The sequence below is a fragment of the Agrobacterium sp. genome (genome assembly GCF_059499945.1).
This window is the reverse complement of sequence record NZ_JCABZP010000005.1, coordinates 115,344-157,835: the sequence shown is the minus strand read 5'-3', so window position 1 is coordinate 157,835 and position 42,492 is coordinate 115,344. Positions and strand designations below refer to the sequence as shown.

General features: G+C 56.1%; 32 protein-coding genes and 2 pseudogenes (1 of these 34 cut by a window edge). 11 read left to right on the top strand and 23 right to left on the bottom strand.

Annotated elements, in window-relative coordinates:
* Positions 1–181: 181 nt before the first annotated feature.
* On the bottom strand, positions 182–1,465 hold the full coding sequence (locus AC5I5B_RS05955; RefSeq protein ID WP_495752489.1) for a sensor histidine kinase: 1,284 nt from the start codon (positions 1,463–1,465) through the stop codon (positions 182–184).
* A gap of 47 nt (positions 1,466–1,512) precedes the next feature.
* The gene (locus tag AC5I5B_RS05950; RefSeq protein WP_495752488.1) at positions 1,513–2,187 is read right to left on the bottom strand and encodes a response regulator; all 675 of its coding nucleotides are present in this window, start codon (positions 2,185–2,187) and stop codon (positions 1,513–1,515) included.
* 180 nt (positions 2,188–2,367) lie between these two features.
* On the opposite strand from AC5I5B_RS05950, the gene AC5I5B_RS05945 reads away from it, so the two are divergent.
* Positions 2,368–2,559 carry a hypothetical protein gene (locus AC5I5B_RS05945; RefSeq protein ID WP_495752487.1) on the top strand — a complete coding sequence of 64 codons (192 nt, stop codon included), beginning with the start codon at positions 2,368–2,370 and terminating at the stop codon, positions 2,557–2,559.
* 749 nt (positions 2,560–3,308) lie between these two features.
* Here the strand turns inward: AC5I5B_RS05945 and AC5I5B_RS05940 are convergent.
* A pseudogene (locus AC5I5B_RS05940) lies at positions 3,309–4,942 on the bottom strand (phosphoethanolamine transferase).
* A gap of 553 nt (positions 4,943–5,495) precedes the next feature.
* Between AC5I5B_RS05940 and AC5I5B_RS05935 the strand changes: the two are divergent.
* The 4 genes from AC5I5B_RS05935 to AC5I5B_RS05920 all read left to right on the top strand — a co-directional run bounded on the left by AC5I5B_RS05935 (position 5,496) and on the right by AC5I5B_RS05920 (position 12,454).
* The gene (locus AC5I5B_RS05935) at positions 5,496–6,668 is read left to right on the top strand and encodes an efflux RND transporter periplasmic adaptor subunit (RefSeq protein ID WP_495752486.1); all 1,173 of its coding nucleotides are present in this window, start codon (positions 5,496–5,498) and stop codon (positions 6,666–6,668) included.
* Positions 6,669–6,674: 6 nt separating this feature from the next.
* Positions 6,675–9,821, top strand: a complete 3,147-nt coding sequence (locus AC5I5B_RS05930) for a multidrug efflux RND transporter permease subunit (protein WP_495752485.1) — start codon at positions 6,675–6,677, stop codon at positions 9,819–9,821.
* 80 nt (positions 9,822–9,901) lie between these two features.
* Positions 9,902–10,759 (top strand): DUF3313 domain-containing protein, encoded by an 858-nt coding sequence (locus tag AC5I5B_RS05925; protein ID WP_495752484.1) that lies wholly within the window; start codon positions 9,902–9,904, stop codon positions 10,757–10,759.
* An 843-nt stretch (positions 10,760–11,602) separates the two neighbouring features.
* Positions 11,603–12,454: a MipA/OmpV family protein gene (locus AC5I5B_RS05920; protein WP_495752483.1), complete on the top strand. Its 852-nt coding sequence runs from the start codon at positions 11,603–11,605 to the stop codon at positions 12,452–12,454.
* 843 nt (positions 12,455–13,297) lie between these two features.
* Here the strand turns inward: AC5I5B_RS05920 and AC5I5B_RS05915 are convergent.
* Complete coding sequence (locus AC5I5B_RS05915; protein ID WP_495752482.1) at positions 13,298–14,104, bottom strand: SDR family NAD(P)-dependent oxidoreductase; 807 nt, start codon at positions 14,102–14,104, stop codon at positions 13,298–13,300.
* Positions 14,101–16,986, bottom strand: a complete 2,886-nt coding sequence (locus AC5I5B_RS05910) for an amino acid permease (RefSeq protein ID WP_495752481.1) — start codon at positions 16,984–16,986, stop codon at positions 14,101–14,103. The genes AC5I5B_RS05915 and AC5I5B_RS05910 overlap by 4 nt, the downstream gene beginning before the upstream one ends.
* Before the next feature lie 121 nt (positions 16,987–17,107).
* Between AC5I5B_RS05910 and AC5I5B_RS05905 the strand changes: the two genes are divergently transcribed.
* Positions 17,108–17,806, top strand: coding sequence for a TetR/AcrR family transcriptional regulator (locus AC5I5B_RS05905; RefSeq protein ID WP_495752480.1), 699 nt, complete (start codon positions 17,108–17,110; stop codon positions 17,804–17,806).
* A 108-nt stretch (positions 17,807–17,914) separates the two neighbouring features.
* Here the strand turns inward: AC5I5B_RS05905 and AC5I5B_RS05900 are convergent, their stop codons facing one another.
* On the bottom strand, positions 17,915–19,093 hold the full coding sequence (locus tag AC5I5B_RS05900; RefSeq protein WP_495752479.1) for an OmpP1/FadL family transporter: 1,179 nt from the start codon (positions 19,091–19,093) through the stop codon (positions 17,915–17,917).
* Between the two features lie 671 nt (positions 19,094–19,764).
* Between AC5I5B_RS05900 and AC5I5B_RS05895 the strand changes: the two genes are divergently transcribed.
* Positions 19,765–20,109, top strand: coding sequence for a DUF2147 domain-containing protein (locus AC5I5B_RS05895; protein WP_495752494.1), 345 nt, complete (start codon positions 19,765–19,767; stop codon positions 20,107–20,109).
* A gap of 84 nt (positions 20,110–20,193) precedes the next feature.
* Here AC5I5B_RS05895 and AC5I5B_RS05890 read toward each other — a convergent pair whose 3' ends face one another.
* The 8 genes from AC5I5B_RS05890 to AC5I5B_RS05855 form a co-directional block, all read right to left on the bottom strand.
* On the bottom strand, positions 20,194–20,991 hold the full coding sequence (locus AC5I5B_RS05890; RefSeq protein WP_495752478.1) for an SDR family NAD(P)-dependent oxidoreductase: 798 nt from the start codon (positions 20,989–20,991) through the stop codon (positions 20,194–20,196).
* 14 nt (positions 20,992–21,005) lie between these two features.
* Entirely contained in the window at positions 21,006–22,058 is a 1,053-nt protein-coding gene (locus AC5I5B_RS05885; RefSeq protein WP_495752477.1) for an NAD-dependent epimerase/dehydratase family protein, read from the bottom strand.
* A 166-nt stretch (positions 22,059–22,224) separates the two neighbouring features.
* Positions 22,225–23,391, bottom strand: coding sequence for an alpha-hydroxy-acid oxidizing protein (locus AC5I5B_RS05880; RefSeq protein ID WP_495752476.1), 1,167 nt, complete (start codon positions 23,389–23,391; stop codon positions 22,225–22,227).
* Between the two features lie 31 nt (positions 23,392–23,422).
* Positions 23,423–24,124 carry a class II aldolase/adducin family protein gene (locus AC5I5B_RS05875; RefSeq protein WP_495752475.1) on the bottom strand — a complete coding sequence of 234 codons (702 nt, stop codon included), beginning with the start codon at positions 24,122–24,124 and terminating at the stop codon, positions 23,423–23,425.
* On the bottom strand, positions 24,081–25,544 hold the full coding sequence (locus AC5I5B_RS05870; protein ID WP_495752474.1) for an aspartate aminotransferase family protein: 1,464 nt from the start codon (positions 25,542–25,544) through the stop codon (positions 24,081–24,083). The genes AC5I5B_RS05875 and AC5I5B_RS05870 overlap by 44 nt, the downstream gene beginning before the upstream one ends.
* A gap of 1 nt (position 25,545) precedes the next feature.
* Complete coding sequence (locus AC5I5B_RS05865; RefSeq protein ID WP_495752473.1) at positions 25,546–26,199, bottom strand: class II aldolase/adducin family protein; 654 nt, start codon at positions 26,197–26,199, stop codon at positions 25,546–25,548.
* Complete coding sequence (locus tag AC5I5B_RS05860; protein WP_495752472.1) at positions 26,192–27,790, bottom strand: xylulokinase; 1,599 nt, start codon at positions 27,788–27,790, stop codon at positions 26,192–26,194. The genes AC5I5B_RS05865 and AC5I5B_RS05860 overlap by 8 nt, the downstream gene beginning before the upstream one ends.
* A 108-nt stretch (positions 27,791–27,898) precedes the next feature.
* Complete coding sequence (locus tag AC5I5B_RS05855; protein ID WP_495752471.1) at positions 27,899–28,939, bottom strand: AraC family transcriptional regulator; 1,041 nt, start codon at positions 28,937–28,939, stop codon at positions 27,899–27,901.
* Between the two features lie 385 nt (positions 28,940–29,324).
* Here AC5I5B_RS05855 and AC5I5B_RS05850 point away from each other — a divergent pair, with 385 nt between their 5' ends.
* Together AC5I5B_RS05850 and AC5I5B_RS05845 are read left to right on the top strand one after the other, a co-directional pair.
* Positions 29,325–30,470, top strand: coding sequence for an MFS transporter (locus AC5I5B_RS05850; RefSeq protein WP_495752470.1), 1,146 nt, complete (start codon positions 29,325–29,327; stop codon positions 30,468–30,470).
* 1 nt (position 30,471) lies between these two features.
* A complete protein-coding gene (locus AC5I5B_RS05845) occupies positions 30,472–31,884 on the top strand; it encodes a coniferyl aldehyde dehydrogenase (protein WP_495752469.1) in 1,413 nt (470 codons plus the stop codon).
* A gap of 183 nt (positions 31,885–32,067) precedes the next feature.
* Here AC5I5B_RS05845 and AC5I5B_RS05840 read toward each other — a convergent pair whose 3' ends face one another.
* Complete coding sequence (locus AC5I5B_RS05840; RefSeq protein WP_495752468.1) at positions 32,068–32,196, bottom strand: hypothetical protein; 129 nt, start codon at positions 32,194–32,196, stop codon at positions 32,068–32,070.
* On the opposite strand from AC5I5B_RS05840, the gene AC5I5B_RS05835 reads away from it, so the two are divergent.
* The gene (locus AC5I5B_RS05835; RefSeq protein WP_495752467.1) at positions 32,195–33,346 is read left to right on the top strand and encodes a GGDEF domain-containing protein; all 1,152 of its coding nucleotides are present in this window, start codon (positions 32,195–32,197) and stop codon (positions 33,344–33,346) included. The two genes, AC5I5B_RS05840 and AC5I5B_RS05835, sit on opposite strands and share 2 nt — an antisense overlap.
* A gap of 520 nt (positions 33,347–33,866) precedes the next feature.
* A pseudogene (locus tag AC5I5B_RS05830) lies at positions 33,867–34,067 on the top strand (methyl-accepting chemotaxis protein); the annotation flags it as partial.
* Between the two features lie 190 nt (positions 34,068–34,257).
* Here the strand turns inward: AC5I5B_RS05830 and AC5I5B_RS05825 are convergent.
* The 8 genes from AC5I5B_RS05825 to AC5I5B_RS05790 all read right to left on the bottom strand — a co-directional run.
* On the bottom strand, positions 34,258–34,437 hold the full coding sequence (locus tag AC5I5B_RS05825; protein WP_495752466.1) for a GntR family transcriptional regulator: 180 nt from the start codon (positions 34,435–34,437) through the stop codon (positions 34,258–34,260).
* Between the two features lie 300 nt (positions 34,438–34,737).
* The gene (locus AC5I5B_RS05820; RefSeq protein ID WP_495752465.1) at positions 34,738–36,774 is read right to left on the bottom strand and encodes an oxidoreductase; all 2,037 of its coding nucleotides are present in this window, start codon (positions 36,772–36,774) and stop codon (positions 34,738–34,740) included.
* A gap of 56 nt (positions 36,775–36,830) precedes the next feature.
* Positions 36,831–37,190 (bottom strand): RidA family protein, encoded by a 360-nt coding sequence (locus AC5I5B_RS05815; RefSeq protein WP_495752464.1) that lies wholly within the window; start codon positions 37,188–37,190, stop codon positions 36,831–36,833.
* Between the two features lie 123 nt (positions 37,191–37,313).
* Entirely contained in the window at positions 37,314–37,673 is a 360-nt protein-coding gene (locus AC5I5B_RS05810) for a RidA family protein (RefSeq protein WP_495752463.1), read from the bottom strand.
* 72 nt (positions 37,674–37,745) lie between these two features.
* Positions 37,746–39,398, bottom strand: a complete 1,653-nt coding sequence (locus AC5I5B_RS05805) for an ABC transporter ATP-binding protein (protein WP_495752462.1) — start codon at positions 39,396–39,398, stop codon at positions 37,746–37,748.
* A 5-nt stretch (positions 39,399–39,403) separates the two neighbouring features.
* Positions 39,404–40,294: an ABC transporter permease gene (locus AC5I5B_RS05800; protein ID WP_495752461.1), complete on the bottom strand. Its 891-nt coding sequence runs from the start codon at positions 40,292–40,294 to the stop codon at positions 39,404–39,406.
* Positions 40,295–40,308: 14 nt separating this feature from the next.
* Complete coding sequence (locus AC5I5B_RS05795; RefSeq protein WP_495752460.1) at positions 40,309–41,286, bottom strand: ABC transporter permease; 978 nt, start codon at positions 41,284–41,286, stop codon at positions 40,309–40,311.
* 125 nt (positions 41,287–41,411) lie between these two features.
* Positions 41,412–42,492, bottom strand: partial view of an ABC transporter substrate-binding protein gene (locus AC5I5B_RS05790; RefSeq protein WP_495752459.1) — the 3' portion only. 524 nt of this gene lie beyond the right edge of the window; only the last 1,081 of its 1,605 coding nucleotides appear in the window; its start codon lies off the right edge, out of view; the stop codon is at positions 41,412–41,414.

Below are 42,492 nucleotides of genomic sequence, written 5' to 3'. Positions count from 1 at the left end.
TGATAGCTCTGTTCGAAAGTGAGCTGGATAATCGCGCGGCAGAAGAGGGCTTTAACGTTCGGTATATTGATCAATCAATTCATCAAGTGTTATTTTTGGTATTATTATTATAAATAGAGACACTTTGGTCAATATTGACAGCGGCATCACCTCGATGCAGACACATCGCCCAACCAAAAATTCAATGAGCAGAGCCAAGGGTCAGGCGAAATCTTGTTCCGTGACGACAATCAAGAAGGGTCACATGACCACAATGCGTCTTAGCAATCTGCCGAACCAGACTCAACCCTAGTCCCGCTCCGGTCGGCTTGGGCTTCACGCGGTAGAACGGTTCAAAAACCTTTTCCCGCTCTTCGACGGGGATCCCCTGCCCTTCATCAGACACCTCTATCACGCCATTTTTCGAGACTTCTATACGAATCCTCCCGTGCCCGCCGGAATGCTCGATTGCATTTCTGACCAAATTTGTAACCGCTCGCTCCAGGGACGAATAGTCGCCGGTGATTGTAAAGGATGACACCTCGGTCTCAAATTCAAGTTCATAACCCCCAGCGATCGCCAAAGGTGCAAGATCCGCTGCAACCGTCTCGCATAGGCTCACGACGTCCACAACTTCCCACGACTGAATACTGGCGAAACGCTGGATATCGAGGAGTTGCTCCGCAGTGGCTCCAAGCCTTGCGACGTCGAGCAAAAGGCGGGTCTTGTCGTCACCGGGCGAAAACACTTCAAGGCGCGTCTGAAGGATCGCGATCGGTGTCTTCAACTCATGGGCGGCATCAGCAAGAAACCGTGCGCGCCGGGCCACGTCTTCATCAATCCGCGTTAGTGCAAGATTGATTGCTGTTACAAGAGGCTTGATTTCGTCTACGACCCCGGCGCTGGGCAGGCGGACGCCAAGGGTTGTTGCGTCAATTGTTGCCGCCTTGGCTGTCGTTGCTTTTATTCCGGATAATGCTTTCCGGACAATAATAGGGATCACGATAAACACAACGAGTAGAGGCACGACGGTGAAGGGGATGTAAATTACCTTTAGGTACCATATCATATTGAGGACGAGCGAACCGGCCTCGGATCTCCCACCGTAAAACAACCTTACCTTGCCAGCCCCGGTTTCGATGTCGGTCGTCGTCGCAGTGTAGCGGGAGTTTTCATCCGCTCGAATGTCGGCGTACATAATGTTCTTGAGAGCTGGAAGGAGTGCCCGGTACTCGTCAGGAATCTCTCCAAATGTGGTCTGGTGGCCGTCCATCGTTGCGACAAACCAGAAGGCCGGAAACTCTTTCACTGTGGCAAGCAGCTCTGGCGTTTCGGTGAGAGTGATGTTTGCGCCGAGGAGCGACCCTTTTATGATCGCTGGCAATATCTCGTCGTCTGCTCCCTTGACGTGTGGGAGGACTGAAAAAACAAAGAGCGCAACACCGATGTTGACGAGCACCATCATAAATCCCATGACCAGCGCCAATCTTGAAACCAGACGCCAATTTAGGGAAGTGCTGTTTCGCCGAAGCCTCATGTCGATGCTTTCAGCAGATAACCCAACCCGCGGATACTGTGGATCGTCACAGTTGCCCCAGCTTCTGTGAGTTTTCGACGAAGCCGGGACACGTGACTGTCGAGGGCATTGGACTGTATTTCGTCGTCGAATCCGTACACGGACTCCTCCAATGTCCTTCGCAGGACGGTTCGACCGGCTTTACGCAGCAGATGCTTCAATACCAGAGCCTCTCTGCGCGGCAGGTTGAAGGGTTTGCTGTCGATTGTGACTTCAAGATGATTGAGGTCCAGAGTGATGTTACCCTCTCTTATTATCTGCCGCTCGTGGGCCTCCGACCGCCGGATTACGGCCCTAAGCCTTGCCACCAATTCCTCCGATAGAAACGGCTTGCCTATATAATCATCTGCCCCATCGTCCAGTCCGGAAATGCGCTCCGGAGGCATGTTATGCGCCGTCAAAACGATCACGGGAGTCCTGTCTCCGGCCCCCCGGATTTCGCGTAAGAACGTCATCCCATCGCCGTCAGGCAGCTTGCGATCCAGAATGATTGCATCGTGCACACCGCCCCCCTGAGCTTCGCGAGCCATCGCAATCGTCGTGACATGATCCACAAGGTATTGCTGCTGGGTGAGGACACCGGACAGCAAAGCAGCCATTTCATGCTCGTCCTCGACTAGAAGTAAACGCATATCACTATCCTTTTGCGTCTTGGATACGCCCAGTTCATTGCAGCCACATTGCGCCCCGCGTGAAGAAGGATAACGCGCTGCAGGTTTTTCGACGAAATGGCTCGAGAAACGGTGAGCTCACAGAAACGCGTAATGTTCCCACCATCAAACATTGGCAATCCGATGACGAAGGAGAAGCCCATGTTTCAGGAACTCTCGATCACAGACGTCCTCCGGGATACACTCATCAAACAGTTAATGCAGGCCGATCATGTTTCCAGAGTTGCACAGGAGAAGATACTCCAAGGCGCAGCTAAGAAGAATGACGGTGAAACACCGAGCCGCTGCGGCCATAAACCTCGCAGCAGCCTAAATCGCAGGATAGCCCGATGACGGTGTTCAGTTTTGTCGTGGGGGCTTTGGCCGTGCTGGTTGCACTAGCAGTAGCGGTTTATCTGCTGACCTTCTATTTCATTATGAGGCTCGTTCGGGGCCACGGCTGACGATCACGCAAAACGAACCCGCTGCAAAGGAGCCCGGCTGCACCGAGTTCTTCCAGCTCAACAAGACAGCTACAGAGTTTTTTCAATGATTTCGTCAAGGTCCAGAGTGGTTTTTTCCGCGAGCTTCATCGCGCTTTTGTCGGGATGTGGCGCGACGCTTCCAACAACGCAAGCAGGCATATGTGACACTGTTTCATCAGGACAGTTGCTGGGAAAAGAGAAACCCACAAACCTGCAGGCCAGCCGGCTCACAGGCGCCCGAATAGTCCGTCAGATCGATATGGATTGGGAGGTAGTGAAAGACTTCAGGGCAGACCGGGTGACAATTGAAACAGATCCGTCGTCCGGCAAGGTTGTCAACGTTACGTGTGGATAATTGCGTCGAACTTGGTTGAAACTTTATTCTCGCCGTCCATCAGCGACCACTAGCGCTGCCTCGATTGTTCACCAGATCGCGAGATAGATTCCGTCTGTCCAGCAACGGCAACAAACGCACACAACACTATTCCAAAAAACAACACCTCATGACGGAAGGCAGCCTCGCTTAACAGCCTTCTTGCGCCACCAGCAGAGCAGGACCCGGCAGCTACGAGGTGGTGGATACCCGTCTTCTTCGGCTCTCGACCAAGATTTTCCATGTCAAGCTCCCTCCTGCATGCGACGGCACGCCGCGAAGGCATCAAGTGACGGATCGTAGATTTTCGTCACGACGTCCATCATCCCAAGAACGGTATGAAACAGGTTGTCGTGAGACATGGACTGGCCGGAATTGCGACGCATGCAGCTTGTGTCGAAACCCATCAGGCCCGCATAAGAAGGAGATAGCCACGTCAGGAAGGGCACAGTGTCTGCTCTTCAGGGGCGAAGGCATAGGGTGCCCCGTGGAGATAAAGGCCCTTCTCGCCCAGCGACTCGCCATGGTCAGACATGTATAGCATGGCGCCGAACATCCGGTCCGAGTGTTTTTGAAGTAGACCGACAACGCTTGCCAACACGTGATCCGTATAAAGAATGGTATTGTCGTATGCGTTGACGATTTCATCGCGGCTGCAATCAGACAACTGCGAGGTTCTGCAGTCCGGCTTGAAGCGTCTAAACTCTTCGGGATAGCGCATATAGTAGGCAGGGCCATGACTGCCGAGCTGATGGAGAACGATCACGGTGTTTTTTGTGATCGATGAAAGCTTCGCGTCAAGATCGTCAAGAAAAACGCCGTCCTGGCATTCGCCCTGCGCGCAGTAGCGGGGATCCTCGCGATTGGCGAAGCTGGAAAAACTCACCAGATCGGCGATACCCTTGTCACCGGTATTGTTGTCCCACCAATAGGGGTCGATACCTGCCTGCTTAAGCACATCCAGCAAGGAGTTGGTCGAGCGCGCCTTGCGGTCTGAATACTCTGTCCGGGGATAGATGGAGAACATGCATGGCAATGAGACCGCAGTCGCCGTTCCGCAACTCGTCGTGTTGGGATAATTGACAACACCGAGTGCGCGCAGCTCGGGGTTGGTGTCGCGTAAATAACCATTGAGCGAAAAATTCATACCGCGCGCTGTTTCACCGGCAACGATCACCGTCACGACCGGCAAGGAGGCTTTGGCCGCCACGGATCCCAGATGAGCGTCTGTTCCAATCGGTACCCTGACAAGACCGCGTTCGTTGTAGTAGCGCATTCCCAAGCCTACAGCCGACGTGATCGGGGCGAACGGTACGAGCTTTGGCATCATATCCCGGTTGTTGCGAATATTCGAAGCGAGTGAAACGAAGTTCGCGCTTATCAAGCCCGCAGCAACGAGGAGCGCGGTACAAATCACGGCACAATTATATCCAATCGTTGCGAGGAAAGACCTGTGTGTCACCCGTACCAGGCAGATTAACGCGCTTGGAATGATCCCGTAGACAAGGACATGAATGACGAACTGCAACGTTATGAGATGCCGGGCTTCTTGCGGTGTTGTCACCACAGCGTTGCGCAACATCTCCTTGTCGATGACGACACCGAAAAAATCACCGTAGTAGGATGAAACGGCTGCAGTGATAATCAAAAATATGAGGATCGGCTTGATCAGATACTTCACGGAAAAGAACACAATTCCTGCAGCCACCAGCAGAAAGAGTGCGGATGCAAACATCAGGAATGAAAGAGTAAAGCCTCCGAAAACATTGAATGCTTTCGGCCAGAAACTGTTATTTGTGAGGGCAAGGAGATAAACACAGGTAACGAGACATAGCGTCAAGCTGCCGACCGATGGTCGTTGCTTATAGAAGGGCTTCAAGGCAAAATTCTCCTGTCCTTTGCTCCACTTAGTGGGCGACAAGGGGCATCAAATGTTAAGCAGTGAGGAGGCCGCCGCGCGGGTTTCAATCCCTGGCGGTCGTCAAAATCTTTGTGGTCGTGGCGGCGAGAGGCCGGGCCGCAGGTGAGCGTTTATCGCCTGCCCGCAAGCACCGAAGTGTGTTTCGCACATATCCAGTCATGCTTTCTGCAACGAATTCATGGCGGCTGTATAAGAACTGACAATTGCCACAACATTACGAGCGAAGCGATTCTTTGGAACTGCATCTCATGCAGGTTGAAACAATCCGACACTGCGTAGACGCCAGTCTTGAGGGCTGCGTCATTCCGCATGATTTTCTATGCGAACGTAATGTTCCCACCATCAAACTTGTTCATACGCAACTAGTGAGCGCCACAAAATACGGTGAAAACAACCGACGTCAGCTCGAACATCGGATGGGGTTCGGCACGCATTTATTCCCGTCGCACTGAGCGCTCGAATTTGACAGCTGCGATTGCAGCGCCGCCCGACGAGGCGAAGGGAAATACATATGCAGTTGATGAAACTACGCGGAACAACTGTCGCACTGGTCTCGATGCTGGCCTTGAGTGCATGTTCCCAGGAACAACAATCTGAAAGCCAGGAAACGCCGCCGTCAGCAGTGGCGGTGGTTGAAGTGAAGGCCGAGCGCTTGCCCGTGGTCAGCGAGCTGCCCGGCCGCGTGTCGCCGATGATGACCGCGGCGGTTCGGCCGCGTGTCACAGGACTTGTCCTGAAGCGTTCGTTCGAACAGGGAACGACCGTAAAAGAAGGCGATCTCCTCTATGTAATTGATCAGGAGACATTCCGGACGAAAGTGGAATCGGCGCAAGCCACCCTCGACTCGGCGATCGCCGCACAGAAACTTGCGCGGCAGAAAGCAGACCGTCAGATTCAGCTTGCCCAGAAGGGTGTTGCGAGTAACCAGGAGAGCGAATCCGCAGTCGCTAGCCTTGCCCAGAGCGACGCGGACGTATCGCGCGCGCAAGCCGATCTGCGAGCCGCGCAGCTTGAGCTGCAATACACGGAAGTCCGAGCTCCCATCTCCGGAAGCATTGGCCGCGCGCTCGTGACCGAAGGAACACTCGTCAGTCCGACATCGGATGTCATGGCGACCATCCAGCGGATCGATCCGGTCTATGTCGATTTCACCCAACCCGCGGAAAGCCTGATCACTCTTAAGAACGCGGTGAAGGATGGCAGTTTGCAGGCCGATGCCCACGGAAGTGCCGTGATGAAACTGCTCTCAGAAGGCGGTCTCCCCTACCCTCAGGACGGAAAACTTCTCTTCTCGGAATCAACGGTGAACGCAGCAACCGGGCAGGTTATCTTGCGCGGCGAATTCCCCAATCCGGAACAGAACCTGCTGCCCGGTATGTATGTGCGTGGCCGCATACAGCAGGCGGCGCTTGAAGGAGCCCTCGCCGTACCAGAACAGGCAGTGCAGCGCGACACAGCAGGCGTAGCACAGCTCTATATCGTCAAAGCCGACGCAACAGTTGAGATCCGCAACGTCACTCTCGGCTGGATCCTCGATGGCCGCTGGGTCGTGACGGAAGGATTGAACGCTGGCGACAAAGTCATCGTCGAAGGTTTCCAGAAGGTAGCGCCCGGGATGAAGGTCAACCCTCAGCCGTGGTCAAACCCTGCACTGGCGCAAGTCGCCGGCAAAGCGAAGGGCTGATCTAAAATGGCTGCTTTCTTTATCGACCGCCCGGTCTTCGCCTGGGTTCTTTCCATCGCCATCATGCTAGCGGGCCTGCTCTCCCTGACGATGCTGCCAATATCGCAGTATCCCAATGTCGCGCCGCCTCAAATCTCGATTTCCGCTGTCTATCCCGGCGCGTCCCCGGAGGACACCTACGAAGGCGTGACGCGGCTTATCGAGGAGGAACTCAACGGCGCGCCGGGAATGCTCTATTACGAGTCGACATCTGATGCATCGGGTTCGATCAGCATCAATGTGACGTTCGCGCCGGGTACCGTTCCGGAGACGGCGGCCGTCGAGGTGCAGAACCGCGTCCGTCGCGTCGAAGCCCGGCTCCCGGCCTCGATCGTCCAGCAGGGGATCCAGGTCGACAGCGCTGGCGGCGGTATTCTGCTGTTGGTCGCCTTGCAATCGAAAAGCGGTGACACCGACGGTCTTTCCCTAGGCGACTATATGAGCCGCAACGTCGCCAATGAACTGCGTCGCCTCCCCGGCGTCGGAAAAGTGCAGCTGTTCGGTAGCGAGCGGGCTATGCGCGTCTGGGTCGATCCGGACAAACTGGTTGGCCTTGAACTGACACCCGCCGACGTGACTGACGCGATACGCGCCCAGAACGCGCAGGTTGCGGCCGGCCGTATCGGTGGAGCGCCGACAGGTTCAGAACGTCGCACGACCGGTTCGCTGCTCATCAAGGGGCAGCTGACATCTCCTGAGGAGTTCGGAAACATTGTTCTTCGAGCTGAGGCAGATGGGTCAACTGTAAGACTGAAGGATGTCGCCCGTATCGAGATCGGCGCAGAGGGCTATGGTACAACGGTCCGGATCAATGGCAAGCCGGCCGCTGGCGCCGCGATTGAACTTGGACCCGGGGGCAATGCTCTGACAACAACGACCGCAATCACGGAACGTCTGGCGGAACTTGCGCCATCATTCCCGTCGGATATTGAATACTCCCTTCCGTATGACACGACTCCGTTCGTTTACCTCTCAATCGAGAAGGTCATTCATACTCTTCTTGAGGCGATGGCGCTCGTTTTCGTTGTGATGTTCATCTTCCTTCAGAACATTCGCTACACACTCATCCCCACACTCGTCGTTCCCATTGCACTGCTTGGGACCTGCGCAGTCCTCCTCGCACTTGGCTTTTCCCTCAATGTGCTGACGATGTTCGGCATGGTGCTGGCAATCGGTATCCTCGTTGACGACGCCATCGTCGTTGTCGAAAACGTCGAACGTATCATGATGGAGGAAGGTCTTCCGCCCAAGCAGGCGACGCGCAAGGCAATGAAGCAGATCAGCGGCGCCGTGATCGGCATCACACTTGTCCTGACCTCGGTCTTCATCCCCATGGCTTTTTTCCCCGGAGCCGTGGGCGTCATCTACAAGCAGTTTGCGCTGACCATGGTCGCCTCCATTCTGTTCTCGGCTTTCCTGGCGCTATCTTTGACACCCGCACTCTGCGCGACGTTCCTGAAACCGATCCCGAAAGGCCGCGGCCATAGCAAAAAGGGCTTCTTCGGCTGGTTCAACCGCGGTTTCGACCGTGCTTCCCGTCGTTATAGCGGTTGGGTCGGAGCACTGGTTCGCCGCAGCGGCCGTGTGATGGTCGTCTACCTGCTGATCGCGGGTGCGACCGGCTATCTGTTTCTCCAGTTACCCTCGGCGTTTCTACCTGACGAAGACCAGGGCACGCTGATGGCGCAGGTGCAGGGTCCGGCGGAATCGACCTCCGCCCGCACCTCCGAAGCTGTCGCCCAAATGGAAAACATCGTTATGGCCGCGCCTTCTGCCGAGCGTGTTGTGGCGATAAACGGGTTCAGTTTTGCAGGTGCGGGCGAAAACGCAGCACTCGTCTTTGTAACACTGAAAGACTGGGCTGAACGCGGTGCTGAGAACACGGCAGAGGCGGTGGCCATGCGTTTCAACGGCGCGTTCACAACAATTAAGGACGCGATCGCCTTTGCGGTCTCCCCTCCAGCAATTTCGGGTCTCGGCAACACCAGCGGCCTGTCGTTCCGGCTTCAGGACCGCGGTGCCTTGGGTATCGCGGCATTGAATGCGGCACGCGATCAGTTCCTTGCAGAGGCGGGCAAGAGCCCCATCCTCGCTGGCGTCATGGTTGAAGGACTGGTCGCTTCTCCCCAAACGGTCCTCACCATCGATCGCGAGAAAGCCAACTCCTTCGGCGTGACGTTTGCCGAGATCAACCAGACCATCAGCATCAATCTGGGATCTTCGTACGTCAACGACTTCCCGAATGCCGGGCGCATGCAGCAAGTTACCGTTCAGGCAGAGGCAAGCAAGCGTGGGGACGTCTTCGACGTCATGAACCTGAACGTTCGGAACTCCGAGGGCGGTATGGTTCCTCTCTCGGCCTTCGCGACCTACAAGTTTTCGACAGGTCCGACTCAGCTTGTTGGCTACAATGGCTTCCCTGCCGTGCGTTTCAGCGGTCAATCCGCACCGGGGTATTCGTCTGGCGACGCCATTGCTGAAGTCGAGAGGATCGCCGCAGAGCTACCGACGGGGATCGGATATGAGTGGAGCGGCCAGTCCCTTCAGGAAATCCAGTCCGGCTCGCAGGTGCCCATGTTGCTGGGGCTTTCTGTTCTGCTGGTATTCCTATGCCTGGCTGCCCTGTATGAAAGCTGGGGGATCCCGATATCGGTTCTGCTGGTCATTCCTCTTGGTGTGATCGGATCGGTCGCGGCCGTCATGCTGCGAGATCTGCCCAACGACGTCTTCTTCAAGGTCGGCCTAATCACCATCATCGGTCTCTCCGCAAAGAACGCTATTCTCATCATCGAGTTCGCCAAGGATTTGCGAGCGGAAGGAAAATCACTGTTCGATGCTTCTGTTGAAGCAGCACACCTGCGCTTCCGACCTATTCTGATGACGTCGCTTGCCTTTACTCTTGGCGTGGTGCCTCTGGTGATTGCGAGCGGTGCCTCGTCGGCGAGCCAGCATGCGATTGGTACAGGTGTCATGGGCGGCATGATCTCGGCAACAGTGCTCGCAGTCTTCTTCGTACCGGTCTTCTTTGCGTTCGTGATGAGGTTCGTTCGCGCAAAGAAACCGGAAGATGAGCAGCAAGAAACCATCGAACGCGATGTGAAGCACACAACATAAATACGCCGTCGGGCGGTTGGCTAAAAAAGCTGACCGCTCATTTTTTGCGTCCGATACACGGGCATGATGAGGATATCGATGTGAGTGATAGATTTGACAAACATTTCTTCCGACCAATTGTGCTGGCTCTCACGGCCGGTGTGAGCGGATGTGCAAACATGCCGCTTGAGAAGGGACTTGGGCTCTCGTCTTATGACGCTATGACGAAAGCGGATTCGAAACAGACACACGCGGAAATCCGTGTCGACCGCGACTATCTTGTTCAGGCCAAGACCATCAAAATTGTCCCTACGACTGTTTCTCAAAAAGCAACCGCGATGGTTCAGAACCCGGCAGAACAAGCGCTGGTCGCCAATGCCATCGATCGTGCATTGTGCACGGCCTTGAGCAACAGGTTCACCGTCGTAAAAGCGGATCAACCCGCTGATCTGGAAGTTCGCGCCTCTATCGTCGACGTCAAATTGACCAATAAAAGCGTTGCTGCCGTCGCGACCGTTTCCTCCCTTGGCGCGTCCGCGCTGTCGCCTGTCCCGGTCCCACGTTTGCCGTTTGGATTGGGTGGGCTCGCCGTGGAAGCCGAAGCGAAGAGCCCGGACGGCGTGCAGCGAGGAGCGATAGTATGGGCGCGCGGCGCCAATGCGCTTACGAACAAACCTAGGGTTTCAGCAGTCGGTGATGCCTATACGCTCGCCAGCAGGTTCGGCTCGGATTTCGGCCGCATGCTGGTGAAAGCTCAAGACCCATACAAGGGGATGGCCATGCCCACCGGGCAGGATATTAAATCGAGCCTTGGAGGCGCCCCCAAGTTTGAGGCTTGCGAAGCCTTTGGCCGTGCTCGCGGATTAACAGGGGTTCTCGGCGACCAGATCGGTCTGCCACCGGGATGGACGGACAAGGGCGGACAGGAAAATCAACAAGGAGGCACTATGGCACTTTGACCAGATGGAACTGCCTGGAGCCAGACTTACGCGTGTGGCTCCTTCATGGGGTAAAACCAGTGGCGCTATCAGAGTTCCGATTAGTCTGTCATTCTGTGCGCAAGGGACAAACTCGTGAACACCTACCCGAGCATATCGCGTGCCGGACGGGAACCGTGACACAAAGACCAAGGCCTAAGCGGATTCTGGTCACGCGCATCGAGAGCCCGCAGAATTTGTAAACAGGTTGCCTGTTTCGGATTACTCTCCGGTGGCGGAAATCCCGGCATCTTACCGACCGGGCAATCCGATTCTTTGCAATCACGGGCCGTCGCGTTCGCGCACTGCTGGAGCAGTGCTAGCTAGTGGATGCTACGCAGTCTAATCGCACTCTCGCTTCTAGCCCTTCTTCTCCCGAGCCGAAACCACCAGATCGAACACCTTGAAGCAAAATTTGCAAGGTGCGGACTCGCGGTAACTCGTGCGAAGCGTTTCAAATCGTGCCTCAACGGGTGGGTGAACAGGAGTGATAGACAGCAAAGTTACAGAGCGCGAGTGACGCGTAATGTTCCTGCAATTCAGATGCTCTAACGCTGATTTGAGGGTGTCTCGAGCAATCTCGGCGGGGCGGCAAAACACTCCGACAAACTTTGTTGGGCATGTGAAGTTTGCATCGCAAATCTACAACTCGCAGGCAGGTTCCCGTCTGACACAAGGTCGATTGTCCTCCAGCGATCGCCCGGCTGTCTGGGGATCTGCAATTGCCGTTGAGGGGAATATTCGTTCGGCATGGGAATGGGAACCATCTTAGTCGTATGACCTTGGGCTACCCGGGGAAGTCGACCAATTCATGAAAGACGGGATATGAAACAGAACGGACGCTTTACTCAACGCTTCAAGGGGGCGGTTTTAACGGGAGCTATCCTCTCGGGAGCCATCGGCGCAGCGCATGCAGCAGACATGGCCTATGAGACACCACCGGCGGCACCAGAAGAGGCTGCCCTCGACAATGCCAGATCCTGGGCTGCGAGCATCGGCGTCGGGGCGCTTGTTGCTCCGGAATACGAAGGTAGCGACAAGTTCAAGGTCTCGCCGATACCGCTGATTGATTTGCGATGGAAGACCGGCTGGGTTTTCGCCGATGAGCTGTTTATCTCGACTGAAAAAGGAATCGGGGCGAACCTCTTCACTTACGGTGGCTTCAAGCTCGGTGCGGCTGGTAACTACGACTTCGGTCGCGATGAAGATGACGGTGACCGCCTGAGGGGCTTGGGTGATATTGACGGCGGCGCCACAGCCGCCGTGTTCGCATCACAGTCATTTGGTGCATTCGAAGTGAACGCAGAGTTCAAACATTATTTCGAGGGCACTGAAGGCAACACCGTGACGGTCGGAGCGGCTTACGGTTTCCTTCTCACGGAAAAGTGGGGCGCTAAGCTTCAGGCATCCGCCCAGTGGGCCGATAGCGACTATATGCAAGGCTATTTCGGGGTGTCATCACCGCAAGCTGCCCGTTCGGGCCTCGCGCAATACGATGCCGGCTCAGGTTTCAAGTCGATCGACATCTCGGCCGCTGGAAACTATCAGTTCACGGAAAAGTGGTCTCTTACCCATGTTCTCGGCGCCAAATTCCTTGTCGGTGACGCCAAGGATAGCCCGATTGTAGAGCAGGAAGTTCAGCCCTACGCTGTACTCGGCGTTTCCTACAAATTCTGATTTTTATGAGACGGGTTTGGTGTTCCAAGCCCTTCTTTTACAAATGCTGAGTCTCCCTATTGGGGAGCAACGGAAGCGATTTTGTGAGGCGCGATGTAATCGCTTAACGGACCGGCGACATGATGTCGTCGTACCTCTCTGGACGTGGCGGCTCTTACCCCATTCGCCACGTCTGGAGAGGAAACTAATCTGCATCAGCCAGCGTGAACCGCAGCTTACGAGAGGGAAACGTTGAATAAACGTCGGTAAAACTGCATTTTCGAACTCACGAATCAATCGAATGTCCCGAAAAAACTTTCATTTGACCCGTCCTAGACAGCCAGTTATGTGGGTGTGCTCTTGAAACCCGGGGCCCACAAATCCTGATCTTGTTCAGCCATGCGGAAACTGACGGCAGGCTTGCCTACCAAGTGGATATCTCCCCAGTCTGCACTTTTCCAACACCTTGCTCGATGTAAAACCACAAATATGGTTGAAAGGCGCTGAGACAAGCAGAATATCTATTGCACGCGGTCGTCCGCTTAAAGTCCTGTCATCTCTACGGTTCTTCGACAAATTGTTTGCCACGTGAGCGCTCTAAGCGTCAGCTTCCCCCTTCTACCCGTCTGAGGCGCGACATGTACTGGAACCGATCAGCGGGATGGGCGGTGACAGTAATCTCAACCATGTCGTTGCCCGAAAAAATACTGACGCGTAATTTCCAGTGCGGGGCACAGCCAGCGACATCCTCATCATAGATGAGGCCGCTGTAGCCAACACGATTACCAAAGCGACATCTGTTATCAAAACACAATTCCACGAGCTAACCTCGCAATATTGTGACTCCTTTGATAGGAATCGCACCTACATAACGCCTATCTTTCTCAAGTACTTGCGTCGTCCCGCTTCACCCCTGTTCATAAGCAACGGGTAAAGCTTACTCATGAGCCATGGAAATGCGCCACCGACGCGTCCCATTATGCTATCGCCATAGGGTACATAGATTTCCAGACGTGGTTGCTTCAGGGCACTTTCATAAGCCTTGGCAACATCGTCTGCCGAGACTGGAACGCCGAGGAAATTAAGCGCAGAACCGCCACTGGTCGCTTCGTGCCGCAGCATGGGTGTATCTACCCCAGCGGGAAAGATACCGGTGACGTGGACGCCCTTCGATGAAAGCTCATCTCTTATTCCCCACAGCAGACCCCTCAACCCAAACTTTGAAGCTGAATAAACGGATGAGCCTTTGACTGCTACGATACCTCCCATCGATACGGTCGCAATTATGTGGCCATGTCCGGCGTTGGACATACGTGTCGCGAAGCTCCGGATCAGAAGAGCCGCGCTAACAAGGTTAACCTGGAGGAGATCGACCACTGATTGCCGGGGCGTTTCTGCAAAATCCCCAATCAACATCATGCCGGCATTGATGGCGGCGACGTCTATGAATTCTCCGTTTTCAATGAGATCAGTGCAGAAGGCTGTAACCGCTGCTATGTCGCGCAAATCCAGCTGGCAGACCGTAGCGCCGGGATACTGTGCTGCCATTGCCGCAAGCTTTCCGCTGTCGATGTCAACCAACACCAGTCGAAATCCCTTCTTGTGAAACCGCGCGGCGATGGCGGATCCAATGCCGCCCGTCGCCCCCGTGATCAGGGCAGTTTTACTCATTGGGTCATCTCCTGTTTGCTAGAGTGCATGTAGTGGATTTTTATCAGATCGGATATCGTGGATTCGTTCGAACTGCCCCTTGTCTTTCGTCGGACACTTTGGAAGCTGTTGTCATCGAGATCGGGCCAGCCGAGTTTTCTTCGTAGTTCTGCCATCAATTTCACAACCGTTTCCGTGTGGACGTAATTTGTGTGACGCGGGCTATCGACGTAGACTTTTCCGCCCCTCAGGTCGGTCATGTCGTTAGCGCGCAGGTTATCGAGCCATGCCCGATGGGTGCCCGTTTCGGCTGCATGGATGTCGGCGACAATCAACTGTGCCATGTCGTCGAAACGGCGATATGTTGCGTCCGCAAAGTCTCCGAATCCCATGATGTAGAGGCCTCGCAGCTTGCGGTGCATGATGTTCAGATAGAGCTGGGGTCGGCCCTCCTTCCAATCGAACAGATCTTCGGGAAAGAACGGCATCTTATAGTCGTAACCGGTACAGAACATCACGATATCGATCTGCTCCCGTGAACCATCCGCAAAGACGACCTGATCAGCGTCGAATGCTCTGACGTCGCCCTTGGCTGTCACGTCACCGTGAGCGAGATAATGCAGGATCTGGGTGTTCATGATTGGATGGCTGGAGAGCGCATCATGGTCCGGCTTGGGTAAACCGAGGCGTGTGAGGTCTCCACTCAGGGTGTCCAATAACCTGTTGACGTCCGCGGTGAGCGGGACACCTTTCGGCGGCAGGACTGTGCCGCTCCTCAGGACGTCGGTCGGAATTCCGAATACGTGTTTGGGAACGAAACGATAGCCGCGCCGCACGCTGAAGAATGTTTTGTCCGCAGCCCTTGCTGCATCGCAAGCAATGTCGACGCCCGAGTTCCCGGCGCCGACAATCAATACTTTCTTGCCTCGAAATTCCGTGGGCGATCGGTAAGAAACCGAATGGCGGATTTCGCCAGCGAACGTTGCTTTGCCCGGCACGCTGGGGACGCGTGCGTGCCACGTCACGCCTGGGCAGGCCACGACGCCGGCATAATAGCGGACTTCTCCGGTTGAAAGTTCCACACGCCAGTGCTCGCCCTCCGGCCGTGCACTTGTTACCGCCGTGTTGAAGGTGATGTCTTCGTAAAGCCCGAAGGCATCAGCGAATGATCTCAGATACTGATGGATCTGGCGACCTGAGGGATAATCGGGATAGTGGTCGGGCATTGGAAAGCCATAGAAATATGATGTCCACTTCGACGATATGAAATGGACGCTATCATAGAACGGCGTTCCGGGATTGTCGGCATCCCATATTCCCCCCACCTCGCTGTGACGCTCAAAACAATCAAAGGGAATACCTTCCTTCTTGAACGCTCTCGCCATAATCAGACCTGAAGGACCGGCGCCAATAACGCAATATCGATGAGTGTATTGCGTCGCCACAGCGGTTCGAATATCGCTGTGGCGATAAGTCGAGCTTGCTATCTGCGCATACGCGTTGGGATGACGCTTCTTGAGCCAAGATGCATAGAGCAAGGCAGCTACCACGAGAGGCAGAAAGAGCCACGGCAGGTTATTCACCAGAGCTGAGTTACTGCCCGTTATCTGACTATAACTCCTGAAAATCGCTACCAGGAACACAGACATTCCACCCGCAGCAACAATCGGCAGGATGCGCGTAGTCCAGAGGTTGCCTCGACGAATTTGGTGAAAGAATCCGACGACGGCCAAACTTGTTGCGATCTGCATCGCGATAATGCCGATGGTGCCAAGTCCGATCATTCCGGAGGCGATCCCCACATACGGGGCAGCGCCCAGGAGTCCCAGCCCAAACACCAGTGTCACCTCAAGCAACGTCATGGCAACACTGCCGACAAACGGGGCATGGTGATCCGCGTGAATCGCGGCCAAGGGAGCCGGCAACAGCTTGTCCGATGCGAGCGCGAAGAAGTAACGGCTCGCCGCATTGTGGATCGCCAGATAGCTTGCGAGGATCGAAGCGACGAGGAAGACACCCATGACACCTACGAGCCAACTGCCACCGTAGGTTTGTGCCAGGGTAAAGGCGAAATTTCCGGATTCCTTTGCGGCAAGTGCTTGAACTTCTACCGATCCCGCAGCGCCGATAATCAGCCATATCGACATTGTGTAAAAGACGATGATGATACCGAGCGCGGTGAACGTGGCGCGCGGGATCGAACGCCGTGGATTGTGTGTTTCTTCGCCATAAAGCGCCGCAGCCTCAAAACCGATAAACGAAACAACAGCAAAGGGAATGACGGCTCCAATGGCAGATCCAGTCAGATGCGGCAGTGACCATACCTCCATTGGCAAGGCGGCCAGCCCCTTCTTGAGGATCACGCAGATGTCGAAAATACCGAGGATGGCGAATTCGGCCGCCATGAACCAGACAAGAACCCTTGCCGAAAGATCCAGTGAGCGGTAGCCGAGAAAGGCCACCACGACCATGCCGATGGCCGCGCAGCCCATCCAGGGGACTTCAAAGCCGAGTTCCCGAGCGAGCAACGAAGCGAAGTAGCCAAAAGCGGCAGCCGATCCTACCGAATAAGTCCCATATGCGAACGCGGCCGCGTAGGCCGCCACAACCCCTGCAGGCCTACCAAGCCCCTGCCCGACCTGGGTGTAGAACGCGCCTTGACTGACGATCTCCCGGCTCAGCGCCGTATAGCCGACGGCGAAAGCCATCAAAGTGAGACCGACGAGGATATAGGCGAAGGGCATAGACAAGGCCCCGCCTGTCGAGAGCCCCAATGGGGCGTTACCGATAATAGCAGCAAGCGGCGCTGCCGCTGCGATTACCAAAACGATCACTCGTCCCGTGGTTATCTTCTTCTTGCTGCGGCCACTTGTTGGATATTTCGCTGAATTTGCCTCTGCCATTTTTGTGGGTTCCCAGTTTATCTACACGTTGTTTCGTGCTCTATTAAAGCCGAGCATTGATCGAATTTTTAAGCATGTCAATAGTCGATCAATGCTCGACTTAGATCGGTAGGGGTGAGAAATGGCAAAGAAATCCGACAGGACAGACGGCGGCGTAATTACAGCAATCGAAGATGCCGGTGGCCGCTCGGAGCGACGAAGCCCAGGCCGCCAGATGCGGAGCAGGGAGAGAGTCGATCAAATATTAAGCGTGGCCGAGGAGCTCATTTCCGCGCACGGATACAACGGATTGAAGATGCGAGAAGTGGCACGCATCGCGGATCTTCCGATCGCTTCTATCTACCACTATTTCCCGTCAAACGCAGCAATCCTCAGGACACTGACCGAGCGGCACCTAAAAGAGCTGCGCATTGTGATCGCGGCGAACCTTGACAGCTATCTCAACCTCGACTTGCCTACACAGGACGTGCCGACGGCGGTCAAACTGGTGGTTCGAGCGGTTGCCGATCATCTCCGTGCTTCACCGTCGACGACCGCCCTTTGGGATGCGTTGCGTGCAATACCGGAACTGCGAACACTCGATATAGCGGATACGACCGCAACTGCTCGATTGCTTGCGCCTTACATTTCGCGCGCGGCGCCCGGCATTGCTGCTGATCGAATTGGCGACTTCAGCGCGATTTTCGTTGTCGCAATGCAAAGCAACCTTACAGTGATCATGCATAATCCTCGCGATCGCCAGAAAAGGCTCATAGACGCGCTGGAAGATTTCGCCGCCACTGCCATACGTGGTTTGCAGGCGACTGTCGCGGATAGTTGATGGGTTCGTTTCAGGCGGCACGCCACATAATCACCCCTGGAGCACCTCGCAACCCGATCACCAGCACGGAGAATATCGCTCCTCCGTGCTGGCTTCCTTCATGCGTATTTAAAACTGAACGGCATAGGAGACGCCAAGTCCGAGAGCCCAGTCAGCGTCGGCCTTCGCATCGTAAGTTGCGCCCGCACTGACGGCCTGCGAGCCGGCCGTCAGATAAGAGATCGCAGCGCCGATCCCGAATGTTCCGATTTTGGCCTTGTATTGTGCGCCAAGTCCCAGAGTCCAGGTATCGGTTGTAATGTCGGCACCGGTACCTACGCCTTGATCCCAGGTGATATTCACCGTCCCGGAAACCGTGTCGGAAAAGTCGTGACCTACGCCAAGCTGAACTGTGTACCCGTCTTTGTAATTAAAGATTTTGTTGGCAGTACCCAGACCCGGAACATCATATGAAAATTTAGGAAGCACGCTCCAATCCGTCCATGCTACGGAACCGTATACGAGCCAACTAGGCGCTACGCCCGTCTGCGCATAGATCTTCAATGATTGAGGGAGTGTCCCTGCCCCATTGGCAGCCATGGCATCGGTAATGCCGTTCGCGATGGCGAGATCCGAAGGCGTGTACATCCCCTTTCCCTCGTGGTGAACCTCGGAGCGATAAATGACCTGAACACGCATTGCATATTCCGGAATATCATAGGCAACACCTACCCTGTAGCCGATCTCGCCATCGTCCTTGAGATGAACAGAGCCAATCCAAGTGTCTTCTTTGTAGTCAAAGGTCTCAAGAAATGCGCCGCCGATCAGATGGAGGTCTCCCGGGCCGACGGCGAATCCGACTTTGCAGGTGGCGCCATACTCATCGGCAGAAAACTTCATCTTAGAGGTTGGATTAGGAAACGGATCACCTAAACCGATAGCGGTGACAAATTCCGCATTCTGCGCTGCATCGCTGTAAGTCGCTGATCCACCGAATGGCTGAGTGTAGGTGAGTGTGCAGGATAGATTGTCCCCAATCTTGGCACCGATCGCCAAACTGGGCACGAAAAACGCATCTGAATATGGTTTGTCATTGACCGGCTGCCCCATCAGTTCCGAGTAGTCTCGACTGGGAGAAACATAAATCAGTTCCGATGCGGCGCTGAATCGGCTGTCATTGAAAAGAATGTCGGTATTGGCCTCGCCGCGTGAAAAACCGCCTGCCAGAGCTGGAGCACCGGCAGAAGAAAGCGCCAGTGCTGTTGTTAGGACAAGTCTTTTCGTGAACTGCATTGCATCGCTATTCATTCGGTCGTTCCCATTTTTATTCGTTGTTGAATTTTTCGTAGCGGCACCCCTCTTCCAATCGGACGCCGGATTGGAGGGGCGCGAACCGAGGAAGCAATGAGTGTCTTGACGATTGGCCTGCTACTACCGCTGCGTTGTGGCGGGACTTCCGACCTTGTCTGCCCCACCGCTGCTCGTCTCGTAACTCGGCGGTGCCGGAGCCAGCTTCAGACACAAGCGTGTGGCGCCCTAGGTCCTGCCCATATCCAGCGGTAAACTGATAATCGGAAAAGACTGGACATCATGCATGCTGAATTCCCTCCCGCTCTGGCTCGCTTCCCCCTCGGAAGCCGCGAATTCCTAGGTGTTCTCCGACACCGGTTTCTTCCGAGAAAGAAAGGAGATTCACATCCTGAACCAGAGGTCAGGATATGATTGCAGCGCGGCACAGCAATGGGGAAGGAGGCCAAAAACGTGTCAATTCCGGCCAACTCAACGTTGGCCCAGACCCTTCAAATGTCCTGATGATGTACGCGTCCTGGCGTGTGAAACTTCGGCGTTCGTCGCCGTCAAAGACCCATCATTGGCCGGAAATGACCGTTCTCACAGGTTTTGCGGAACATATCCTTTTTTTGTCTCCCCGCTTTCTGCGATTTGTTGCGGGGACCATTCAAAACAAAAGGGAACATGCAATGTTGACCGGAAAATTGATGCTGACCTCAACCTTTCTAGGACTTTTGGTCTCAGGCGCATCCGCTGCAGAGTCGATCGAGGGCAAGTGGAAGAATGGCCCCGTGGAAATCATCACGATCAAGCCGTGCGGCAAGGAGTTCTGCCTGACCATGACGACCGGAGAGTTTGCCGGCAAAAGTATCGGGAAGCTAAGCGGGAGCGGTGCAAACTATGCCGGTGAGATAACCGACCCTGAAGACGATAAAACCTACAGCGGAACTGGAACGGTCGACGGCAACGTGCTGAAGCTCAAGGGCTGCGCACTGAGGATTTTCTGTAAGACGGTGACGTGGGATCGCCTCTAATGTGATGCCGCCGGGAAGCGACTTCCGGCGGCAAATTTGTTGGCCGGGCGAGTCCATAGCTCCGCGCTGCGCATCCGCTCTTTCTCAGGTGCCCGCCAAGGCTTTTTCAATTTCAGGCAATTTCGGCATGGACTTGCGCAGGATCCACAGGACAATGGGTTTCGGCAAGACGTGGGCCAACCGGATCAACCAGCGCATCGGCAAGGGAAACAGGTAGTCGCTTTTTTCCTTCGCGAGTGCGTACATGATATAGTCCACAGCCTTTTCCGTGGAGATTTCCAGGGGGGCGGGCATTCCGTCGTTGGCAGTTGCCTCCGTGGCGACGAATCCCGGATAAACCGTCGTGAAACGAATGCCATAGCGCGCAAATTCCACCCGGCACGTATCGATGAGCAATATCGCAGCGCCCTTGGCCGCCGAATAGGGACCTTGCAGTGGCACGCCTAAAAAACCAGCCAGTGAATTCGTGTGTCCCACACAGCCTCCGCCCTGACGGACCATTTGACTCAGGGCCGGGAAGAGGTAGTTGACCACGACATCGTAATTGGAGCGCATATAGGCGTTAACTTCAGTCGCGCTCATGAGGCGCATGTCGAGAGCCGGTGCGCCTCCGGCGTTCAAATAAACCATGTCGAGCCGTCCGTGACGCGCAACAGTAGCCTGTACCACCCGAGCGGCTGCGGCTGCGTCGGTCGCATCGGCGGGTATCGCCAAGCATTCTCCACCTATGGCGTGGATTTCGTCAGCAAGCGTTTCAAGGCGCTCTGCGCGCCTGGCGGTAACGACTACCTTTGCCCCTTTGCCTGCCAATCTTAACGCCAGTGCCCGCCCCATGCCGGAAGACGCACCGACGACTAAAATGACCTTGCCCGCAAACTGCATCCTTGCGCCTCCCCTTAGGTTCTCCGACTGCGGCGCTGCTCCGCCCAGCTACAATAGTGATCCGCCATCGTCTTTTCGAACGGCCGATAGACAACGCCCAATTCCTTTTGACTCCGGGCGTTATCCAGAGCGAAGCGAATGCCAAGATGATTGCTCATATATTCTTGTGTCAATCCAAAGAGGGGACCGATCAGCCTGACGATGAAATTCGGGATCTGCCAAGACGGCAACAGGTAAGGCTTCGGGTGGAATTTGCGCGCGTGACCAGCGATGTCCAGGAAGGTCCTTGTGTGAGCTTCGGACAGAATATAACGCCCTTTGGCCTCCAGGTTCAGCGCGGCCCGAATATGGGCGCCTGCTACATCGCGAACATCCACGCAGGCCAGGCTGAGGTCCGGCATGCCGTAAAAGAAGTATCCTTTGAACATCTCGTCCAAAAGGAAAAGAGAACCTGATTCCGAGGCCGGGGTGAGCGACGGGCCAAGGATCAACCCGGGATTTATCATCACCAAGCTCCAGCGATTCTGCTCAGCGTGAATTTTCCAGGCTTCTTTTTCAGCAATGACTTTCGAGTAGTGATACGGGTTGTTTTTGACGTTGCTGGAGGTGTTGAAATATTCCTCCGCGACCGTGTTGTTCCGCATTGAGCGTACGTCGATATAATCGCCGAAAATTGCTCCGATCGTCGAGGTCATGACCACGCGCCGGACACTCTCCGTCCTGTTGACGCTTCCAAGAACATTCCGGGCACCATTTAGCGCTGGCTCGACCATCTCTGCTTGGCCGTCCTTGATCTTTTCCGGTAGCTTGAACGGAGAAGCCACGTGAAAAACGATACTGCATCCAGCCATGGCAGGATCGAAAGAGCCAGCGCTCAGAAGGTCCGCTTCGAATAGTTTCAGCTTGTCCGGAAACTTCCCTTGTAGGTCTATGAGCGGGCGCACTTTGCCCTGATTTCCAATGCTCCTGACGGTCGTGTGCACCGTGGCGCCCGCTTCGAGCAATTGTAAGATAAGATGGCTGGCGACGAAGCCGCTTCCCCCGGTGACAAGCACAGTCTCATGCATTGCGAACCCCTGTTATTATCGAAACGACCTCAGCATGCTGTTGGACAGTGTCGCAGCCATGCGTCTCCCTCTCTGGCCAGATCAAGAATTGGCTGAGAATCAAAGGATCGACCGACCCGCAGATAACCCCGCCGAAGGGACGGCCACTGCTGCGGTCGGACCGACGTCAGCGTGTGTTGCGCACCCCGGCTCGCCGCAAGTCGGCAACCTTTGGATAGCCGTTCACCGCCATGAGCAGATCGGTTTCGGCCAGAATGGAACGGAGGTGATGAGCAACACCATCTGTCCCGCCTGCCGCCAAGGCATAGGCGTAGGAGCGACCGATCCCGACGCCCGTCGCGCCCATGGCGAGAGCCTTGGCAACGTCAGTGCCACTTCTCACCCCGGAATCGAACAGAACAGGCATGTCCGGGACTGCAAAAACGATATCCTGAAGCATTGAAATTGCGGCGACGCCGCCATTTGCCTGACGCCCTCCATGGTTGGAGCATTGGATAGCATCGGCTCCTGCATCGGCGGCGCGTCGTGCGTCGTCCGGATGGCAAATCCCTTTCAGAATGATCGGAAGGTGCGTTGCTTCGCGGATCCATTTCAGATCATCCCAGGTCACGATGTGACCGAACACATTGACCCACTCGTAGATCGCCGCCGCCGGGTCCTCGGAAATTGGCTTCTTCAAACGCTTGAGAAAATTCGGATCACTGAAGTAATTTGCTAGGCAGAGACCGCGCAACTGCGGAAAATTCGCGGCGTTCAAATCGCGCGGTCGCCAACCTGTCACCCAGGTATCGAGGGTTATGACAAGGGCCTCGAAACCCGCATTTTCCGCCCGCGAGATGAAGCTGAGCGCAAGATCGCGGTCGCGCGGCGTATAGAGCTGGAAATAGCCGGGAGTATCGCCGAGTGCCTTGGCAACCACTTCCATAGGGTCCTGCGACAGAGTCGAAGCCATCATCGGCACGCCTGTTTTCGCAGCCGCCTCTGCAATCCTCACGTCGCCCTGATTGTCGCTCGAGCAAAGTCCAATCACTCCGATCGGGCTGAGAAAGATAGGCGCCGGCAGGGTGCGACCGAACAGGGTCACGCTCAAGTCGCGCTTGTCCGTGCCGTTGCACATGCGTGGTACAATCCCATAGCGACTGAATGCTTCCACATTGTTACGTTGGGTAAATTCATCGCCGCAACCACCCGCGACATAGCTCCAGACGGAAGGCGACATGGCCTCCCTTGCCCGTTCTTCCAGCGACGTAAAATCCACTGGGAGCGCTGGCATTTTGCCGCTCAGTCCGGCCAGATAGATTTCGTTTTGGAAGTCCCCGTAATTTCGCTGCATCGTCTTTCCTCCCTAAAAACCCATTTTCCGTTCAATACCCGGCTTTCATGATCGAGCGCTCGCCGCGAAGATGGCGCGCGGCCGCATCTTTCTGATCCTTGCGCAGCCGCCCATTGGCGATAAATTTGATCAACCACGGGATGCGCTTCACTCTTTCGCCGGTGCTTTGAGCAAGGACAAAGCATTCCGCACACTTTTCCAGGATCTCGATGTTGAGAAGCAGCCGCTCCAAGCCCATACCGAAACAAAGGGCAGTGTCGTCCAGGCAATACGCATTGGCCCCATTAGAAAGGGCCGCCAATGGTCGATTTTCGGTAGACTGCAGTCCGACACGCCTTGCTTCGACACCGAGGTGCCGAACCTGCTCGTCGAAGACTGCCGGCAGAGACAGATCCAGCCGTGCCAAGGCGGACGTCCAGGTGAGGCGGCCGGCAGCGATAGCACCTACATCTGGACGCGCGGCATAAATACGGTGATGCAAATCCTTTGGGGCATCCGTCAGGTTGGTCCATTCGAAATGTTCCGGCACGTCCCGACCGGATTCGATGTGCACGCGCACGAAGACATTGCGTTCCGGAATACGCTGGGAAAGGACATCTCCGGGCTTTAGCAATCCTTTTCCCGCAAGCCGTGCCGCCGCAAGACCGAGCGTGTTTTCGATGAAGGAGTTTTCGACCATCTTCAACATATCACACCAGACGGAAAACAGCGTCGAACCGCTCGAGGGCGTCATCGATCACCTCGTCCGTGTCCGCCATGCTGGTGTAGATGCGGCTACCCGCGAGCGTCAGGATACCGTGGGCCAGATAGGCCGCCCCCATTTCTTCCATCAGATGCTTGCGGGCATTGGCCTCGCGCATCAGCTTGATCGGAGTTCGCATGCTCATCAGAAGGACGGCCGAGGTCTGCAGGTGCACGATGGAGCCCATGTTGTAAACGACATAGGGAAGACCGAGACGTGTGATGATCTCCTTCAACCCTTTGGCCAATCTGTCGCCAGCACGCCCCGCCAGTACCGGCGCATTGGTCTTCGCCATCTCCTCGATCGCGTAGTAGCCGGCCACGCACGAAAGCGGATTGGCAGAAAGCGTGCCCCCGACGAAAGCACGCTTGCTCGACGTACCGATGCCGCCAACAAGCGTCATCATGATGTCTTTCGCACCGCCGATGCCACCCGCCATGAGATAGCCGCCGGTAAGGCACTTGCCGAATACCGTTAGATCCGGTTTGACGTTGAAGTAGCCCTGCGCACCGCCCATGCCGACGCGGAAGCCGGTGACCACCTCGTCAAAGATGAGCAACGCGCCAAATTCGTCGCAAAGCTTACGGACCTCGCGATTGTATTCGGGTGTCACCGGGCGCGTGCCGCTTTCCGGCCCCAGTGGCTCGACAATGACTGCGGCGGTGCCGCCACGAATACGGTTCAACATGAGTTTTCGCCGCAATGTCCCGAGTTCGTTTGGGAAGACCTCCTGCGTGTAGGCCGTCGCCCCTTTCGGAATACCTGTTGCCTCACGCCGTCCGGTGCCCGGAACCCGCATGCCGTAGACCATCTGGTCGCTCCAGCCATGGTAGTCGCCGCCGACTTTGATCACCCACTTCTTGCCGGTGTGTGCTCGCGCCAGACGGATTGCGCCCATGCAAGCCTCCGTACCAGAGCCTAACATGCGAAACATCTCGATGCCTGGCATGTGCTGACGGATGAGTTCGGCCAGCTTGAATTCGTATTCGTGGAGCAGACCGGTCACCGGGCCACATTCGTCGATAACCTGGTGGGCCTTTTTGCGCACCGGGAGGTAGTTGGAACCGAGCAATGTTGGTCCCCCAGCCTGCAGGAAGTCGATATAACGATTACCGTCGGCGTCCCACATGTAGGGACCATCGACTTTTGCTGCGGCGATGGGGAAAGGATAGTTGAAGGCAAGATTATGCTGGACGCCACCTGGAATGACTTCCGAGGCGCGCTTTGCCCAAGCCTTCGAGGTCGGGCATTTCTGCTCGAAATAATCGAGTATCTTCGGCATGTTCGCTTTGGAAATACCGCGCGGCGGCTGAGCGAGCAGAGCGTTCAGCCGGTCCATGAGCTCATTGTTGTTGGGCCAGGCGCTGATACCGTAGGATGTTTTTTCAGTCGTGCGAGCTGCCATGTTCATTTCAGGCTCCTTTGGTCCCAGCCTTGTCCAGGACGTTCAGGAGGAACGACTGGAACTGCTTGTCGAGGTTGGTGCGTTTTGCGATGCGGCTGCGAAGATGGAACGCGGCCGCCGCCTCGATCCCGCGGATCATGCTGGCGGCGGCCTCGAGGTTTTCGCCGGCGCAGATGACACCGTGGCTTGCCAGCAGATAGGCATAGACGTCCGGGCGTAGCGCCTTCTCGAACGCCTTGGCCAACATGCCCGTACCGGACGGTTTGTAGGGAATGAGCGCAATGTGGGGGCCGAGGTTTGCAGGGTCGCTTCCAGGCGGCCATGGCAATACCTCATGGAAGAGTGCGACGGCGCTCGCGATGGGCTGATGCGTGTGAACACTGGCGCGGCGGGATGGATGCATTTTCAACATGCGCGCATGAAGGCCGCGTTCGATCGTCGGCGTCTTTTCACCTTCGACTACCTCAAGCGTATCCAGCCGCAGGACCGGCACGTCCTCCGCGCGGATTGAATAGTAGTCGGTCGCTGAAGGCGTCACCGCCATCAGATTGTCGCTGACGCGTACGCCGATATTACCGCCTGTCCCGGCAAAATAGCCGTTGTCAGCGAAGTAGCGGCACCTGTCGGCGATCTCTTGCCGTTCCGCCATGAAGTTAGCCATGGTTCTTGCCTCTCGTGCCATTCAATCTCTGATAGAGCGGTGCCAGACGTCGGTGCAGCTCGGTGAAAATTCCAAACCTTTCGTTGTAGAACTCACGCGCCGCAGGATTGGGCTCGTAGTGCCGCTCGATCTCAACATGCCGGACCGCTTCTTCGAGGCTTATCAGTCCAAGGCCGTGAGCCCCGATGAAAGCGGCGCCACGGGCATTTGCCTTGACCGGATCGCGCGGCTGCCGGATTGAGACATCAAGAACGTCAGCATAGATCTGGCACCAGGCATTCGACATCGCGCCGCCGCCGATCATGGTGATTGCCCCCGGTCGGCGTCGCATGAAGCGATTGATCGGCTTCATCATCCAGCGCGTATTGAGTGCGACGCCCTCAAAGACGCAGCGCACAATCGTTTCGCGATTGTGCTCCATACTGAGATTGAAGATGCCGGCCCGAAGGGACTGGTCGTCCACAGGGCATCGCTCTCCAAACAGCCAGGGGAGATACATTGCACCGTCGGCACCGATTGGCATGCGCGCAGCAATCTCGTCCAAGACCCGATAGGTATCTGCAGAGGGTTCTGCGTCGATTAGGCCATCGTCGTGGAACACGATCCTGTCCTTCAGAAAGGCAATGTTGTTTGCGCCGCTCGACTGCATCGCGATCATCAGGTAGCGCGATGGAACGGCGCAGGGAACCGAACCGATCTGATCGAGCACACTCGTTTTCTTGAAAGGGACATGCGCAGCAATCCAGGAGGAGGATCCCACATAGAGGTGGCAATCGTAGTCTGTAAGGGTTCCGGCGCCGAGAGCCGCCGCAGTATTGTCAATTGCTCCGGCTACCACCTTGGTGTTTGTGGCAAGCCCCAATGCCTCTGATACCGCCGGCAGGATTGTTCCGATCACGTCAGTACAGCGCACCAGGTCCGGAAATTTGGACTTGTCGATGCCGCTCATGGCAATGAGACCGTCATCGTAGCGGATGTTGTCAACGTCCCGATTGTCCGTAACCCAGGAGGTCAGGATCGAATCCTGCGTTGCAACGAAACGCCCCGTCAGGCGCAGATTGACGTAATCTAGGACGTTGAGGAACTTGTATGTCTTGTCATAAACATCTGGAAAGGCGTCGCGGATCAAGAGCATATGGCCAGCGGGATCCTTCCCCGATAAGGCCGGCGCGCCACCACACAACCTCAACCATTTCTGAAGCTTGATCGCGTCGTACCCGGCGACCTTCAGAGAACTGCGCATCTCTCGCTTGAGATGCCGTGCTCCGCGCATGTCGAGCCATAGAACCGCGTTCATCAGAATGCGCCCATCCCGGTCTACGGCGACTGTCCCCTCACCTTGTGTAGATGAACAGATAGCGACAATATTTGAACGCGGCACACGGTCTAGCGCCAAGACTTCGCGGGAGGCCTCTAGAAAGGCATTCCACCAGTCGTCCGGGTTCTGCTCCGCCCCGATAGTGTCGACGACGGCGAGCTGTACAGGACGGAAAGCCCAGGCCACCACCTCGCCGAAAATGGACACAAGGCCGACTTTGCAGCCGCTGGTGCCGAGATCGATCGCGAGTATGTATTGGTCGGACTTTCCCATAGCCGCCCTCCGCCTGACCAACTGCACTAGCTGGCTAACAATTTCTTGAAGGGAAGATAGCGGTGGATGGTGGGGTCAAATAAGCGGCAAAGCCGTCCTAATGCGGGTCTATTCCGGCCAAATTGACGACATGTCGGCCCTGAGTGAACCTGGGGTCGTGCCTGTCCATCGGCGAAAGGCGCGGCGAAAATTGTGGGGGTCCGTAAAACCGACAGCAAAGGCGATCTGCTCCACCGACATCTGCGGATTTGCCAACAACTCCAAAGAACGGTTTTTGCGTAATCCGTCGAGTAGTCCCTGGAATGAAACACCGCTTTCCGCAAGTCGGCGGCGCAACGTCCTCTCGCTCATGCCGAGTTCACGAGCAACTTTGGTGACGTTGATGCGATCCTGTAGCTTTTGTTTGAGAACCCGCTCCACGGATTCCGTTATCTCCGCCGCTTCGCGGGTGCGGGCACGGTTATAGGCGAGGAAGTCGAGAAGTTGTCGGTGAGTGAAGCGATCCGACGTTGCGAGCGATCGCTTGTACCAGGAAGGATCATACAGAAAAGCGTTCTCCATCCGCCCGAAGCGCACATCACAGCCAAACACCTTCTGATAGGCCGCCGCATGTGCCGGCGCCGGATAGGCAAAATCCACTCTGAGAGGCCTGAATTCGTCCCCTACGAGACCCACGGCAATGCCCATGAAACTCGCAAAAGCCTCCTCCACCAGAAATACATAGATGTCCGGGTCGTGGAAACGACTTGATGCCGTCACGACGATACCTTCGCTCGTCTTGTGAGTATCAAATTCCAGCATGCTGCCGGTGTCTTTTTGGAGCTGCAGACCGAGCTTGACGGCATCTCCTATGGTTGGCGCCGTCAGCATCGCATATCCCACAAGGCCAACCGAGGTGATCTTTTCCCGGATCCCCGTCTCGAGCCCCATCGCCCGTCCTTTCGCCATCTGCATCGCCCGGAGAATGGCTTCTCGACCTTGTCGAAACGATACCCGGCAGGCAGGATCATCGAGATCTTCAATTGTCAGGCCCAAACCGACAAGCAGACGGAGTGGGTCGAGACCCAAGTCGGAGAGCGTCGCAACAAGGCTGCGGATGAGGAAGGCCGGAATGTTGGCCGTGATATAACGTGTATCGACTGATTTCATTTAGGCTCCCGGCCCTCCTCCTGGCTGAGCTTCGTCTCCACCTTTGACAAGCCCCCTTCGAATTGCCGAGTATCCGATAGAGCAACGCGTAGCTGGCGATCGAATGAGAAAACCAATCTTATCGCAGATCCCTGGCTCCGTCTTAGATTTTGACCTCCCGGCCCGCTCGTCCCGTCGATTCCGGTGTTTGCAAGAAGGCAGGTAAAAATAAAGCCTTTCCGTCAAGCTACCCCAGCAATTCGAGCCATTGATTGGCCGGATATGACCCCAAAGAGGCCCCTGAAATCCCTTGCCGGGGTCCGTGCTCTCCATATTCTGAAGATTGTAGAAGCGACAAGACCGGGTCCGGCGGCGCTTTTGCTTGAACCTCGTGGGGAACGTTCGAATGATCTTGTGGATTTTGGGATTGAGCGCCGCCTATGCGGTCGCGCTTAACGGGACGATGGTTATGCCAGTTGTCGTTCTGTCGATGAGCAAGCTCGCCGGTTACGACGAAGGTCTTGCGACCGTCGTAGCGAGTGCAGAGTTGGCGGGGATTGCAATCTACGGCATCTTCCTGGCGAAACTAGCGGCAAGGTCATGGCGCCTTGTCGCTATTGGAGGCGTTCTGGCGGTTCTTCTCGGAGAGGCGGCAAGTTTTTGGCTGCAGTCGCCCCTGACACTTTCCGCCGCGCGTTTGATGACTGGCCTTGGCGAAGGCGCCATCTTCAGTTTGGTGTCGATGAGCCTGGCATCGCTTGCCAATGCGGAGCGGCTGTGGGGCGTCCTCAGCCTTATTGGCGGTTCAGCAATGGGCGTCCTTCTGTTCGTCGTTTCATTTATGCCGCACCAGCAAAGCGGTGCGCCGGTGTTTCTTGTGCTGGCAGCTTTTACGGCAATCGCGGCGCCATTTTTTCTACTGATCGCAAGGCGACCAAATGCCATGGCCACAGCCACCGGGCATTCGCGGTTGGATCGGTCGAAAATGATGTTGACGATGATGATCGTCTTTCTCGTATACGCTGTGCAGGCCGCACAATGGGCGATCTGCGGCTATATCGGAGAACGCGTTGGACTGAGCAACACTGAGGTCGGCCTTTATCTCGCTGTGTCGTCGCTCGCGGGCTTTCTGGGAGCAATTGTGCCCACAATGACTCATGACCGGGCCAAGCGGCTCCCTTTTGTCATGGGAGGTTTCTTGATCATGGCTGTGTCGATCTACTATCTCTTCAACGTTTTCACCGAAACGGTGTTTGTTGCCAGCCAGGTGTTTATCAACGTCGGATTTTACATTGTCACGCCCTTCATCACGGGCGTGCTGACTGAAAACGATCCTGACGGTTCTTTGATGTCACGGATTTTGGTGATCGCGATCATTGGCGCGACCATAGGTACAGCACTCGTCGGCCCGGTGTTTTCTGCTGCGGGCGCTTCAGTAGTCGCTTGGGCTTGCCTCCTGCCGCTAGCTCTTGCGGTCCTTTGCGCAACGCTGGTGTTTGGCCACCTTCATCGCGGTGTGCCGGTCGTGGCCAATAATGGGATAGTGAAGTGAAATGTTGAATGACACCGATCTCGGAAAACTGGAAGCGATACTGTCGATCCAGCAAGATGCCTTTCAGCGCGAACCTTACCCATCCGTCTCGACCCGCCGCGACAGGCTGAATCGTATCGGCTTGTTGCTGAAAGACCATCGGGAAAGCTTATGCGCAGTTGTTTCGAAGGATTTCGGGCACCGTTCTCATCACGAAACGACTCTTCTCGAAATAGCACCGCTCATGGGATCGCTTCGCCACACACGATCGCATGTGCGGCGCTGGATGAAACCTGATCGCCGGGCCAGGTCAATCGAGTTCCTTCAACTGTCGAACTGGGTACAGTATCAGCCACTGGGTGTTGTCGGCATCATGGTTCCATGGAACTATCCGCTTTTGCTGGCGCTTGGTCCGCTGATTGAAGTTTTGGCAGCTGGAAACCGGGCGATGATCAAGCCGTCCGAACTCTTGCCCGAAACATCGGCATTACTGGCGAAACTCATCGGTGAGTATTTCAGCCCTGACGAAGTGACGGTGACCGAGGGCGGCGTGGAGATGGCAACCGCCTTCTCGGGTCTTCGCTTCGACCACCTGCTTTTCACGGGCTCTACAGGTGTGGGCCGCAAGGTTATGGCAGCGGCTGCAGCCAATCTCACTCCGGTCACCCTGGAACTTGGCGGCAAATCGCCGGCAATCGTTGCGCCGGACTACTCCATCGCCGCCGCCGCTCGCGATATCACCTTCGGCAAGTTGATGAATGCGGGGCAAACCTGCATCGCCCCGGACTATGTCCTCGTCGAAAGAAGCAAGATCGACGTGATCGTGGAGGCGTTGTCGAAGGAAGCCCGCGGTTTCTATCCGGAGTCGACGGCGCTCCAGCACTATACCGGCGTGGTCGGCGAGCGCGCGCACGCGCGTTTGTTGCAAGGGCTGAAGGAGTGCACGGATCGTGGTGTTAAAGTCGTGACCGTCGACATCGACATACCCAGGTCCGGGCGCAGCATTCCCCCGAAGCTGCTCATTGATCCTCCGACTGATTGTCTTCTCATGGAGGAGGAAATCTTCGGCCCCATTCTTCCGATCATACCCTACGACACCCTGGATGAGGCGGTCGCCTTCGTGCGCGCAAGACCACGGCCGCTTGCGCTTTATGTCTTCACCCACAACAGGTCGACACAGCGTAAGATTCTTGAAAACACCATTTCAGGAAATGTGACAATTAATGGCACGCTACTGCACATCGCGCAGAATGATCTGCCGTTCGGAGGTGTAGGGCCCAGCGGGATCGGAGCCTATCATGGACATGAGGGCTTCGTGCGGTTTTCGCATGCGCGGGGCATTGCAAAGGTGAGAGTGTTCAATCCTGCACGCTTCGCCATGCCGCCATATGGTCGTATCGCCGAATTTCTGGCTCGATTTATGACTCGATCGTAGCTGAAACGTCAGCAATGGCAGTGCAACTGCACGCCGAAGCACGGCGGCGCCTGTTTGCTGAGAGGTGTATAGGGCTCCTCGAGCTGGAACGATTCCAATGTCGCCTAACTCTGGCAAACGAGTCGACAGTGATGTCGCAGGTCCGCTCAAGCGTAAGACGTGTATTCGTGTTGAGCCAAGAACCTAGCGTTCTTCTGCGATACCAACAATTCTAGCAGAAGGTTTAAGTTCAGCGTTTATTTGATGATGTAAAATCTCGCGGAATTTGCCTCCCGCCGTGCGGAACACCTGAACATAAGCGACATTTTGCATGCTCGATTTCATGACGCTCTACGTGATCATCATGCTCAATTCCCTAAGCTTCGCTGTGATTTGGGCCGCAATTGCAACATCCTACAAATCGCTGCGGGCGGCGCGCTATTGGCTGACATCCTTGATGATGACCTGCGCGAGCGGCCCGATGCTTGTGGCTGGCGAGGGAACCCCCTTCCTCAAACACATAGCTATTTGTCTCGTATCGGGAGCCTTTGCCGTAAACTGGCAGGGCCTACGCGTGTTCTTTGGCCATACTGCAAACCGCAATGCAATCTACGTTGTAATGCTTGCAAGCCTGGCTGCTATGATGGTTTTTGGGTCAAGCGGGGAAGCAAAAGACGTCGTTTTTGCGCTTACCCAGGTCGTACCCGTGTTGTTGGCGATAGTCACACTGCTTTCGGCACCGCAGCGCTATGTCGGCAAACACGTGACAATCGTTGCGGCCGTGATTGTGATCGTTGGGCAAACAGCCGACGCACTAGCCAATGCCCTCCAAATGTACGGGGTAGTTTCCGCGGAAAACTACGACGCCGTAGCTCCATGGTTCCTTGTCTGTGCGATCGTGAGCGGGGGAATATTGAACCTTGGATTCTTGATCATGGCGCTGGACCGCTCCCGCGACGAGCTAAACCAACTGGCGACCCGCGACGATCTCACCGGCCTTCCAAATCGGCGTGGTTTTCGTGAGAAGCTCACCCATTCTGAAAAGTCGCTAAGCGGCAAAGACACGACAGCTGTCTTGATGATGATCGACCTGGATAAATTTAAGGCAATAAACGATACGTTTGGACATGCCGCCGGTGATGCAGCCCTTGTCCACATCGCCGCGATTGCCCAGAGTGTCTTGCGTGGCGATGATATCCTTTGCCGCATCGGTGGGGACGAATTCTGCGTTTTCCTTCCCCAAACCGATACCAAAACCGCATCGGCGGTGGCTGACTCTTTGAATAAGAAACTCGCGTCCACGCCGTTCCGGTGGAAAGAGCACGAGATTGTCGCTTCAGCGAGTATTGGCCTGTCTGAATGGCGGCCTGCTTCTGAATCGAGCCTATCCGATAGCATTGACAACGCCGATGCAGCCCTCTTGAGAACGAAACGCAACGGGCGAAACAGCCATTCAATTCACGAAACACAACTGGGGCAGTGAGCTGACTGGTGGGCTCTCGCTCGCCGTCCCTATCACTGGTCACGACGAACGAAGGCACCTCGTTTCCACCGCAATGGCCGGTCGTGCCAAATCGGCAGCCAACGTTTCGTAAAGCGCAACGACATCATCATTCTCCCGCGACCGAAACTGGCAGAGCGCTAGAGATAGAGAAGTTGGTCTGTCGTAGTCTCCATGGAAGGCAGTGGAGCTTGGCGAGAAAGTGTATCCCTCCCCCAAAAAATCGTGGCGGAAGCCAGAGCAGGCATCGGCCGTTCTTTGACCGTCCACAACAACCGAGGGGGCCCACATTCATCCCTTGAGCTGCAGACGTTGGAGCAAGCTCACTTCAAAAAGATCCGACGCGAGCGAAGAAACCCTCTGACACCGACCGCCAGGGTATTCGGTCGTTGCGACGGCTGACCAGTGCCGTGCGGATCCTCGTACCGCATTGCAAAAAAGGCTCGACCGCGCAGAGCTGGATCAGGTTCACGAAGCAAGCAAAGCTTTGCTGGTCAATTCCGAAAGCCTCGCCGCCGCCCTCGACCAGATCACCGCCAATGTCGGCTCCTCGACGAAGGTGACGGAAGAAGCCCGCATGGTGGCGACCCAAACCAACCAGAGTGCGTTGAAATCCGCCGAGGTCGTTTCCCATGCCGAGGAGGCGATGCGCCGGATCGAGGATAGCTCGCAGCAGATCTCCAACATCATCGGTGTCATCGAAAACGCCCGTATACGGTAATCTCTCCCAACCCAAGTTGATAACCCGCTGATCCCGCGTCCAGAACCAAAAAACTGCGAGATTAGCGCGTCGGGTTCATCGCAATTCGCCTTGGGAGGGATCCGCGCTGATCTCTCTCATCCTCCCGTGGCGCGGTTTGGTTGCCAGTCTCGTGTTGCTTCATTTCAAGCGGCTATGTTGCCTGTCTCTTACCATCCGTCCCATCACGCCGGCTCAATCGGGATGATCCCAATTCGGCGGCAAGTTGGTTTTCGTTTGGTATTTTCGCGCCAGGGCGGAACGTGCCGTCCGCGATTCTCTCCAGCACATGGACTTTGATTTGTTCGTATAAAGGCTGCGGTTGCAAGAGCATGCGATCTTCATGTAAGAACCTAAGGCGAGCACCTGCTCCGAATATTTCTTTTTCGCTGACAACGCGAAATTATAGCACGTGAACTTGTACAAGCGATGGCTCTTAGAAGGATCCAATGATGGTTACCACTGGATTGTTGGAAGCTATCCCGGCAAGAGGAGCTGCACTAGCACTTCTGTGCCGGGTGTGAGGTGCTCCTCTGGTCTGCTTACTGCCTGGTATATCCATCTGCCAAACAGTCCGATCGGCGCCTAAGGAGTTGACGCCGATCGGAAGACGGAATTCTGAGCCTATCGATCCTCAAAAATCCTTGCAGAACCGTTTTGCCTCGAAGATGGCCCCGTAGATGCTACGGTTCGTTACGGCGTCGCCAATCCGAAACAGCTGGAAGGTCCCGTTGTCGTTTGCAATAACGGTCTGCTTTCGTCCGTCGATCAATGCCTGATAGTCGACTTCGCCGAGGTTGGATGAATGTGGTCGAAGTTCAAAATACAGATCCTCCCGCGGGACTGTACCCAGATCATAGACGATTTGGTCCACCGCTCGCTCCTCAAGACGCCCATTGAACTCGTTCTGCAGGACCGCGATGAGTGAATTGCCTTCCTTGTAGGCTTTGGTCAAACGCACGTTGGGTGTTGGAATAACGTCGTTGTCGTAAAGCTTGCGCATATACGCAACTTGCGTCAGCGCCCCCGTCTCTTCAGCAAGGAAGCGATCCGGTGTGATCACTTCCACGGTGGCGCCGCGCTGAGCCATATATTCTGCAACGCCGACACCTGTGTGCAAACCCACCTCGTCGTAAATCAGGACATTGCTGCCCGTCTCGGCCACGCCGCCAAGAATGTCCCATGATGATGTGGTCAAGTCTGCTCCTTCGATCGAAGGTGGCAAGGGTGTCCCCCCGGTGGCAACCACTACGACATCCGGGCTTTCAGCCATGACGGCGTTCGCATTGGCCATCGTCGAGAGGCGCACGTCTACACCCTTCTGATCGAGCTGTCGCTCCAACCAGCGGATGATGCCGCCGAGGCCTTCCCGCCAATTCACGTTCTTTGCGAGATTGATCTGACCTCCGAGCTTGTCGCTTCCTTCGAAGAGGACAACTTTGTGCCCGCGTTCGGCAAGAACACGCGCCGCTTCCATTCCTCCAGGACCGCCCCCAACGACAACGGCCTTTCGCTGCTTGTCAGCCTTGGGAACCAAATGTGGCATCCAGGTCTCATTGCCCGTGGACGCGTTCTGCACGCACTTGACCCCGCCATTGCCTGCGAAATCGCCGCAGTAATTTGCGCCGACGCACTGCCGGATATCGTCGGCGCGGTCTTCCATAATCTTCTTGACGAGGTGGGGATCGGCAATGTGAGCGCGCGTCATGGCGACGATATCGATGTGCCCGTCAGCCACGGCCCGGTTCGCCGTCGTCATGTCGCGGATCGCCGAAGCATGCAGGATCGGGATATCGACTTCAGCCTTGATGGCGCTGGCCAGATAAAGATAGGGCGCCGGCGGGTGGGACATATCCGGCAGCAGCTTCGCCAATGCCACGTAGCTGTCGCCAGTGGACTGACAGACACTGATGTAGTCGATGAGACCGCTGCCCGCATATGCGGTGGCAACGCGAACACAATCTTCGCTGGTCAGACCGCCAGGCGTCAGTTCATCGCCTGGGAGGCGCATGCCGAGCACAAAGTCGTCACCAACCCGCTCCCGGATTGCTGCCATCACTTCCATGCCAAAACGGCAACGATTTTCGAAACTGCCGCCATATTTGTCGGTGCGCATGTTGGTTAAAGGAGACAAGAAGCCATCGACCAAATGGTGAGCCGTCGCCATGACTTCGATGCCATCGAGACCAGCGCGTTTGCAGCGATCGGCGGCATCAGCATACGCTTTGAATACGCGCTTGAAGTCCCAGTCTTCCATCTCCTTGGCGAAGGACCGGTGCTCGCCCTCGCGATTGGCAGAAGGCCCAATCAGGGGCAGCCAGTTGTGGCTGTCCCAATGGGCACGTCGTCCCATGTGCGTTATCTGGCAGAAGATCGCGGCGCCGTGTTGATGAACGCCGCTGGCGAGCGCTGTAAGGTGCGGAAGCGCCCGATCTGTGCTCACATCGGCCTGATTGAAGGGAAGTGGCGAGTCCGGAGCAACGGAGGATGAACCGCCGAAGATCGTCAGCCCGATGCCTCCCTTTGCCTTTTCGGCATGGTAGAACTGATAGCGCTCTGTTGGCATCCCCTGCTCCGAAAGCGCTGCAGCGTGACCTGTCGAAGCCACGCGATTGCGAAGCGTTATGTGCCGCAACCTGAGCGGCTTCAGCAAGGCGTCGTAATTGCCCATCGATGATATCCTGATGTGTGTGCCGCAAACCGCGGCGTTCTCGATTGCGCCTGGAATTACTTCTCGATCGCAGCGACGGCTGCGATTTCTACAGTGTGATCCTTTGAGGTCGTGAAACGCGACTCCATGCAGTAGCGGGTTGGGGCATTGCCTTTGGGCATCCAAGCTACCCACGCCTGGTTCATCGCATCCCAGTCGTCCATATTCTGTAGAAGGACCGTTGCCTGCACGATGGAGGACTTGCTAGACCCGGCCTCAGCAAGGAGGCGATCGATACGCGCGAGGATTTCCGTGGTCTGCGCGCCGACGTCCTTCCCTGCGGTGTGGTCCGCAGGCTGGCCAGACAGAAAAACAAAGCCGTTTGCCTTTACTGCCTGGCTAAGGCGCTCATTGGTCTCAATACGCTCTACTGACATCTAATCTATCCTTTTCGCTTGAATTCTTTAGCTGGACCCGTCGGCACAGGATTTCGGCGAAGCTCTCCCGTTCCGCCCAGAACGCTGGGCAGAGGAAAATGTCGACCGCTCTCGATGTGTTGATTAGTCTTCGCGAACCGCTACGGCTGCGATTTCAACCTTGTGTGCCTCAGATGTCGTAAAACGCGACTCCACGCAGTAGCGAGCAGGAGCTTTGCCTTTCGGCATCCAGGCGACCCAAGCCCGGTTCATCGCATCCCAGTCATCCATGTCCTTGAGCAGCACGGTTGCCTGAACAATCGAAGATTTGCTGGACCCCATTTGACCGAGAAGCTGGTCGATCCTCTGAAGGATCTCGTTTGTCTGCGCCTCCACGTCCTTTCCGGCGGTCTTGTCGGCTGGCTGGCCAGAAAGGTGGATGAAGCCATTGGCATCTACGGCTTGGCTGAGCCGCTCGTTTGTCTCAAGTCTGTTCGCGCACATAGTTCCTCCTTCTATGAAACTGGTCGGTGGTGGTTGGCATCTTGCCGACGTGAAAAAATAGAATGCCCGCCGTCACGCTGTCTCGGGCGGACGCATACGGTCCAGCCAGGTCGGATCCATTTCGGGAACGGACGACAATAGCTTCGCGGTGTACGGATGGTGAGGCCCAGCGAGCACATCTTCCTTGCGTCCTGACTGAACCACCTTGCCACGGTGCATTACGACCATGTCGTCGGCGATCGCTCGGACGGTCGAAATGTCGTGGGTGATGAAGAGATAGGAAATCCCAAACTCCTCCTGCAGGCGCCTTAAAAGCTTCAGTATCCCTTCGGCAACCAACTGGTCGAGCGAAGATGTCACCTCGTCGCAGATGATGACATCGGGATTGAGCGCGATGGCCCGCGCTATGCAGATTCGCTGCTTCTGCCCGCCCGAAAGGAGTGACGACTTTCTGTCGAGGATACTCTCGTCGAGCTCGATCAGATTCATCAGTTCCCGAGCCCGCTTTTCCAGAGCGTCCCCCCGCATACCCAAATGCTTGTGTAGCGGCCTGGAAAGAATGTCGCGCACCGTCCGTTTTGGATTCAGCGCCGTATCGGGCGTCTGGTAGACCATTTGGATTCGTCGCAGCATGTCCACGGAACGCTTCTTGTAGCTCCGTGCCAGTGGCTGACTATCGAACCTGATTGCGCCGCTGTCGGGCGGCAGCAGTCCCGAAACCACTCTCGCGAGAGTCGACTTGCCGGACCCAGATTCCCCCACGATGGCAACCGTTCGGCCACGAGACAGCTCGATCGACACATTATCCAAGACCTTCACCGGACCGTACGAGGCGCTGATATTCTTAATAGAAAGCAAGGTCTCAGCCGATGTGCGGCTTTCCGACTGCAAGGCACGGACGGCCCAGAGTGACCGCGTGTAAGCCTCGCGAGGAACATTCATTATCTGATGGGTCGGCCCCTCCTCTACAATCCGTCCATGCTTCAGAACAACAATGCGGTCCGCAAGCTGAGCAACGACTGCAAGGTCATGGGAAATGTAGAGCGCGGCCGTGTTGGTCCTGCGGACTGCATCCTTGATCGCTACCAGTACTTCAATTTGAGTTGTTACATCCAACGCGGTGGTCGGCTCGTCAAAGACGATCAGATCTGGACCGCAGGACATCGCCATCGCCGTCATGACCCGCTGAAGCTGGCCTCCGGATACTTCATGCGGATATCTGCTTCCAATCGTCTCGGGCTCGGGGAGATGCAGACGCCTAAACAAACTGATGGCATTGGAAACAGCACCGTCTCTCCTCGCCACCCCATGCCAGACCTGCGGCTCGACAATCTGCCTGAGCAATCGATGTGCAGGATTGAACGCTGCCGCGGCTGACTGCGCCACATATGCGATGTTCTTTCCTAGGAAGTTTCGCCTCTCCCGGCTCGATACCTTCGTCAGATCTTTACCTATAAGCTCGACCGTGCCTGACGATATTCGACAGCCCGCTCGGGCATAGCCCATAGCAGCCAGTCCGATACTGGACTTGCCAGCGCCGGACTCGCCGATCAGCCCAACAACTTCACCGCGTTTCACAGTCAGGTCTATGCCATGCACGATGTCCGACCAGTCGTCGTCCCGCATCGCCTGGATTTTTAGCCCTTGAATTCGCAGGAGATCCTGGCCACGAACGCGCGCGGCTGATGCTCTGTCTGCTGCGCCTTGAGACGAGGTGTTCAACATTCCAATCAATCCCTCGTTCTATCGGTGCTGAGCAGAGCCCAGTCGACCACCAGGTTGATGCCGATCGTCAGCAGCGCAATAGCAGCGGCTGGCAGCAGTGGGGTGATATCCCCATAGTTAATCAGTGTTGCGGTCTCACGGACCATAGATCCCCAGTCTGCCGTCGGTGGCTGAATGCCGAGGCCGAGGAACGACAGTGCCGCAAGTGTGAGGAAAACGAAGCAAAACCGCATTCCAAATTCGGTCAGGAGCGGTGCGAAGACATTCGGGAGAACCTCCCGGAAGGCGATCCATGAGAGTTTTTCGCCCTGCAGTCGCGCGATCTCAATGTAATCCTGAACGACGACGTTGAGTGCAACTGCGCGGGAGAGGCGGAAAACGCGAGAGCTATCCAACGCAGCGATGATTAGGATGAGGTTCGGAACGCTGTTGCCAAAGATAACGAGCAGCACCAGAGCGAAGATCAGTTGAGGGATGGCCATCAGGATATCGATGGCCCGCGACAAGATCTGATCAGTTACTCCTCCAACAATGGCAGCGGCAATACCCAGTGCACCCCCAAGGGTAAACGCTAGGGCCGTCGTCACAAACGCGATGCTAACAGTGTTTCGCGCGCCATAGATCAGGCGGGAAAACATGTCTCTCCCGAGCTGGTCTGTCCCCAGAAGATTGGCCGCACTCCACGGCGCAAACTGTTCACCAACAATCTCGGACTCGCCATAAGGCGCAATCCAGTGCGCAAACAGCGCCATGGCTAAATAGGCCGCAATGATCGCAAAGCCGATCCAAGCCGTGACTGTGAGCCTTCGCCCCATTCGGCGGCACCGTTTCAGGAAGCCAGGCGAAGTTCCGTCTACTGGGTGTGTGTCAGAACCAACGGCGGAAATGTTTTCCATGATCATTCCCTCCATCAACGGTGATGCAGCAGGCGCGGATTGGTTACAATTCCGACCACGTCTGCGAGGAGGTTGAAGACGATGTACGCCACGGCGAAGATGAGAGCGCAGGCCTGGACGACAGGAATGTCACGCGCGAAGACCGAGTTGACCATCAACTGCCCCACACCGGGATAGACGAAGACCACCTCAACCACCACGACTCCGGCGATGAGGTATGCGAGATTGACCGCGACGATCGTGGCAATCGGCGCCCAGGCGTTCGGCAGCGCATGACGCAGGATAACCTTTGACGGGGACAGCCCTTTGAGGCGCGCCATCTCGATGTAGGGCGTCGACAGAAGATTGATGATGGAGGACCGTGTCATCCGCATCATGTGCGCGACCGTGACGAGCACGATCGTCAGCGCTGGCAGAAAACAGCGAAAGGCGAGCTCCCCGAACGACATGCTGGTATCGATGCTGGCGAGCGACGGGAAGATGTTGTTCCGCACCGAGAGGATGAGCATCAGAATATACGCAACAAAGAACTCAGGCACCGAAATCGTTGTCAGAGATACGACATTGATGATCCGGTCGAAAAATGAGTTGCGGTAGAGAGCCGCCAGAGTGCCTAGGATTAGTGCCAGGGGCACCGCGATCAAGGCAGCGTAGGCCGCGAGAAAAAGAGTGTTGCCGAGCCTCGGTAGAATGAGCGACGATACCGTTCTGCCATGGCCGCCAAGTCCGCCCTCGCTCGCATACGAGTTTCCGAAATCGCCCTTGATGGCGCCTGAAGCCCAAGTGAAATACCTTTCGACCGGGGGACGATCCAGACCGAGCCGATGATTGAAGGCCTCCACAGCCTCGGGCGTCGCGGATTGGCCAAGGATTGCTTCAGCAAACCCGCCAGGCAGCATCGTCACCGAAGAAAAGACGATGACCGACACGGCAAACAATGTGACGATGCCAAGCACCAGTCGGTATAGGATAGTTTCGGCTAACAAGCTCACGAGTACGCTCCTTTCTGAGGGACGCCGCGCGCCGGGCGCGCGACGGGGCTTGGTCGTTCGACACAGGCCAGCCTTAACGAGCCCGCAGATGCGGCCTCGTCCAGAATGGCGCATTTCGATCAATGTCAGCCCTCAAACCACCAGCGTGAGTAGGCGCGACCGCCCTCCATCTGCCAGTCTGAGCCGAGGTTAGGACCATGTTTCACCTTGGCCTGTCGCGCCATCACGAGGTTCGGGAAGAACGCGACCAGCTGACCGCCTTCATCGCGAACCTGCGATTGCATGTCGGCGTACATTTCCTTGCGCTTCGCCTCATCGAGCTCACCTTTGGCCTCGACGAGAGTTTTCTGGAATTTTTCGTCTGACCAAGCCGTGATGTTCCAGGGCGCTCCGTCTCGGAAAAAGGTCGAGAACATCATGTCCGGCGTGGCTCTCGCCCCGTAGCTACCTGCTGCAAACGACTTCTTCAGCCAAACGTTGGACCAATAGTTGTCGGAGGGCTCGCGGACCACGTTGATACCGATGCCGCACTTTGCTGCGCTTTCCGCATAGAGCACGCACATGTCCACACAGCCATTGTAGACCAGATCGCTGGTGGAAACAGAAATCTTGAGACCTTCGGCGCCCGCTTTCTTCAGGTGGAAACGTGCCTTGTCCGGATCGTACGTGGTTTGCTCTAGGTTCGCGTAATATGGCACCACTGGACCGATCGGCTGGTCATTGCCGATCGTGGAATGCCCGAGCGTAATCTTCTGGCGAACCGCGTCGCGATCGAACGCATACTTGAGCGCGCGCCGCACATCGACATTGTCGAAAGGCTTGTCGGTGCACCGCATGTCGAGGCTGATCACCTGCCCGCTCGGCACCTCGTCGATCTCGATCCCCTTCCGCCGCCCGAGCAGCGAGACAGTTTTGAGATCGACGTCGCTGATGGCATCGAACTCCCCTGTCATCACGCCGTTGACGCGTGCCCCGGCGTCGTTGACGCCAAATATCTTGATCTGATCGAAGTACGATTTGCGATGGTAGTTCGGGAATTTCGAGAATGTTGCCTGGACGCCTGGTTGGAACGACTCGAGCTTGTAAGGTCCCGCACCGATTCCCGATGCCCAGTCGGCTTTCCCGTCGGCTCCCGCAGGCATGATAGCGAGGTGATAGTCCGCCAGCAGGTAAGGCAGATCAGCCGTGCCGATCTTCATCTTTACG

What these genes read in the sequence shown, in the direction of transcription:
- AC5I5B_RS05950 (WP_495752488.1), bottom strand. Translation starts at nt 2,187, where the DNA reads ATGCGTTTACTTCTAGTCGAGGACGAGCATGAAATGGCTGCTTTGCTG.
- AC5I5B_RS05945 (WP_495752487.1), top strand. Translation starts at nt 2,368, where the DNA reads ATGTTTCAGGAACTCTCGATCACAGACGTCCTCCGGGATACACTCATC.
- AC5I5B_RS05935 (WP_495752486.1), top strand. Translation starts at nt 5,496, where the DNA reads ATGCAGTTGATGAAACTACGCGGAACAACTGTCGCACTGGTCTCGATG.
- AC5I5B_RS05930 (WP_495752485.1), top strand. Translation starts at nt 6,675, where the DNA reads ATGGCTGCTTTCTTTATCGACCGCCCGGTCTTCGCCTGGGTTCTTTCC.
- AC5I5B_RS05920 (WP_495752483.1), top strand. Translation starts at nt 11,603, where the DNA reads ATGAAACAGAACGGACGCTTTACTCAACGCTTCAAGGGGGCGGTTTTA.
- AC5I5B_RS05915 (WP_495752482.1), bottom strand. Translation starts at nt 14,104, where the DNA reads ATGAGTAAAACTGCCCTGATCACGGGGGCGACGGGCGGCATTGGATCC.
- AC5I5B_RS05910 (WP_495752481.1), bottom strand. Translation starts at nt 16,986, where the DNA reads ATGGCAGAGGCAAATTCAGCGAAATATCCAACAAGTGGCCGCAGCAAG.
- AC5I5B_RS05905 (WP_495752480.1), top strand. Translation starts at nt 17,108, where the DNA reads ATGGCAAAGAAATCCGACAGGACAGACGGCGGCGTAATTACAGCAATC.
- AC5I5B_RS05900 (WP_495752479.1), bottom strand. Translation starts at nt 19,093, where the DNA reads ATGAATAGCGATGCAATGCAGTTCACGAAAAGACTTGTCCTAACAACA.
- AC5I5B_RS05895 (WP_495752494.1), top strand. Translation starts at nt 19,765, where the DNA reads ATGTTGACCGGAAAATTGATGCTGACCTCAACCTTTCTAGGACTTTTG.
- AC5I5B_RS05890 (WP_495752478.1), bottom strand. Translation starts at nt 20,991, where the DNA reads ATGCAGTTTGCGGGCAAGGTCATTTTAGTCGTCGGTGCGTCTTCCGGC.
- AC5I5B_RS05885 (WP_495752477.1), bottom strand. Translation starts at nt 22,058, where the DNA reads ATGCATGAGACTGTGCTTGTCACCGGGGGAAGCGGCTTCGTCGCCAGC.
- AC5I5B_RS05880 (WP_495752476.1), bottom strand. Translation starts at nt 23,391, where the DNA reads ATGCAGCGAAATTACGGGGACTTCCAAAACGAAATCTATCTGGCCGGA.
- AC5I5B_RS05875 (WP_495752475.1), bottom strand. Translation starts at nt 24,124, where the DNA reads ATGACGCCCTCGAGCGGTTCGACGCTGTTTTCCGTCTGGTGTGATATG.
- AC5I5B_RS05870 (WP_495752474.1), bottom strand. Translation starts at nt 25,544, where the DNA reads ATGAACATGGCAGCTCGCACGACTGAAAAAACATCCTACGGTATCAGC.
- AC5I5B_RS05865 (WP_495752473.1), bottom strand. Translation starts at nt 26,199, where the DNA reads ATGGCTAACTTCATGGCGGAACGGCAAGAGATCGCCGACAGGTGCCGC.
- AC5I5B_RS05860 (WP_495752472.1), bottom strand. Translation starts at nt 27,790, where the DNA reads ATGGGAAAGTCCGACCAATACATACTCGCGATCGATCTCGGCACCAGC.
- AC5I5B_RS05855 (WP_495752471.1), bottom strand. Translation starts at nt 28,939, where the DNA reads ATGAAATCAGTCGATACACGTTATATCACGGCCAACATTCCGGCCTTC.
- AC5I5B_RS05850 (WP_495752470.1), top strand. Translation starts at nt 29,325, where the DNA reads ATGATCTTGTGGATTTTGGGATTGAGCGCCGCCTATGCGGTCGCGCTT.
- AC5I5B_RS05845 (WP_495752469.1), top strand. Translation starts at nt 30,472, where the DNA reads ATGTTGAATGACACCGATCTCGGAAAACTGGAAGCGATACTGTCGATC.
- AC5I5B_RS05835 (WP_495752467.1), top strand. Translation starts at nt 32,195, where the DNA reads ATGCTCGATTTCATGACGCTCTACGTGATCATCATGCTCAATTCCCTA.
- AC5I5B_RS05840 (WP_495752468.1), bottom strand. Translation starts at nt 32,196, where the DNA reads ATGCAAAATGTCGCTTATGTTCAGGTGTTCCGCACGGCGGGAGGCAAA.
- AC5I5B_RS05825 (WP_495752466.1), bottom strand. Translation starts at nt 34,437, where the DNA reads ATGCTCTTGCAACCGCAGCCTTTATACGAACAAATCAAAGTCCATGTG.
- AC5I5B_RS05820 (WP_495752465.1), bottom strand. Translation starts at nt 36,774, where the DNA reads ATGGGCAATTACGACGCCTTGCTGAAGCCGCTCAGGTTGCGGCACATA.
- AC5I5B_RS05815 (WP_495752464.1), bottom strand. Translation starts at nt 37,190, where the DNA reads ATGTCAGTAGAGCGTATTGAGACCAATGAGCGCCTTAGCCAGGCAGTA.
- AC5I5B_RS05810 (WP_495752463.1), bottom strand. Translation starts at nt 37,673, where the DNA reads ATGTGCGCGAACAGACTTGAGACAAACGAGCGGCTCAGCCAAGCCGTA.
- AC5I5B_RS05805 (WP_495752462.1), bottom strand. Translation starts at nt 39,398, where the DNA reads ATGTTGAACACCTCGTCTCAAGGCGCAGCAGACAGAGCATCAGCCGCG.
- AC5I5B_RS05800 (WP_495752461.1), bottom strand. Translation starts at nt 40,294, where the DNA reads ATGGAAAACATTTCCGCCGTTGGTTCTGACACACACCCAGTAGACGGA.